This window comes from Pustulibacterium marinum (assembly GCF_900116665.1).
GTDB classification, from domain to species: domain Bacteria; phylum Bacteroidota; class Bacteroidia; order Flavobacteriales; family Flavobacteriaceae; genus Pustulibacterium; species Pustulibacterium marinum.
The window spans coordinates 1-49,929 of record NZ_FPBK01000019.1; the positions used below are offsets into that span (position 1 = coordinate 1).

The window sequence follows — 49,929 nt, forward strand, 5'->3', positions numbered from 1 at the left end:
TTGTTTCACTATTGAGCTTATACTATATTTAGGAGCATATTCTATATGCATGTGCACATGGTCTTGACTTACAACTCCTTTTAAGATCTCAATCCCCTCTGCATCACATATTTGTATCAGTAGTTCGCGACATCGTGATTGAATATCTCCTTTTAAAACTTTATATCTATACTTGGTAGACCAAACTATGTGGCAACTAAGACGGCTGGTGGTATGTGCACCCTTTCGATTATAGCTCGTCATAAACTAATCTACAAAATTTTATCGCACTACTAAAGTGCTGCAATAAAATTGCAGGGTTTTAATATCCCTGTTCTGAGACCAATAAAAACAAAGCCGCTCAAAAGCGACTTGTAGAAACCAACTCCCAACTTTTCCCAAGGAGTTGTGCAACGGTTACCGGCTTGGCAAACGTTATTTATTTTTAAAATCATTCAGTATTTTTTTAAAGTCAGTCCACTCTTTGTCTTCGTAAAAATTTATTTCAATCGGATAAACATCGTGCTTTTCCAAAGTCCGATTTAGCATTGTCATAAAATCATCCTGTTCGGTGGTATAATAAACCAATTCTTTCAAATTATTTCCAGTCCTGCTGTAAGCGTGAGTAAAAATGTCTGTTTTATTCATTGAAGTTTCCAAAGATTCTTCCAGAATAATCATTCTTTCATTAATCTCCTTTGGTGGCATTCCATTATTTTCATTTCCGTCATATCTCCACGAAACAACAGTCAGAAATGGCAACCTTTTTATTATTTTGTCATTTGGCAGTTCGTTTTCAAATTTCATAATGACAGGCAAGTCATTTTCATAATATCTGCCGATTATTCCTTTTTGTTCTTCAGTTGATTCCTTTTCCTGCGCTTTGCTTTTTCCAAATCCAAAAAATGATAGCATAAGTTTTAATATTAAAATTCGGGTTATTTTTCCATTGCTTGCCAACTCGTTTATATCATGAACAAGATATCACTTTTTGTACAATTTTAATTTTTTACTCCCACTTTTTCCTACAAACATACTTTTCACATAGCACTCACCCCATCCAAAGCTACCTCCCAAGGGGTTTTGTCCCAGTTTTGTTGCAGTCTTAATTGGTAAAATGGCGTTTTCGTAAAGGAAACTCACCGTTTACTGCAACAACACTGCAACAAACACGCAGGGTTGTTTTACGAAAATGTAACAATTGGTCACGTTGGGTACATTTGAGTACCATTACGTATTAACAGCAATAAAATGGTATCATACTCCACACATGGGTACAGATTCCCACAGATATGCACAATATTGCACAAATATGTAATGCTATTTTCAATAATTTTTACAAGTAACTGATATTTATTTTCTACCATAATACGCTGGTTTTTAGATGAATCATCCAACACATGGACCAAGGCTAAATTCCGTAAAACACTGAAAATAAATAACCTACAAAAGCATATCGGACACTTTGGTTACGTTGTGTTAGGTTTCTGTAAGCATCCTGTAAGCGTTCTGTAAGCAAACACTATGCTCCCACTGCTCATCCTGTTACCAACCTTCTGTATACCTTGTACCACTCTGTGCCCTTTTCTTTTGAGCTACTCTTACCACTTACTTTTTATACTATATACAAACTGTATATTGAACATTTCCTTTGAGTTACACCTCAAAGTATCTCCTATAAGTATTTTGCAGTTATGTACCTTGAATGGGCAACAAATCATGATTAAAAACATGCACACTGGTTTACCCACTAGGTATGTTCTAATTGTTCATAAGTAAGATTGAATGAAAACAAACGGTTCATTGAATGTTTTCAACCGTTTGATTGAAAAGAAACACACGTGTATTTTGAACAAAACGCACGTGCGTTTCTACAAAAACAGACGTCCGTTTTATAAAAAACGGACGTCTGTTTTCAAGGGACTTTGGAAATAACAGTTAATAAAAGGTTTAACAAAGCCTTACCTAAAAGTAATAAAAAATATTGGATACATCATCATGCTGTAATCCTGATTTCAATACACCAAGGAATTGAAAATATATAAAAGACAGTATCTCACCAACAAATCTAAAAATCTAATATCCTAACAGTCTAAACTACTAGAAGAAACATTCAAAATAAAAAAAGGCTTCGGTACACTTTGCTCCATTGTATTCCGCAAAGCACTCAGCCACCGGAAAAGTAAACAGCTTTCAGCCATTAGCAGACAGCCTTTAGCTAATAATCAATTCTGTAGCAATTGTAAAACAAAAAATATCTGAGTGAAGTTAAGCGTAGCGTTTTATGACTGTCTACCAGCGATAGTGAATGAAGAAGCGGAAGTGCATTGCAAAGCAATAAGCATGTAGCTTCGAGAATGAACGGTGCGCGAAGCAATCGCCTTTAGACAGTCTTGAAATCAAAGATTCACGATTTCCCCTAAAATAGAAACTCATGAGTATTTTTTGGTTCGTTTTGTATCAAGACAAAATGAACATACCCGTTAGGGTAAAACTTGGCGTTTCTACCCAAACATCATACACTAAAGACCAAAAGCTCACATTCAAGCATTCAGTTAAAATCTAAAAGATTCCGTGTCACAGCACAGAGATGACAGATATTTTAAACGTGTTCAGTAAGCAGTTGCATTAGGCAGGATCTCACCAACAAATCTAAAAATCTAATATCCTAACAGTCTAAACTACTAGAAAAAACATTCAAAAAAACATTCAAAATAACAAAAAAGGCTTCGATACACTTTGCTCCATTGCATTTCACAAAGCACTCAGCCACCAAGAAAGCTGTCAGCTATCGCATCGACATAAAGCCATAAGACTACAAGACTTAAGACCTACCACTTTTAACTTTCAACTTATAATAAATAAACTGAATGCTAATACTGATAACCAATCACTTCACATACCAATAACGAAGTTACCCCGACCATTTCCCGATAATAAGTACTCTTGGCAATACGTTCAGATATAAACTCATGGCTCAAATTACATTCTAACTAAGTTGTAAACGACAAATTCAAAGTTTTTTTAGACTTTTGTAGCATGAAGTTGTACAAAGTCCTAAAAATAATCACCATTCTCTTGTTTGTGGCGTTGCAAATAGCACTCCTTTCAGCCATTGGTGTAGAAAGTACGCAGCATACGTTCATTGTTGTGTTCATCGGCATTCTTTCCGTGGCAATATTGTTGGCCTACGCAAAGTTACCGCTACACCATCACGAGCATTTGTTTGAAGATATAACCGTGGCAGTTTGGGTGCCTGTAGGCGCAGTATTAACGTTTTGCTTGAATAGCTATTTACATTTGGGTGCCGTGATCGCTGCCGGATTGGTGGGCGTAGTAGCTTCTTTAGTTCCATTGCTATCCAACAGGTCTCTTTACCTCAAACAATTGCCTGTAGCGCTTTATTGTGGTGCTTTTGTAGGGATGAGTAGCGACATGGTGGCTACCTCCCTGGGGTTTGTATTGGTGGCAGGCTTGGTAACGGCTGTTTTTTTGGTGCTGTCTAAAAGTTTACTCACCGGTGTTGGTGGTAAATTGGGCACCATGGCTTTTGGCGGGGTGGCCATCACTTCTTTTATTTACTTTTTATTGTTCAAATGAATACATACTTACTCATCATAACCGGAATTGTAGGTGCCGTGAGCACTTTTTATGTGCATATACAGCTCAAACAAGGTGCAGTAAGGGCTTCTGCCCTGCTCTCTTTAGTGGTAGGCATCTTTTTTAAGCTCTTCCCGGAAGTGCTAAATGAAACCTTAACGCAACAAATCCCTGTGGTATTTATAGGGGCTTCTTTTATAGGAATGGTGTCCGATAAGGTATTGAACAATTATTACCTCATAGCGCTTTCTGGAATCATCTTTACGGTTATTTTTCTAAACACAAGCAGCTTTTTCAATGGGTATGGCGGCACTTTAGGCACCTCGGCGTGTATTAGTCTACTAACGGTGATGAGCCTACCAATTCTTTTTTCTAAACACCGATGGGGTAACGGAATTGCTTCCTTACGGAAAAAACTATTCGGAATTAATGATGAAAACACACCAATAAAGTAATCCTAAAATCAAACGAACTATGAAAAAAAGCTTGGTAATACTGATCATATGCTTAGGCGGTACGCTTGGAAGCTATACGCAAGAGATTACTTATGATTATGATTTCTTTAACCGAAGTATCAAACAAAACGGTGTGCCTCTTTCTTTGCGTACATTGGATAGCATCACTGCCAAAGTACCACAAGCCCATGTAAGCATCCAAAAAGCGAGACACCGAAATACTTGGAGTACATTGCTAAATATAGCCGCTGCAGGCTGTATTGCCTATCCTGCTATTCAGGAAATTGGTGGTCACGATGCCCATTGGGAAGTGGGCTATGTAGGTGTGGGACTCATGGCAATGAATTTCCCCATTATTCTCAGTCGAGAAAAGCATTTAAAGACTGGAATTACTACTTATAACAAAAATTTCTCCTCCATGACTGAAGCTAGAAAACCGCATTTTTACTGGGGTTTTCAGAATTACCAACTGGGAGTTGCCATTACATTTTAAATTAAAAATACTACAACTACAATATTTGTAAGAAAAATAAGTTTATATACAGAAATCACTCTTTTGTATATGAAATACTGGCTTAGTACGGTGCTCTTCTTAATGGTTAGCATAAACAATGCACAAAACCTCATCGCCAATCCCGGCTTTGAGAAAGCGCGTATTTCCAATAGACTGAGTAATTTTCAGAACCATACAACCGATTGGACTTCCCCTACTTCCGCCACGCCCGATCTTTTTGGAACCGACCATAAAAATGTAACTACAGCTCCCAAGAACTTTTGCGGTTTTCAGCCCCCTAGAACCGGAAAAAAGTATGCCGGAATTTATGCTTTCGGGAGAAATAATTACAGGGAGTACATTCAAGTTCGTATTACAGATACGTTAGAAAAAGGAAAACCGTATGTGCTAACGTACTATGTGAGCTTAGCAGAAAACTCCAACCGTGCCATTAAGCAGCTAGGCGTTATGCTATCAGACAATAGTTTTCTATTTCCCATTCAAAAACAGCTAACCAAACACCGACTTGAAAATCATACTATTGCATATTGGATAATACCACCTGTCATAGATACGTTGTTTTATGAGGATACTAAAAATTGGATACCTGTAAGGTTCCAATTTACCGCCACCGGAAATGAACATTATGTGACCATAGGAAACTTTAATCCAAACAGAACTACCGATAGCAAAGAAACTGAGAAAGATGTTTTCGATGCCCTCGCATACTACTACATTGATGATGTAAGTCTGTATCCTCTATTCCCTTCTCCACTACCTAAAGAAAAGAAACAAATAGATACCATACCAAAAGCCACGGTAACCTATGCTTTGAAAAAAGCCTACCGATTAGAAAAGGTTCAGTTCGCTTTTAACAGTACAGAGCTCACAACAGAGGCGTTAAACGAAATTTCTGGAGTCTATGCTTATCTGCAAGCACATCCAAGCTTACACATACACATTGAAGGCCATACAGATAAAATAGGAACGGATGCTTACAACCAAACGCTTTCTGAAAAGCGGGCCGCCGCAGTTGCAGATGCGTTTATAAAATTGGGATTAGTCAAGGAACGAATTTCTGCTATAGGTTTTGGCGCATCACAACCCATTACGGAAAATGATACCGAAGCAGGAAGAACCCAAAATAGAAGAGTACAATTCATCCTTTCCGATGCATCAGAGAAAGAAAACAGCTCTCAAGGTAACGAGCAACCATAAATATCTTTGAAGAGAAGAAATGTTAAAATAAAAAACAATTGCAACACACCTAAGAAAAGTAAGTCTTTAAAAATACATCATCAAAAAACAATCAGTTGTGAAAAAATCGATTTTCATTGTGTTTCTATTCGTTTCGTATGCCTCATTGGCTCAAATGGGGCAAAGCGAAACGTTTCTTTAGAACCTATTGAAACATAATTCACTACAAAGTAGGACTAGATTTGGGATATAAATTTTAGTCATTTTCAAGAAGTGCACCCGGATTTTGGGGTTAATAAGGGTTTACTCCGGGTGTACTTTCTTTACCAACTTGTTTACCAGTTGATATGTACTTGTACACCTGCAGGTGCATTTGGGAACTTCAATAAAACAGTCGAAGAGCTTTTATCCCACTCCAATTCTTCAGGAGTCATGGTAGTCCCTTCTACGTTAGTTACAGTGATTCCCTTGTAGCGTTTCGGAAGCCATACGCGCATCACATTCACAGTACGTTTTGGACTCTTCACGGTAAAGTCATAAGATCTTTTACCATAATGTTCTTCAGACACTCTGGCAGCTGCAGCTACAACTTTTGGAGTATCCTTCTCTACCCTATTCAGATTGTATAAGAAAGCTTGTGTGCCGGGTACTATTACTTTCTTGGCTAAAACGGGTAATTCAGGATCATACAAATCGATAACCGGACCATCAATTACTAAAGGTTCATCTGAAACACTTTCAGTAAGTACCGCAGCAATGTCATACGCGCCTCGTTCTAAATGCAAATGATTCTTAAAGATTAGCTTTCCTGCTTGTGCGTTGGTTTCATAAGCTTTCGTTATAGTAGAAATATAATCAGTATCACCTTTTGATTGCAATACAAATTCCTTCGGATTGGTGCGCAACACATGTACCGTTCCTTTCCCTACAGAAAACGTAGCATCTTGATTACTAACTGTGATCCCGAGTAATTCAAATAAATGTTCCGAAGGTGCTTGGTATTGGTTGCCATCTGTATTCCACCATTCTTGTACCGTTTGGTACGGATCGTTATCGGCGCCACAATACACCAATACACCTCCTTGCTGCACCCAATCTGCTAAATAAGCATGACTTTCTTTGGAAAGTGGTTTCATATTAGCATAACTCATCACCAATACTTTGATATTTGCTAAAGTCGCAGGATACGAAAGGTTCTCAATATGAACAATGTCTATAGGAACGCCTCTTTTTAATAACGGCATGGTTTGACCGTAAAAGTTAGAGATCAAAGGATCATCATATCCTTCATGATTCGGGAATCGTTGAAACATCATGGAATTCGCCATCAATACGCCTATACCTTTACTTCCGTTCACTTTGTTATTAGCATACGGCATGCTATTCAAACTGTTGATCATCACTTGCATTTGAGTCGCATAGAAATCAGGAATCAAAGCTTCTGCACCATCTTCTGACGTTTTGTATGGACGCATATAAATACGTTGTGGCCACGGCATTACTTCAAAATTAGTTATAGTAGGATATAATAATTCCGCAGTAAACGTAGCTTCATAGTTTCGTTTGTAATCTGCCCAGTCTTTTATACCATCTTCAATAGGATCCGTTAACAAATAGACCTTGCGTTTGGTAGGTTCGGTCATGCTTACCATAGCGTTATATTCCAAAAAGGCATTTTCAAAAACGCGTTCTTTCTTGGTTCCGTTAAAGTAATTAGGAGAACGTGAAGTTCCAGTCCACACTTGTGCTATATAACCATCAATACTCGGTAAGGAAGCCAAACTAGCCTCTGGACTCACGATTTGCCAAGCGGTATAATTGATCAACGAATGTGTTGGTATAAATACCTTGATGTCTTTCCCTTTAGACTTGCCATACGCTTTGGCATATTCTGAAACTTCTTTGATGGCATTATAAAATAAATGGTATTTCAGTTTATTCGATAGATATGTATTCTCTGGAGAAGTATGTTGTGCGCGCCATGGAAACCCATAATAGGCTTGCCATTCTTTTTTAAAAGGATCACTATAACCGGCATAGTTCCAGAACTCAGGCTCTTCTAAATAAATGGTAGTGATACCATTGTCTATAGCCTTTTTAACCACTTCTTCTTTCAAATACTTCAAGAAAGAAGGCACTGGAACCACATACGGATTCACAGGTCCGTGCATAATATCTTCACCATCTTGCTGTACTTGCGCTATGTTCAAATGGTTTTCACCATCCCAATCACCTAGGTAGTAATCTTTATAATCTCCCCAGGAAATACCAGTCATAAACTGAGTTTCATAGCCATGATTCCTCCAGCTTTGTAGTCGATTCTGAAAAGAAAGTTCTTCGGTATCATGTGCTCCATAAATAATAGCAATATCCGATTGTACATCAATCTCAGGCATCCATGGAGATACGGTTTGAAAAGCTGTTTTCTCTGGGGTTTGAAGGGTGTCTTGCTGTGCATTTCCCAACATACTCAGAAAGCCAAAAAGACTTAGTAGTGTATAGCGTTGTGTGGTCATAAGTAGTGTTTGGTGTTTCTATGGTTCAAGATAACTGCTACCACGGCATTACCGAATATTTATTATACGAATAACCATTCAAAACCAATTAACAACAGAAAATAGGAATTGTTCAAAAATTTACGGGAAATAGTTAGTTTAAAATAGGCTTCGGTTTGTATCTTACTCACTTTAAAAATGCAGCTCTGTGGATTTGAATCCTTCCAACTTTTACAATTATTTTAAAGAATGTTACCGACTGGATTATAAGGAATTTACGATTGATAACGTACTTTCCAGCAAATATCCGTACAAATGGTTTGCTACAGGCACCGAAGAATTGGTTGCACAGCAATTGCCCTTGATTCCGTATCCTAACAAAAAAGCGAACGATCTTGCCAAAGAGATTGCTTTGTATGATTTGGAAAAGAAATTGTTCTACGGATGCTTTTTCCTTTTAGGAAGTAGTAACAATCCATTGATCAAGGACAAGCGTATTTGCGCTCCTTTACTCCTGTTTCCGGCCACGCTTAAAGAAATAGACGACGATTATTACATTTCCGTAGACTTCAATGCTTGTGATGTAAATCGGTCTGCTTTAAGTTTGTTAGAAGTTCGTGAAGAATTGATACAGAAAGATGCGTTTGCACAACAACTGTTAGAAAAGTTTGTAGCTACCCAAAACTATATTGGGTTGTCTGGTTTCTTGGAAAAGTACGTGAGCAACGTGACTACAGAAGAGTTATTGCTATTTCCTACAGTATGGAATGCTCAAAAAATACGTAACGAGTTCAAAACGGCTCCCCTAAGTGAAGATGAATTCAAAATAATCCCAGCAGCGGGAACGGTTTTAGTGGAAAAAGCAGCTTCCTCTTTGCAAGTTTTAAATGATCTTACAGAACTAAGTGAGCAGGGAACGTTTAGCACTGCGATGCAACAATTACTAACATCGGAAGTGGCGATTCCTAAACCTTATGAAAGCTATTACCAATCGCGTTTAAATACAGATCAATATCAGGCATTGATAAATGCACATGCCTATGAAAATTCAGTAATTGTGGGCCCACCGGGAACCGGGAAAACCTACACCATCACTTCTATTATTTCCGATGCGGTAGTGCAGAATGAATCAGTATTGGTGGTTTCTAAAACTAAGCAAGCTGTGGAAGTATTGCGCCACATGTTACAAACAGACTTTAAACTGAAAGACTATTTGATTCATACCAGTGGGGCTCGCTACAAAATGAGTCTAACAGCAAAGATCAATCGGTATTTAAGTGGAATTCAAAATAGAAAACAGTCATCCTTCAATGCTTTTAAAATAGAGTATCTGTCAAAACAATTAGAAAAGCTAGAAGCTGAATTTGAAGCCTGTGTTCAAGAAGAAATAGAGCTGTCTGACTTAGAGTTTAATGCCGATCTTAATCTGTTAGAGAAATGGAAAAAGTTCTATTTAAAACGAATTGTTTACAACGGCACCAAAATATGGAGCGTCTTCGAAAAGATGAATACTGTATTGCTGCAGTTGGAAGAAGAAATTAGCAAGCATACCCAACAAAAAATTGCGGATAACATTCATAGAAACTCACATACCTATCGAAAAGATATTTCATTATTTCACGATGCATTAACTAGTAGTAGTTTTTCAGAATACAAAAGAATACTGGAAACGGTTATTCAAAAGAACGTATTAAAGGTATTTCCTATTTGGTTGGCCAATCTTGCAGAACTCAACGCCGTGTTACCGCTAGAAAAAGAAATGTTCGACTTAGTCATCATCGACGAAGCTACACAATGCGATATTGCTTCGGCGCTTCCGGCATTGTACAGAGCTAAACGTGTAGTGATTGCAGGAGATCCAAACCAATTAAGGCACTACTCTTTTGTATCCAAGGCGCAACAATTCAACCTCCAAAAACAATATCAACTACCAGAGGATAAAATATTTGATTACCGAAACCGAAGTGTGTTAGATCTTTTCATTTCAAAAGTAGCAACTCAGGCACAGGTTACCTTTCTAAGAGAACATTTTAGGTCTACTCCTTCGCTCATTGCTTTTAGCAACAAACAATTCTATGACGGACAGTTAGAGATCTTAAAAGCCACTCCAGAACATATACAAGCCTCACAACTAACACATATTTTGGTGGAAGGTGAACGCTCTAAAAAAGGAATTAATGAGATAGAAGCACAAGCCGTTTTAGAACAACTACAAACGTTGATAGACGCTTATGCCAATGTTTCTAAAAAGCCGAGTATCGGTATTATTTCTCCTTTTAATTCACAAGTGGTATACCTGAAACAACGTTTACAAGCCACTTTTGAAACCTCTGTTTTAAAAAGGTTTGATATTTTATGTGGAACGCCCTATCAGTTTCAAGGATCCGAACGGGAGATAATCCTGCTTTCCTTCTGTGTTTCAAAACATACGCATCATTCAGCTTTTAACCATATCAATAAACCAGAGGTGTTGAACGTGGCGGTAACCAGAGCAAAGTCGTTACAATACATTTTTACTTCAGTACAAAAAAAAGATTTGACACCCGATTCACTTTTAGAGCGTTATTTACGGTTTGTGACGAACTTTTCTCATACTGAAAAGCAACAACCCGAGCTGGATGATTTTCAGCAAGAAGTGATACAATCGCTTTCCAAATATAAATTGGATGCCATACATTGTGGGTATCCTGTTGCAGGTAGTTTGTTAGACATTCTAATTGTACATAACGAACAGAATTATTTCATAGACTTAATTGGATACCCAGGAATTTATAAAGAAGCTTTCACACTAGAACGCTACAAAACTTTAGGACGCACCGGGATTACCACGATTCCGCTACACTACAGTTTTTGGCAAAAGAATAAACCGGAAGCCATTCAAAAGATCGTAGCTTTTATAAAATGATGCCATGAAAAAGACGAAGAGAATTTTAGGATGTTTATTGGTTTTAATAGTGATTGGATTTCTAATTCCGGAAAACTTCCAAATGCCTGTCAGTGGAGCCTCTAGTGCAGATTATCATCCTAAATCATTTTGGTTTTATCCATGGGGAAAATCAGTCACTCATAAAGGGGTAGATATTTTTGCAAATTCTGGTACTCCCATCAATTCAGCAACCAACGGTTTTGTACTATACAGTGGACATATCAACTATGGAGGTAATTTTGTGCTCATTTTAGGTCCAAAATGGCGACTCCATTATTATGCGCATTTAAAAACAATAGCTGCCAAACCCTTGCAATTGGTTAGTTCAAATACCATGATTGGGAGTGTTGGCCAAAGTGGTAACGCAAAAGGAAAACCACCCCATTTACATTATGCAATAGCTACACTACTCCCATATATTTGGAGAATCGATGATAGTCAACAAGGTTGGAAAAAAATGTTCTATTTAAACCCTATTGAATATTTGCAACAATCTTAGAGTATTATTTCTTCACCAACTTGGCTGTATTGGTTTCTCCATTGTTGATAGCAGAAACTAAATATGCACCTTTCTTAAGACCTGAAATATTAATGTTCTCTCCATCATAATTATAAGTTGTATGAACTACTTCTCCTTTCATACTTCTTATAAATAAGGTAGCTCCGGTAACTTTACTTCCTGTAACAGCGAATTCATTAGCCGTTGGATTTGGATAGACAACAATATTCAAATCCTTTGGATTCATAGCTCTTGCCTGACTTGGTGTCCATCCTTCCGGATAATCAAATTCAAAAGCACCTATATCATATCCGTAACCTTGTGGTCTTTCTACTCCTCTGATGTCCTCAATTAGACCAAAGGTAGCTACATCTGTTCCGGCGTCTACCAAAAGTGAAGTAGAAGAAGTAATCGCATAATGATTTAATGAATTATCTGCTAAAAGCTCTAAACCAGTAGTATCTCTTGTCATATAATTGGTTAGCGTATATGCCAACATAGCATCTCTGGTACTTTTATTATTAAAGTCTAAGTAACTTTCATTGTTCTGTTTCCAAGTATTTCCTCCTTCAAAATCATTTCCGGGATCCAATATAAAATTGTTCATCAAATACGTTGGAACAGCATCCTGTCGTGTTCCTATTAAAGAACCATTTTCCGATGAGGTAATCGTTGTATTATAATGAATTCCAGAGTTTTCAGGACGAATAATGGTATTGTTATAAATTTTATACCCTTCAGAAGTATCATCAAATTCATGACGTTGATGAATGAACATCCCATGAAACGTATTGTCTTCTATAACATTGTTATAAACTTTGGTTCCGCTTTGCGCACTTATTAACTGAATTCCTTTTCCTTTTAAAGTGCCTGAATTATACATTCTATTATTATAAATCTCATAAATACCTCCACCAATACTCATAGCAAAGTCTTGAAATGTTTGCTGGTTTTGAGCGTAATGATCTACAATGTTATTCATGATTTTACAATTAGATCGTGCCAAGTTTACTTGTATTCCATCCAAACCTGTATAATCAATGATATTGTCTTCAATGGTAATATCTTCTAACCAATGTCCAAAAACCGGAGTTCCATCGCAAGTTCTATTAGAATCAACTTTATAACCTCCTGTAAAACCAAGATAAATGCCTTCGCCTCCTACATCATGAATATAATTATCATGAATATTAATATTTTTCATCACAAATCCTGCAGATCTCCAAGTTTCCGGTTTGCTACAAACAGGATCTGTTTTTCCCATAATTCCAGCAAAACCAGTATTCGTTATTTCTACATGATCAATTTCCACATCAGTAGTAAAATTCTCAAGATATAGACCTGCAGCTCCAGAGTTTGTATAACTGATTTTAAAACCATAATCTATACTGCTATCACCAGTTCCGGTAAGTACAACATTACTGCTTCTTTGTAGTGATATCGCTGAATACGATGGTGCACTAAACTCTACTTGTCCACCACAATTAACAATCGTAATCCGGTTTTCTGGAGTTCCTATTAAATCATAAAATCGAATGGCTGCGTATACGCCAGCGGGAACACAGATTTTACTTCCTGCTTCGATTTCCGATCCCCAAATCACATTGATAGTTGCGCTATCCAAATCTTCAGAAGATAATGTATAATCACAATCGCATGATTGAGCTTGCAAATTAAAAGTGAATAAAGTTAAGACTATAAGATAGCACAGTCCTCTTTTAGAGAATAGTAGTTTTGTTTTCATGGGAGGGTGGGTTTTATGCTAAACTTCTTCAATGAAGTCATTACAAATATAGTTCGAAATCCGATGAAATACACAAAATTATCGATAAAATACATTGTTGTCATTATTTTTATACCTAATTAAAAAATAGACCTATAACACGCGTAAGAAAAAATAACGCTATTAAATATGATTGATAATTATAATTACTGAGTTGATACAAACAAAATAAGAATTCGTATAATAAAATAGGAAATCTACACTAGGTAATGTTAATTTTACGTTAGGAAAACTAAACAACGTACTTATGAGTAATTCTAAAATATATGTACTGCTTGGCTGTATGGCTTTGTTATGCACTACATCTTGTTTTGAAGATGAAATGATCTATTCCTATCAAGAAGGAAGTGAAGACGGTGAAACCATAGATAATAGTGAAGTTGAAGAAATTATCGCCAGTTATCAACTTACTACGGAAGAAGCTATGGACGAAAATATTGCTTCTCATGCCGAAGAAGATGACACCTCTTGGGATGATACTGATTTTACATTAATTACGCTCAACAGCAGTTCTATAGCTATTGATGGTGATGGCGCAACTGCTTCAGGTAGCGTGGCTACCATTACCAATGGCGGAAATTATAAAATTGAAGGATCACTTACAGATGGACAAATCATTGTGGATACGGAAGATGAAACTACTGTAAAAATTTATTTAGACGGAATCACAGTTCATAATTCCACCAATGCCCCTTTCAATGTGGCATCCGCAGAAAAAGTAATTGTTTTTCTGGGAGAAAACACAACCAGTACATTTACTGATACCACTACCTATGTATTTGAAGAAGATGATGATGAACCAAATGCTTCCTTTTTCAGTAAATCCAACATGACTATTACCGGAGCTGGAACACTCAACGTAACTGGTAACTATAATGACGGAATCGCCAGTAAAGATGGACTAATCATTTCTGAAAATGCTACCATCAACGTAACTGCATTAGACGACGGAATCCGTGGTAAAGATTATTTGATTATAGATGATGCAACCCTCAATGTTTCTTCTCAAGGTGACGGATTAAAATCAGATAATGATGATGACAGCACTTACGGTTACATCTATATAAGCAGCGGAACGCTCACAATTACGTCTGGAAATGATGGAATTCAAGCAGAATCGGATGTTCTAATTGCCGATGGAACTATCAATATCATTTCTGGTGGAGGAAGTAGTGTAGTTTTAGGAGAAGATGACGACTCTGCAAAAGCTATCAAATCCGAAAGCTATATTATAGTAGATACAGGATCTATTGAAATTTCTGCTGCCGATGATGCCTTTAATACTGCTGGAAATTTAATTATTAATGGTGGTTCGTTCAACATAGCGACAGGAGATGATGCGCTTCATGCAGATTACACAGCTGCTATTTTTGATGGAAGCATTACAGTAACCGATTCCTATGAAGGTTTAGAAGGTTCTATCGTAATTGTTGCAGGAGGTTCTTCTTATTTTACCAGTAGTGATGACGGTATCAATGCCGCCGGCGATGATGATAGCGTTGATAAAGCTATATATATTTCTGGAGGTTATACCGTAGTAGATGCAGATGGTGACGGAATTGATTCTAATGGTTCTATTGATATGATTGATGGTACCGTAATTGTAAATGGGCCTACAAATTCTGGAAATGCAGCATTGGATTACGATGATTATTTTTCCATAAATGGAGGAAATTTTATAGCGGCCGGAAGTTCTGGAATGGCTCAAACTGCAGGTTCAGGTTCTGCTCAATATGCCGTATTGATTTCCTTAAACAGTTCGCAAGTTGCCGGAACATTGATAAATATTTCAGATAGTGAAGGTACTAGTATTGTATCTTTTGCTCCTTCAAAGTCTTATCAATCTATTGCATTTTCTTCTGAAGATCTTACCGAAGGTGAAACCTACACAATCTCTTTAGGAGGAACCGATACCGGAAATGAAACAGATGGTTGGTATGAAGATGGTACTTATAGTGGCGGAACTACCTATGCTACGTTTACTATTGAAAACACGGTAACTACTATTCAATAATATTGTAATAATTTATAGGAAAGCTGTCAGTTTTGGCGGCTTTTTTTATTTAAAATAGTATGAATAAGATAGAGGAAGCTATAAAACCTATACAGCCCAAAATGGTGATCATAACTGTCCAAGACTGAAAAGTTTGCTTTTCTGACAAACCTAAATACTGACTTACGAGCCAAAAACCACTATCGTTTACATGAGAAAAAATAGAAGCACCGGATGCAATAGTAGTTACCAAGGCGGCAAGTTGCATATTACTCAAACTTAAAGTTTCTAACAAAGGGGAAACCAATCCAGCAGCGGTAATCATGGCCACTGTAGATGATCCTTGTAAAACTCGTATAGCAGCAGCGGCAAGAAATGCAAAAACAATGATGGGAAAGCCTAAAGACACCATAGCTTCAGCTACAGCTTTTCCTATTTCGGTATCTAGCAAAACTTGTTTAAAAACACCTCCTGCACCAGTTAAAAGGATAATGATTCCGGTGGTTGAAAGTGATTTTGTAGTTAAAGAAACCAATTCCTGCTTGCTAAATCCTCTCTGAATTCCCAAAATATACCACGCGAATAGATTGGCTAAAATCAAAGCAATAAAAGGGTGACCTACAAGTAAAATAGTTTCTTTTATAAAAGAATTTGAAATATGAACTATTCCACTATCGGTAATGGTTTTTAAAACAATCAAAAAAATAGGCAATCCAATTATAAATACTACTGAACTTATTTTGGGCAACTGAATGTTTTCATTTTCATTGATGTCCAACTCTTTTGGTACAGTAACATTAATTCGTTTTGCAATGTGCTTTCCAAACCATAAACCACTGATGAGAGCCGTTGGTATTCCAGCAATAAAACCAGAAATGATAACCCAACCCAAGTGAACTCCAATAATATCTGCTACGGCAACCGGTCCGGGTGTTGGTGGAATAAATGCATGCGTAATGGCCAATCCTGCTAATAATGGAATTCCAAAAAGCAAAAGTGACTTTCCTGTTTTTTTCTGAAGAGCATAGAGTACCGGTACCAAAATGATAAAAGCAACATCAAAAAATACCGGAATTGCAATGAAAAAACCGGTAATGACCATTGCTAATGGAGCATTTCTAATAGAAAATTTGTGAAGTAAATAGTTTGCTAACGCAGTGGCGCTACCGGATGCTTCAAGTATGGCTCCCAAAATTGCTCCCAAACCAACAATAGTAGCCACAAAACCAAGCGTACCTCCCATTCCCTTTTGAATGGTAGTTATTAATTCAGATGCATCGAGTCCGGCTAGTAATCCTGTTACAATGCTTACGATAAGTAAGGCTAAAAAAGGCTGTAATTTCACCTTTAAAATCAAAAAGACCAACAATCCGATGGCTGCAAGAATTTCAATGGCTAAAATTACATTCATGAATCTATGTTAATTGTTGCATTAATTCGTTCATATTTTCCTCTATAGAACCAGAAACATCAACTACTATAGCGTTATTTGGCTCTTCCAAAGTGTCAAACTGACTTTTCAGTAAAGAAGCCACCATAAAGTGATTTTTTCGATATGCTATTCGGTCATAAATGAGCTCATAACTTCCTTTTAAAAATATAAACTGAACATTTTCTTCAATAGATTCGGTCAGTATTTTTCTATATTTTTCTTTGAGAGCAGAGCACGTCATTACTGCTGAAGTTTTATCTTGTATATGTTCCAAAGCAACTTGATGCAATGCTTCTAACCAAGGCAATCTATCCTCGTCGTTTAATGGAATACCGTTACTCATTTTTTCTTTGTTTGCATCAGAATGGTAATCGTCTGCTTCTATGTATTTTATTTTTAGTTGTTCTGAAAGTTTCTTTGCAATAGTTGTTTTTCCTGAAGCGGAAACGCCCATTACAATGTAAATAGTTGGGTGAATCATACTTTAATAAGTTTAAATTGAAGGGGGAAGCTCCTTCTTTTTAAATGTTTTTCACTTAAAGATACAAATACTTGCCAACGTAGGTTTTTAAACTTTCGGCTTTATAAAAAAGTTAAGATTTCTAAGTGCTAAATCAGTATCCATTATGATTTGGCAATTTTATTTCATCTCAAAATTAGTCACATTTTCGTTTCTGATTTCTTCTCCGGAAACATTCGAAGCAGTAACGTTTTTCAAGACTACATTCTCTATGGACAATTCTTCTTGTCCTTCAATTTTTGAGATGAATTGAACATCTTTTGCTTTGAAGTTTTCAAGGTAAATATTGGTAATAGGTGTTAATTTTTTTTCTAGTGTAGGCACCAAATCTCTCCATTGATATAAAACATCTGTTTCAATACCCAAAATACCTTTGTCTATTTTTCCCGAAGTAATATTTTTCATATAAATACCATCTACATAACCACCGCGTCTTTCGTTTGTTTTTATAAATAGGAGATGAAAAAGTTTAGCTCCGTCTGCCACATCGCAATTCTCCATATAAACATTTTTGATTCCACCAGAAAGTTCGCTACCAATAGCCAATAATTGATGCCCATTTTTTACTTTACAATTTCTAATGACAATGTTTTCTGCCGGAGCATTTAATCGCCATGCTTCTTGATTTCTTCCTGCTTTTACTGAAATAGCATCATCACCTTGATCAAAAACACAATTTTCAATAAGCATGTTTTTTGACATCTCAGGGTCTACTCCATCATTATTGTGCCCATGAGCATACACATTCAAACCTTTAATGACAACGTTTTCGCATTGATACGGATGAATGGTCCAAAAAGGGCTGTTGGTAATGGTTACATCTTCTAAAAGTATGTTTTTTGACCTATTGAACTGAATAAAATGTGGACGCAAATGTGAGCTGTCGTTCACCATATTTCTGTTGGCCATGGCACTATCATTAGCTGCTAAATAATAAAGGCGTTTCAGGCTATTCATATGAGCTTTTGGTCTGGAAAACCATGTTTTCCAAACATCTATTTTTGCCTTCAATTCCCCTTTTCCTGTAATAGCTATGTTTTCACACTCATATGCATACACCAAAGGTGAATAATTTATACACTCCATTCCTTCCCAACTTGTTTTTACTGCCGGCAAATAATCATTAGGATCTTCAGAAAACAGTAAAACAGCGCCTTCATCTAAATGTAAATTTACATTACTTTTGAAATGAATAGTTTTGGTAAGCCATTCTCCCTTTGGAATCACAACCGTTCCACCGCCCATCTTATGTACAGAATCTATTGCCATTTTTATAGCCTCGGAAGTTTTCTCTTTATTATTAGAAACAGCACCCAAATCTACTATGGAAATTTTCGCCAATTCTCCATAATCTGGAATTTTCAATTTTGGCATTTCAAATGGAATATTCTCAAAATTTACTTCGGAGAATTGTAATTCCGGTGGAGATTCACTTTTGGTGTCGCAAGAAATAAATAGTCCCGCAATTAAGGTTAAAAAGAGTAAAGTTGATTTTTTAATCATGGTATAAAATGTTTAAAATTATTCTGATTGAAGTTGTATTTTTCCATGTTTCAAACCACTTCCCTTAATTGAAACTTCAATGGGTCCTGCTGTTTTTTTGCTCTGAACTATAACAACCAATTTGCCACTAAACGTTTCCATGTTTGGTTCGTGAAATACATCTAAAGAAGTTGCATCTCCATTACAAATTGCTTTAAAACTACCTGCTCCTTTTACATTCACTTTCAACATTTTTGTAGCTGTAGGACATTCTATCCCGTTTTTATCAACTACCGAAACTGTTATAAAGATTAGATCTTCACCATTAGCTTTCAACATTGTTTTGTTAGGTTCTAATTTTAAATGATGTGGTTTTCCTGCTGTTTTTATTTCTTTTTCCATAGCAACAGTTCCATCATCATTATACGCTACAACTTTTACCGTTCCTGGTTCGTATTTGGTATCCATCCACATCAATCGATATCTGTTTTGATGTGTTTTGTTTGATTTTTCCTGAACTCCCTGACTTTTCCCATTGATAAAAAGTTCTGCCTTTTTGAAATTGGTATAAACAAAAATTGGTGTGGTCTCTCCTTCTCTACCTTCCCAATTCCAATGCGGTAAAATGTGTAGTGTATTTTCGGTTGTATTCCATCTACTTCGGTACAAATAATACCGGTCTTTTGGCAAACCTGCTAAATCGCAAATACCAAAATAAGAACTTCTCGATGGCCAATATTCGTCATAGGGCGTTGGTTCTCCCAAATAATCAAAACCTGTCCATACAAATTCTCCTATCACCCAAGGTTTGTCATCTTGCAATACAAAATCGTCATCTGGTAAATTGGACCAACTGCAATATTCCACATCATAAGAGGAGCTTTGTAAATCTTCATATTGCTTATTATAGCCATTTTCTACTGGGAATTTATAGATTCCACGAGAACTCACTGTTGAAGCTGTTTCCGAACCCATAATAAACCCTTGCGGAAATTTCTCATAGGCTTCTTCATATAAATGAACTCTATAATTTAATCCCGGAATGTCTAACAAAGCACCAAAACCAGATGCCATTACAGCTTTCACTTGATCCATACCAACGGTTACAGGCCTTGTAGGATCTTCTCTATGAAAAACTTCCTGAAGCCATTTGGCTCTTTTCACGCCTTCGCTTCCGTATTGATCAGGTACCTCGTTACCTGCACTCCACATGACAATACATGGATGATTTTTGGTAGCTTTTACCAAATTTACCACGTCTTTTTCTGCCCAATTATCAAAATATTGATTGTATCCATTTTTTACTTTTGGCTTTTTCCACTCATCAAAGCTTTCCGCCAGAAATAAAAAACCCATTTCGTCACACAACTCCAATTGCTCTAAAGATGGCATATTGTGAGAGGAACGGATGGCGTTACAACCCATATCTTTTAAAATAGTGAGTTGTCTACGCAATGCTTCTTTATTAACAGCAATTCCCAATGGACCAAGATCATGATGCAAACAAACTCCCTTAAATTTGGTCGTTTTTCCGTTTAACTGAAATCCGTTTTCTGCAGTATATGATATAAAACGAACACCAAATTGAATCTTTTGCGAATCCACCAATTGGTTTCCTTTATAAAGTTTTAGTTCTGAAGTGTACAAATACGGATTTTCTGGACTCCATAACTTTGGATTTTCAATTTTTATGTTTTGAATAAATTGATCTCCAAATTGATCATTTTCAGTAGTTGAAGCCACCACATCTCCTTCAGCATTTTTAATAGTTGTTTCAATTCGAAGATTTTTTTCATTTACTTTTGAAACAATATGTACCAAGGCTTCCTTTTCTAAAATTTGAGTTGTAGTAATGGTTTGTCCCCAATGCTGAAAACTTTTTTTATTCTTTTTGATTAGCTGAACCTTTCGGTAGATTCCGGCGCCAGGATACCAACGACTAGAGAAAGGCTGATTTTCCAATCTCACAGCGATAACGTTTTCTTTATCAGCAATTAAATACTCTGAAATATCGAAATAGAAATAACTATAACCGTATGGACGTTCTCCAACAAAGGTTCCGTTGACATAAACCTTCGCGTTACTCATTGCTCCATCAAAAGTGAGTAGTATTTGTTTTTCTAAATCGGCTTTTGATACTGAAAAATAGTTACGATACCAACCAACTCCTATAAATGGTAAAGAACCCGTTCTACCCGTCTTTTCGGTTGCTTTGTCTTCTCCATTTTGTTCAATTTTTACAGTTTGCTTATCAATTTCCTTATCAAAGGGACCATAAATTGCCCAATCATGTGGAACTGAAACAGTCTCCCAATCGGTGTCATTAAAAGCTATATTTTGAGCATTCTGTACTTCTCCTTTAGTAAATTTCCAATTATCGGAAAGTGTTGTAATTTCTCTTTCTTGTGCAAACAAACCTACTGAAAACGTACAAAGAATAAGAAATGGAACTTTCTTAAAAAACATAGTTGAGTAATTGATTAATGAATAAAATCTTTTCTGGTAATTGAATTTTCAGGTTTTACTTGAAGCGGATGTACAATAACATATTTTGATAAATTTTCCATTTTTTTTGAATTGATAGGATTACTCATCCATGCATCAAACTCTTCAAAATTCCCTTCCGATAATAACCAATAAGTATACGCTTCTAACAATCCGTTTTCTTGTAATTCCTTTTGATAATTCAGAAGTACAAAATCGAATTTTGGATTGTTCGTTGTATACCATCTTTTTAAGAATTCGTTTTGCAAAATGTACAAATCTTGAATGGTCACTTTTCTTTGCGGAACTTCCTCCGTAATTCCTTCATTCAATAACTGATTAAAATAGGCTTCAAAAGTTTGATTGGAATTTTCAGCCAAACTCTTAGTTAAATAAAACCCCCGTTTATTATTTTTTGATTTGATCAAATTTGCTCTGTAGGTTTCAAATAGTAGTTTGCTTATTTCTGATGTACGCTCTGTATTCTGCTCCAAATTCATGAATAGTTCCCCATATAGTAAAACCCAAATTTTCTCTTGTGTAAAATTCATAGTTTTAGCCAACATATAGTAATTATCGGCATACATAGGATCTTTCTTTACTCCTTCTTCCCAAGAAAGCACTGCTTTATTATACTGTTGCATTCCGTAGGCAACAACACCATTTTCATAGCGCAATCTACCAGAATTGGGGAATTTTGAAATTCCTTTTTTATAAACATAAACCGCACTGTCCGATTCATGATTCAAATCATAACTATTGCCCAATAAAACATAGTAATTTTCATTAAGTGTGGAATCAACTTCAAGTAAGTTTTTTAGAATTTCAATCGATTTATCATACTGAGTATCTACATAATACACATAAGCTTTTTCAAACTGAATTTCTTTATTTTTAGGAGCTAGTTTTTCTGCTGAGTTCAATAATTTAAACGAGGCTTCAATACTCCCTACATTCAGAGAGTCTTTTGCCCTGTTAACCATTTTTTGTACTTTCAAAGAGGCGGTTTGACTATGCAAACTCAGTGAAGTTATAGAGAAAATAAGAAAAAAGTAATGCTTTGGCATACTTATCATTTTTAGAGGTTTTTAGTTTATTTTGCTAAGAAATTGAGCAAAGGATCCATAAACTTTTTAAAAGCTTCCAGATGTGGTATATGCCCAACGTTTTCTATTTCTACCAACTTAGAATTAGGTATTTTGGTTCGGGTTTCTCTTCCTAATTTATTGTATTGTCCCATACTTTCCTTGACTTCTTTTTTAACCAAAGCTTTTCCAATGGCCGTTCTATCTCTTGTACCTATAATTAATAAAACCGGACACTTGAGATCTTTAAATTCATGAACTACAGGTTGTGTTAAAATCATATCATAAGTCAATGCATTATTCCATGCGATTAATTCTTTATCCTTTCCTTGAGCCCAGCCTGCCAAAATATTTACATACGGATCATAATCTGCTTTCCAAACTCCACCATAGTAATTATCTTTCTGATATTTTTTGATAATTGCATAGTCTTTATTCAACTCATTCTGATACCACCAATCTACATTTAGATAGGGTATTTTAGCTTGATAATCTTCTAATCCGATGGGATTTTCCAAAACCAACCTGTCTGTTACTTCAGGATACATCAATGCAAAACGTGTGGCCAACATTCCTCCCATGGAATGACCTAAAACAGCTGTTTTTTCAATTTCCAATGTCATCAAAAGAGCACGCGTATTTTGTGCTAATTGAGCAAAAGAATATTGAAAATTTTCAGGTTTATCAGATTTTCCAAAGCCTATTTGATCTGGAGCTATCACTCTATAACCTTGAGCTGTTAACGTGTCTATTGTAGATTTCCAATAGGCTCCATTGAAATTTTTCCCATGAAACAACAGTACATTTCTTCCATTATAATTTTTGGGTTTCACATCCATGTAAGCCATGTTGTAAACTCCCTTCTGTTCTTTAAGAATCAGATATAGAACAGGATAAGGATATTCATAGCCTGTTAATTTTGCATCTAAAGATTTTACAGTTACCGAAGTAGAATCTGTTTGGGCAAATAATATTGTGCTAAAAAGCACACATAAAAGTACTAGCGTTCTTTTCATAAAAAGGATTTAAAAGGCTGAAAATTATAAACTTTTACTATCAGCACTAAAAACACACCGTTAAAATATCTATAAATAACTACTAATGCATCCTGTACTGTTTGTTACAGATAAAGATAATTGATAGTTTTGAGTTTTATAAAAGTATGAAGAATATTTCCATATTGTACATAGGTAAGGACAAAGATATTTTGGAAACCATGTTACGTGTGATCAACAAAAACCCAGATTGGAAAGGTACTGGTGAATCCAGTATTGAAAAAGCAAAAAAACAACTTGTTGATAACAGATTTTCAATCATCTTATTAGGAAACGGATTGTCTACAGATGAAGAAAAAGAGATTGAAAATTATGTTTTGGAACAGGAACTTTCCATTCCTGTTATTCAACATTACGGCGGAGGAAGCGGATTGTTACAAAGTGAAATATTTACAGCACTAAATCAAAAAAAATCATGAACATTTCAGATATCTCAGAAAAGACTACGTTACACAACAACATTCAAATGCCTTATTTAGGTTTAGGTGTATATAAATCTAAAGATGGTCAAGAGGTTGAAAAGGCAATTGCTTCAGCTTTTGACAATGGTTATAGACTTATTGATACAGCGAGTTATTACAATAATGAAGAAGGTGTTGGCAATGCTATTAAAAATTCAAGTATTCCCAGAGAAGAAATTTTTGTGACTACCAAAGTTTGGAATGATGATCATGGTTATGAAAATACACTGAAAGCCTTCGAAATTTCTTTGAATAAGCTGCAATTAGATTACATAGATCTTTATATGATACATTGGCCAATGCCCGACTTATATATCGAAACCTGGAAGGCTATGGAAACTCTCTATAAAACTGGTAAAGTAAAAGCTATTGGAGTTTGTAATTGCATGCCACATCATATAGAAACTTTGGTAAAAGAATGTTCTATAAAACCAATGGTGCTACAAAATGAATTTCATCCCAGACTTGTACAAGAAGATATTCTTGATTTTTGTAAACTTCATAACATTCAAATGCAAGCGTGGTCACCTCTTATGCGTGGACGAATTTTAGATAACGAAACACTACAAGAGATTGGAAAGAAATACAATAAATCCACAGCTCAAATAATTCTTCGTTGGAATCTGCAAAAAGGAATTTGTACCATTCCAAAAAGTGTGCATGAAAATAGAATTATTGAAAATGCTTCTGTTTTTGATTTTGAACTTACTCCATTGGAAATTAACACTATAAATAGATTAGACACCAATGAAAGAACTGGTGCCCACCCTGATCATTTTATAGAACACTTTAAGCAGAAAGAAGCTAAAAGCAAATCATAGTTCTTTATAAATAAAACTTACGGAATTTCTATTCCAATAGAAGGAATCATCATAAGACCAGTTCTAAAATTGATATCTCCATTTGAAGGCGAATCTATGTATAAATCGTCATATCTAAATTCTGTTGAAATATAAACACCAATCCATTTGTAAATGGTATAATGTAGCTGTGGTGTTAAAGTATAAGAAGTTCCTCTATCATAAAAGATATCATCATTATGGTAATTTTTATAGCCAATACTACCAACTCCCAATTGAACATTTCCATCGAACTTATTGGAAATAGAAAACCCATATCCAGTGAATACTCGAAATGTACTAGCTCTAGTTTTGTTATAAGCACCCATCTTTGAAACATCATCTACCGTGGCCTCTATTCGGCTAAAACTTATTCCTAACAATATATGTTTCATAAAACCGTCTGATCTTTTGAAATTGGTAAAATACTTCAATTCAATTCCGGGATCATACTGTAGTCCAACATTATAGTTGTTATTTTTATTGAGAGGCACTGGAAATTGATATCCTATTTGAAAACCTCCAATATCTAGATCTATTGTGTCATTTTCTGAAATTTCTACTATTGCTTGAGCATATCCAAAATGGAGACAAAAGAAACATCCACAAAAAACTAGTACTAATTTAATATTCGATTTCATAAGTAGTGTCAGATTGGGTTAATACTAGTGATATGCTTTGTGGCTCTTCATCATTTATAGTGTAAACAATTTGAATCTCTTCATTTAGCAACGTTCGAATTTGTACATGTGTATTTGATTCATCATAATTATTTACTTGATTCGTAAAACACTCAGAAGCACCATATATTTCAACTTCATCTTCATAAAAACTACACGTAGCGCTAGGATACATTACTTGATAATTGATAGTGCTAGAAGTGCCTGAAGTATTATTTAGCACTATATCTAAATTTGCAGCATCATACAGCGTAACGTTGTAGGTAAAACTTGTTTTGGAATCTCTATCATCACCTAAGTAACGATCATACGATGAATAGTTAGTACTGGAATTTGATTTATTCACTTTTAAAATTGCTGAATCATCGGAACTATCCAAAGAGTAAAATTCATAAAATCCATTAGAATTCGTACGTCCGTAACCCAGCGTAGATCCGTCCACTACATAACTAACCTTAATATTTTCTATAGGTTCATCATTGTAATTGACAACAGTTCCATGTAGAAGAATTCTTCTGTTATTTTCTATATCAAAATCATCACAACCGTGAAATATCAATAAACAAAAAACCAAAATTATCTTATAAAAGTGCTTCATAGGTGAATATTTTTATGAAGATACCGTAAGATAATTTTGGTTGCGTATATTTAATTCTTTTTTTTGAAAGAATTATTGTATTAAAATTATATAGATTGAATTTTTAATAATTCTCCACCCTATCCAAAAGTTTGAGTGCTTCCTCTAAATCTAATTCAGCTAAAGAGTTTACAATTAAATTAGGTTTGAAAGCATAATTATCCAATTCTTCTTTTCGAGTTACACCAGATAGAGTAAGTACTGTTTTGTATCCTAGTTGAACAGCTCCAAGAATATCGGTATCCATAGTATCTCCTATAACAATAGTTTCACGAGCTTCTAAACCTAAATGCTTTCTGGCAGCTCTCATCATAACCGGGCTTGGTTTTCCAACAGAAAAAGCTTGTTTACCGGAAGCTTCTTCAATCATTTTAACTATGGCCTTAATTCCTAAATTATCCCAACCTTTAATTTTTGGAGAAGGGTCTAAGTTTGTAGCGATCAACTTAGCGCCGTTTAAGATCATGTTCACAGCAGTATTTACCATTTCAAGAGTGAAATTTCTACCTTCACCAACTACCACAAAATCCGGATCTTGATTCACCATTACATAACCTTGTTGATGCAAACTAGTAATCAAACCGCCTTCACCAAGAACATACGCGGTTCCGTTTGGGTTCATAAAAGATAAAAACCATGAAGTTGCCATGGCACTTGTATATACATTTTCTTCTTTGATATGAATTCCTAAACGAGCACATTTATTCACTGCATCCAATGGTGTACGCTGGCTATTATTGGTCATGAAACAAAAAGGAATATCCTTTTCTTGTAACTCAGCTATAAATTTATCTGCTCCGGGAATTAAGGTGTTATTTCCATAAATTACACCATCCATATCAATTAAAAAACCTTTTTTCATCTCTAGTATATTTAACGTCAAAAATAGTAATTAAAAAATGTTTAGTTAAATAAACATCCCTTTTTGAAGATTAAATTTTTGTGAAGTGGATTGCAACCTATTTCGTTTTATTCTATTTCAATTTTTTCTCCACCAAATTTGGGCCTTTTTCCAAACATAAGATCTAAAACCATTTTACATCTTGCTAACTTTTCACGCATTTGAGTTTTGAAACCATAGCTCACGGAAACATCCTTTGCATTAAACCCAGTAGCCTTCATTCCCTTAGATTCCGCTATATAAATAGCACGTTGGTTATGCCATTTTTGAGAAATGACAATAATTTCGGTTTGGCCAAATATTTCTTTACAGCGTACTACAGAATCTAAGGTTCTAAACCCTGCGTAATCCAAATAAATACATTCTTCTTGAACACCCCTTTCTATCAAATCATTTTTCATAGTTATGGGTTCGTTATACTCTAGAGTTCCGTTATCACCACTAACTAAAATATAATTGATTTTCCCAGCTTTGTAAAGCGCTACAGCAGCATCTATCCTATTCTCATAATATTTATTGAGTTCTCCTCTTCTGATGTATTTGGAGGTACCCAAAAGCAACCCGACTTTCTGAGATGCTATTCTTTCTACACTAGAAAAAGTACTTCCCTCAGTATCTTTGTTGACCAAAAAATCTACACTAAAAATGATGATTACCAATACCAATATGAGTATAAAGAATATTTGTATCATCTTTCTTAGTTTTTTCATGTATAAATAAGTTTTCGAATCTCTGTTTGTGCTTGTTCTTCTGAAATAGTAGGATTTTTACCTTCCTGAAGTTTTTTAATCTTTCTTATAGTTTTTGCAGTATCGGCCGCAGTTCGTTTTATTTTGTTTTCAGATGGAAATGCATCTTTATGTTGAAACTCAATATCATTACCATTTATTGTGATTACATAGAGTTTCTCTGTTTCGCTATCACTATAAAAGTCTGTCCAACGGGCAAAACCAATTTTAACTCGATCTTTTTTTGCTGTTGGAATGGATGCAATTCGCCATCTGCAATTGGCTGCTCTTCCCCAGTGATTTGCAACTCGAAAAACTCCTTCTTCAGTATAAAAATAGCTTGATCCAGATTTACTTTTATAATGTGGTTTTTCGTTTTGAAAAGGAAAATCTTCTTTAATTACCTGTTTAAAAACGCAATAGGTATGTTTAAAAAAGTTTCCTTTATGATATTTTTTCTGCAATTACTTTTTATTAAAAACTACCTTTTTATCGCTATACTTGGTTTTAACTATTGTAAAAGGACTTGTCAAAGCGGTGGTTACTAAACCTCCCGGTTCTGGAGAAGTTTCTGCTACAGTAACTTTGATCATACTAGTAGTTTCTTCTATATCAGTAACATTTATAGCATAACCTCCTGTACTTCTTTGACCCATACACAAAATGAGCAACATTTCTTTGGAATAATCTAAAGCTGGTATTTCGTAGCCAGGTGAAACGTTTGTATTTATTTGAGCATAAAATTCTTCTACAATAGAAGGCTCTTTTGCTACAATAATTTTTGCATCTTCCGGACCTCCATGGGATTTTTGAAGTAAAACCTCCCATGTTGGTTCTTGTTTCTTAGAAGCTGCAACGACCTTTTCTGTACTATCACAACTCATAAAAATCAAGAAACTTAAAATACTAAGCGTGCTTAAAAGCTTTTTCATAGATAGCTTCATATAACGGAACTATATTGTTTACATCAAATTTTTCTGATTCTTTTCTGGCTTGTTGCTTAAATTTCTCAAGAGAAGCATCTTCTTTCAAGATTTTTAAAGCATTTTCAGCCATTTCATCTACATTACCTACTTCACTTAAAAAGCCGGTAACACCTTGTCTGTTTACTTCGGGAATTCCGCCAGTATTGCTAGAAACTACCGGAGTTCTATTGACCATAGCTTCCAATGCCGCCAAACCGAAACTCTCGGTTTCCGATGGTAATAAAAATAGATCTGAAAAACATAAAATTCTGTCTATTTCGTTACTATTCCCAAGGAACATTACTTTATTTTCTATTCCCAATTTTTCGCAAAGCAATTCAGCTTTTTCTTTTTCGGGTCCTTCCCCTACCATCATCAGTTTGGCAGGAATCTCTTTTTGAATTCTATAGAAAATTTGAACAACGTCTTGTATACGTTTTACTTTTCTAAAATTACTCACGTGGGTAATTATGCGCTCTCCTTCTTTAGCCATCATTCCACGCTGACAATCGGTAAATTGTGTTTTATAAGCGTGGGCATCTATAAAGTTTGGAATTACTTCTATATCATTCTTTATATCAAAAAGACGCAAGGTATCTGCTTTTAAACTTTCGGAAACAGAAGTTACAATATCTGATTTGTTAATACTGAAAGTTACGGCTGGTTTATAAAAAGGATGATTTCCTACCAAAGTAATATCGGTTCCATGAAGTGTGGTAACCATAGGAATATAAATACCTTCTTCTTCTAACATTTGCTTGGCCATATATCCTGCATATGCATGCGGAATGGCATAATGAACATGCAATAATTCAATTCCATATAGTTTTACCATATCCACCAATTTGCTGGACAAGGCTAACTCATAGGGTTGGTAATGAAACAATGGATATTTGGGTACGTGAACTTCATGAAAATGAATATTACTCCCCAATAATGCAAGCCTTACCGGTTGTTTGTACGTAATAAAATGAATTTCATGTCCTCTGTTGGAAAGAGCCATTCCAAGTTCTGTAGCTACTACACCACTTCCCCCAAAGGTGGGATAACATACAATTCCTATTTTCATTGTTTCACTAACTTATTATTTGGTTTTCAAATGTACGACTAACTTTTTTTAGGTTTGTTACAATTTTGTTAAAGCCATTAACAGAAAGAGGTTGAACACATCTTACGAATCTATTCAACCTCTTACATTTATATTTTAAAGTGACTTACGAACTATGACAATTTGTAAATCTCCATGATTTCTTCCAAGATTTTTTCAAAGTCTATTTTAAGGTCGATTATTGTACCTGTGTGAAGATCAAAAACCCAACCGTGAACGGTAATTTCACGTTCGCGTACAGCTTTCTGAACATCTGCTGTTTTAATTACGTTTACACACTGTTCTTGTACATTTAACTCTACCAAACGATTGTATTTTGCTGTTTCATCTTCAATAGCATTTAATTCATCTTTATGAAGACGATATACATCGCGAATGTTTCTTAACCACGGATTTAGAAGTCCAAGATCTTCAGATTGCATAGCAGCCTTTACGCCACCACAATTGTAATGACCACAAACCACTACATGATTTACTTTCAAATGAGATACTGCATAGTTGATTACAGACATCGCATTAATATCTGTATTTGGAACCATGTTGGCAATGTTTCTATGAACAAAAACTTCTCCAGGTCCTGCACCCATAACTTCCTCTGCGGTTACACGGCTATCTGAACATCCAATATATAAGATTTCAGGACTTTGACCTTTTGCTAATTCGTTGAAATAATCTTTGTCCAGGCTTAATTTTTCTTGAACCCAGTCTTTATTGTTCTCGAAGATTTTTTTAATATCCAATTTTCAAGTCTTTATGGTTATAATGCAAATTTAAAAAAAGCATAGAGGTAGCCTTGAGAATTTTACAATTAATTAAGTTTTATCCAAAGTTCTAAGGTAATGTTTCTACCGTCTTTTACTGCTGCATTTTCTTGTGATCGAATCCATTTGAAACCACATTTTTCTAAAATGATTTTTGAAGCCTTGTTTTCACTATCCAAAAAAGCTTCTACTCTTTTGAGATGTAAAGTGTCCCTGGAAAAGTTTAGAATAGCGGTTACAGCTCTTTTTGCAATTCCTTTACCCCAAAATTGAGGTAAAAGCCAATATCCTATTTCGGCTTTTTCAGAAGTCATGTCATTGAAACCGCAAGCTCCCAAAAAATTGTTTTCTTTGTCCATAATCTTCCACCAAATACCTGTACCAGTTTGCTGCAAATTTTGATACCATGTCATTTGCGTTTTCGTTTCCTCCAATGTTAGAAAACTTACACCATAATATTTAATAACTGCGGGATCTGACAATCCTTTATGTATATGGATAATATCATCAGGATGAATTTCCTTCAGTAGTAATCCTTCTACTTGTAGTTCTGGAAACATTGATTACTTCTTTTTTGCTAATTGCGAAACAATCAAAAAAACAAACATGAAAACAGGAACAGAAAGCGCAAAATACAATCCAAAAAGATTAAGGCCAGTAATAGCAACAAAAATAAACAAAGCAAAAAAGAAACTGTATTTGATTTTCTTCTTCATAAAAATTAATCTACAATGGTAACTACTATTCCTTTTTCTTCTAACATTGGCAGAATCGATTTTGAAATACCGCTATCGGTAATAATCTCATCAATATCATCTAAACTACAAATTCTTCCAAAACTCTTTTTTCCAAACTTAGAACTATCGGCTAATACTATGGTGCGTTCTGCTGCTTTGATCATTTTCTGGTTCAACTGTGCTTCTTCTAAATGTGTTGTACTCAAACCATATTCAAGATCAATACCATCTACACCTAAAAACAATTTACTACAGCTAATGTTCTCCAGGATAAAAGCCGCTTGTACTCCAACAACAGAAGACGAACTATGACGTACATAACCGCCCAATTGTAACACATCTATATGTTTATACCTAATTAATTCCTGAGCTACATTTAAAGATGCAGTGATTACGGTAAGCTTTTCTTTTACCTCTATAGCTTTTGCAAGTGCCTGAACCGTAGTTCCCGAAGCTATTAAAATAGAATCATGTTCCTTTACACGCTTTGCCGCTTCCTTAGCGATAGTAGACTTCTCTTCTACTTTAATTTTTTCTTTTTCATTTACAGAACGGTCGCTTATATAAGGATCATCTAAAGAAGCACCTCCATGAGTCCTATGTAACAACCCCTTCTCTTCCAGAAATTTTAAATCTTTACGAATGGTTACTGCAGAAACATTTAATTCTTTACATAAATCTGCTACTTCCACATATTTATGTTCTTCTATCTTCCTTAAAATAGTTTGATGTCTTTTCATGGTATCAGAATTCATACAAATATATTAAAGTTACTTAACGATTCTCAAAACGAAACCTAACGAAACTGAAAACGTTTTCTCAAGCTACAAACAGCTTAAAACATTGATTTCATTAAGAAAACCTTAACTAACGCTATTATTATAATGCTAAAATAGCGATAATAATTTTTATTATATTTCATTTTTTTATTAATTTATTTTGAAATTTAAAATTAACCGTTTACATTTGAAACCAAATGAAACAAATTAAAACTATTCAAAAGTGAATATTTATAATAGAACATCCATAACAAAAGATTTAGAAAGCAATGCTGACTATGATGTCGTTGTTATTGGTGGTGGAGCAACCGGATTAGGAGTTGCCCTGGACAGTGTAGCAAGAGGTTTTAAAACCTTATTATTAGAACAAGTTGATTTTGCTAAAGGAACATCTAGCCGTAGTACAAAATTGGTACATGGTGGTGTGCGTTACCTTGCACAAGGTAATGTAGACTTGGTAAAAGAAGCGTTGTACGAGCGTGGATTACTTTTGAAAAATGCAGCGCATTTGGCAAAAGATCAAACCTTTATTATTCCTAATTATTCTTATTGGGATGGTATTTTCTATACAGTTGGACTTAAAGTATATGATTTTCTTGCTGGAAAATTAAGCTTAGGTAAATCTGTTCATATTGGAAAAAAAGAAACTTTAAAGAGAATTAGTACTGTAAAACCATCTAAACTTAAAGGTGGTGTTGTGTATCATGACGGTCAGTTCGATGATTCAAGACTAGCAGTAAATGTAGCACAAACCTGTGTAGAACAAGGTGCAACCATTCTAAATCACTTTAGAGTTGAAAACGTAACGAAAGATGCTAATGGAAAAGTGAACGGTGTAGTAGCGAAAGATAATGAAACAGGAAAAAGTTACACCTTTACGGCTAAATCTGTTATCAATGCTACAGGTATCTTCACAGATGACATTTTGAAAATGGATAATCCTGGGGCTCGCCAAATGGTGAGACCAAGTCAAGGAGTTCACTTAGTTTTAGATAAATCATTCTTACCGGGTAATGACGCCATTATGATTCCTAAAACAAGTGACGGACGTGTACTTTTCTTAGTGCCATGGCATGATAAAGTAGTTGTTGGTACTACCGATACACTTTTAGAAGAGCACAGTTTAGAACCTACCGCGCTTGAAGAAGAAATTAAATTCATTCTTCAAACCGCAAATGATTACTTGACGAAGCCGGTTTCTAGAAAAGATGTACTAAGTATTTTCGCAGGACTTAGACCACTAGCAGCTCCAAAAGATGACTCTTCTAAAACGAAAGAAATTTCTAGAAGTCATAAAATATTGGTTTCAAAATCTGGATTGGTAACCATCACTGGTGGTAAATGGACTACTTTCAGAAGAATGGCTCAAGATACTATTGACCGTGCTATTCAAGAAAATCAATTACCAAATAAACCTTGTAAAACAAAAGAATTAAAAATTCACGGTTCTACAAGTACAACCGATAGAAGCGATCACCTATACATTTATGGCTCCGATCAAAAAGAGCTTCATAAATTAATACAACAAACTCCACATTTAGGTAATACCTTACACCCCGAATTACCTTATCTGGAAGTAGAAGTTGTATGGGCAGCAAGACACGAGATGGCTCGTACCGTGGAAGATGTACTAGCCAGACGAGTAAGAGCTTTATTTTTAAATGCAGAAGCGGCTATTGCAATGGCACCTAGAGTGGCAGAGCTTATGGCTGAAGAACTTGGAAAAGACGCTACTTGGCAACAAGAACAAATAGCAGCATTTACCAAGGTGGCTTCTAATTATTCATTACAACGATAATCAAAATTACCAAAATCAAATAAAATTTATTGTTTAACCAAACAGACTGAGTCTCGTTAATTTGTTGTGATTCAGTAGTGCTCAGTCTGTTTATTTTTCAACTATATCATGGATAAATATATAATGGCTCTTGATCAAGGAACCACGAGTTCCAGAGCTATCCTTTTTGACAAAAAAGGGAACATCGTTTCAGTAGCACAAAAAGAATTTACACAGTATTTCCCAAAACCGGGATGGGTAGAACATGACCCTTTAGAGATTTGGTCTACACAAGCTGGTGTAGCTGCAGAAGCAACCGTTAAAAAAGGATTAAACGGTAAAAACATTGAAGGTATCGGTATTACCAACCAACGTGAAACGGTTGTTGTTTGGGACAAAAATACTGGGCAACCTATCTACAACGCAATAGTTTGGCAGGATAAACGTACTGCTAAATATTGTGAAGAATTAAAAGCCAACGGAAAGGCCAAAATGATTCAGGAGAAAACAGGATTGGTTATCGACTCCTATTTTTCTGGTACAAAAGTAAAATGGATTCTTGATAATGTAGAAGGTGCTCGCGAAAAAGCGGAAGCTGGAGATCTTATCATGGGTACCATTGATACTTGGTTAATTTGGAACTTTACCAAAGGTGAAGTACACGTAACAGATGCTACCAATGCCTGTAGAACATTATTCTTTAACATCCACACCATGGATTGGGATGATGAACTTTTAGACTTGTTTGATATTCCAAAGAGTATGTTACCAGAAGTAAAAGACTCTAGTGAAATTTACGGTCATACAAAAACCACCGTTTTTGCTTCTAAAATTCCAATTGCAGGGATCGCTGGTGACCAAATGGCTGCATTATTCGGGCAAATGTGTACCAAAGAAGGTATGGTTAAAAACACCTATGGAACTGGATGTTTTATGTTGATGAATATTGGTGAAGAAGCTAAAATCTCAAAAAACAACTTACTTACATCTGTAGCCTGGAGAATCAATGGAAAAACAGAATATTGTTTTGAAGGAAGTATTTTTATAGGTGGTGCGGTAGTACAATGGTTACGCGATGGATTGCAAATTATCACCCACTCAGCCGATGTTGAAAAATTAGCTACTTCTGTAGATTCTACAGATGGTGTTTACTTTATTCCAGCATTCGCTGGATTAGGTGCCCCTCACTGGGATCAAAACGCAAGAGGAACCATGTTTGGTATTACACGTGGTACTACAGACGCTCACATTGCTAGAGCCTCTCTGGAAGCTATTGCTTACCAATCCATGGATATTCTAAAAGCAATGCAAGCAGATTCAGGTATTGAAATTAAAGAACTTCGTGTAGATGGTGGAGCTTCTGTAAACGATATGTTGATGCAATTCCAGTCAGATGTATTAAACACTAATACCATCAGACCAAAAGTTACCGAAACTACAGCCTTGGGTGCGGCTTATTTAGCGGGTCTTGCCGTAGGATATTGGGATAGTATGGAAGAAATTCAGGAAATCTGGGAAGAGGACAAGCAATTTCAACCTACAGAAGAAAGAACTAATGTGGAAGACGGAATTAAAGGTTGGTACAGAGCTGTAAACGCATTGAAAGCTTGGAGTGCTGACGAAGATTAATTAAAAACTTATAGAGAAAATGACACCATTTATTGCAGAAATATTAGGAACTGCGCTACTAATTCTTTTGGGAGGGGGAGTTGTAGCAAACGTAAACTTAAACAAAGCTATTGGACAAAATAGCGGATGGATTGTGATTACTACCGGATGGGCCTTGGCCGTATTTGTTGGCGTAGTTGTTGCCGGTCCTTACAGTGGGGCACATTTAAACCCGGCTGTAACAGTAAGCTTAGCTATTGCTGGTAGTTTTCCATGGGCAGATGTACCAGCATACTTGGCTGCCGAATTTATTGGAGCTATGATAGGTGCTACATTGGTTTACTTGATGTATAAAGATCATTTTGACGCTACAGAAGACGGCGGAGCCAAAAGAGCCGTTTTCTGTACGGCTCCAGCGATCCCTAATTCGTTTAGAAACGTGTTAAGTGAAGCCATTGGAACCTTTGTTTTGATCATTTGTGTATTATATTTTGCTGGGGCTGAATTTACAGACTCAGTAGGTACAACCACAAAAGTAGGATTAGGATCCATTGGAGCTATCCCTGTATCGTTTGTAGTGTGGGCCATAGGTTTATCACTTGGTGGTACTACAGGATATGCTATCAATCCGGCTCGTGATTTAGGACCTAGAATTATGCATGCCATTCTACCTATCAAAGGTAAAACCGATGGTGGATGGGGGTATGCTTGGGTACCTGTTGTAGGTCCACTTGTGGGTGGTGCATTAGCAGCATTTTTATTTGTAGCCCTTTCGTCCTAGTAGTAATTTCAATTTAAGTAATCATGAAACAAATATTTTATACAGCCATACTTGTGCTTTCTTGTCAGCTAGGAGTTTATGCACAGACAGAATCTGAAACTATTTCAGAAGATAAAAATGAAGAAAAAGTTGAAAAATATCAGCCATTTAACTTCAACCTACAAGTAAAAAACATGCACTTGTGGAGAGGATATCGCGTTACCGATGCTCCTATGACAGCGGCCGATGTAAATTATCTTTCTAAAAACGGAAAGTTCAAAGCCGGTTTGTGGGGTGGATCTGGATTTAATGGTGATTATCACGAATTTGATTATTACGTATCATACACAACAGGCGGATTTAATTTTGCTATTTGGGATATTAATAATTATAGTGATTATCCAGATGCGAAGATCTTTAACTATGACATCGGAAAAACATCGCACTTTATTGATGTTTCTGCAGCTTATACTTTTAAAAAGATTCCTTTAAAATTATCATGGGCTACGATTGTATTAGGAAGAGATTTTTACGAAAACGATAACGGAGAATTGAAGAACTCATTCTCTCATTATGTAGAAGGATCATATATTTTAACTCAAAAAGAAAACTGGTCGTTAGGTGTTTATGCAGGTTTTGCATTTTCAGCTACTTCCGATGACGATACCAATTTCTACGGACCAAAATCTGGTTTTAACAACATTGGGGTGGTTTATAACAGAGATTTAAATGTATTTGATAAAATTACTATACCGGTATCTGCAACAGCTATGTGGAATACCATTCAAGATTACGGCGCCATTCAGGTAGCAGTTAATTTGTTTTAAGTTTGATTTGTTTATTTACAGACAAAGAAGTCGGCCTGTGGGCCGACTTTTTTTATTTAAATATTTAGCAAAGAAAGTTACGAATAGACCTAGTTGTATTGAGGATGTGTACCTTTCCATAAAAACAAAAAGTCGCTGAAAAGCAAAGCGACTTGTATAAGTATGCCCTATAGTTACATAACCCCACACCATATACCTACTTATGCGCTGCATAACGGGCACTCTTGTGTTTCGTTAGTGAACGTGAATATATACTTCAAACGCAGTTTTTGTACAGTTCATTTTTGCACTTACCAATATACAACTTTTTTACACATACCGTAATAATGCATGAAAAGGTAGAGTACCGTTGATGTCCCTATACTTTATGATAAAAAAATGCTGGTACTACGTTAATATTCTGATTTTTATGAGTAACTTACCACCTAGTAATACCAAATATGCTTCTTTAAAGCAGTAAAGTTCTTGATAAAATTTTAGCTCATGTTCCTTCCATAAATTGTTTTTGATAAAGCAAACAAAACATAGTTTATCATTTTAAAAACAGTTTATAGAGCAAACAAAACATAGTTTACTACAAACACAACAGTTTTTTTCGTAAACTAAACAATTTATGGAGTATCAAAAACAATTTATGTAACATCAAAAACAGTTTATGGAGCGTCAAAAACAATTTATGTAACATCAAAAACAGTTTATGTGGCGTCAAAAACAATTTATGGAACATCAAAAACAATTTATGGAGCGTCAAAAACAGTTTATGGAGCATCAAAAACATATAAATACACGCTCAACCCAGTAAACAAAAAGCCATCTATTTAGTTTAGAAATGTTTAAAATACGTATGAAAACCTGTGTAGTATAAACATCACAGGTTTTGCACACTACTCTCTATTTGTTTTCTTGTTTTAAACTATAAATGATGCACATACATCAACATATTTAATGTATGTCTAGTGACTATCTTCGTAGGCTTTAACAGGTTTATAAAATATAATCACCTGCAATAATATGGCTATGAGAATCAGAAAAATGATTTCGCCTTTGGTAAACCAATTAATAATCTTCATGGCATTGTTACTAATTAGCATTTGTTGTTTGCCTTCTTTTAACTGAATTTCAGAAAGTTCTTGCAGTTTTTCTACAATAACAGCTGTTTTTTGTAAAATGACTTCTTTAGCAATGCCATGGTTACGCTCTAGCTGTATCAATTCATTGATTTTTCCTTCTAAATTGTCAAAAACAATCTGTTCGCCGTCTGTAAGTTTGGTTTTTTTAAAAGCCTCCATATTACTGGCTATGGCTTTGTTTATGGCTTTATTTTCTTTGTTAGAATATACAGTGTCCGAAGACAATAGCGCCACTTCTTTGTCTTTGATATGAATTACCATATCCATCAAAATTGCTGTTGCTACCATTCTGTCTTCATAAATGGTAGTCACAGCTCCATTGATGCGATTAAAATTGGCTCTATCTATTAAATTGGTACTCAATACAATTAAAAAAACCAACAAAATACTGGCTATCCATTTTATTTTATTACTGAATTTCATAGGCGCTATTTTTTGTGTTTAACTTCTTCCTTTCAACCGTACTTCTATCTTTTTCTTTTTATCTGTAAGCTGTTTCATCACGTCCATTAAATCAGGATCTTTGGTTTCTTTGTAAAACTCGTTGATTCCTAAAATAAGACGTTTGGCTTCTCTCGATGCTTCAACACGGTCACTAGTTGTCATGTTGGTCATTTTACTAGCTTCAAAATTGTGGGCATCTTGCAGTAAACTTTTTAAAACTTCCATGATTTTTTACAATTCATTTTTTGGGTTATACAGAACGCTTCTTTAACCAAATATGGGAGGCAATGCTCTAAGAGCGCTGATACTTGGCTATTTGTTGGAAAATACTTTTTTTAAGTACTGAAAAAGCTTGTAACATAGTGGCATATTCATTTCTTTTTCGCTCATGCAATGTTGCTCTTGCCATATCGTAAGCATTTTTACCGTACTCTAATTCTAATTTTAGTTCTTTTTCATAAGTGCAATAATTTCCCATGAGAAGCGTATTTTTTCTTCTAACTTGTAACAATCGGTTGGCTAGCTGCATATCTTTGATCAATTTTGATTCAAAAATTCTGAAATACACAATCTCATCATTTATTTGGTTTAACATCTCCATCCATCCCGACAGCTCAAGCAAATCTTTTTCTATACACAGCTTTCTGTTCAATTCTTCTGTGTACGTCAATTCGGTATTCATATCTTTTGCTACATAAATGCTTTTATACTATGCTGCTCCACATCTTGCGTAACTTCTATAATGGTATACAGTTCTTCCTGAGCTGCATGTGTGTACAGTATAGTATTGCCTTGTGCATGCCCCAACAGCGCCAAGCCTATTGGGGACAACACAGATACTTTGTTGTTTTTCGCATGCACCTCGGCTGGCAATACTAATTGCAATTGCTTAGTGCTTTCTGTTGCCGATTGTATACGCACTTTACTGTAGCAACGAATGATGTTTAAAGGTAACAGTTCTTCATCTAAAATCACTGCATTAGCCAACTTTTGATGCCACTGAACTACCAATTGATGTGCGGTAACATCTGCCGTAAACTCCAGTATACTAAGCATACGCTTGATGTACACATACTCTCGTTTTTCTAATAGTATTTTTGGGTACATCATGAATCTTGTATTTAAGGAAAAATTCCTCTTAGAATGTATGCTTTTTCAATTCTTTTGATAGCAATACAGTACGCTGCGGTTCGTAAATCGATTCCTTCCAAAGCAGCGTAATTAGCAACTTTAGTATAGGCTTCAGACAACTTTTTGTATAATTTTGCCATCACCTCATCTAATAGCCATAACTCGCCATTTCTGTTTTGCAACCATTCAAAATAGCTACCAATAACGCCTCCTGAATTACACAGAATATCAGGAATCACCACTATTCCTTTGTCTAGCAGTATTTGTTCACCTGCTACACTGATGGGGCCGTTTGCTCCTTCTGCTACCAACTTGGCTTTAATAGTGCCTGCATTGGTTTCGGTAATTTGATTTCCTAAGGCAGCCGGAATACAAATGTCGCACTCCGTTCCAAAGAAAGCATCATTAGCAATACTATGAGCTTGTTGGTAACTAGCTACAGTACCACCATTGTTTACATATGCTGAAAGCGCTGCTACTGAGATTCCTTCTTTATGATAAATACTTCCTGAAGCATCTTGCACTGCAACCAATTTGGCTCCTTCTGCTTCTAAAAAGTGCGAAGCCCAATAGCCTACATTTCCAAATCCTTGAACTATGAATGTTTTATTTTCAAGTGTTTCTCCTTGTTGTGCTATCCAAAACTTAATAGACAAATACACTCCGTATCCGGTAGCTCTATCGCGTCCTTCTAATCCGCCACTGCCATCAGGTTTTCCGGTTACTACGTGTTGATTGGCTGTGCGTTCGGCAGGAGAACGGGTGCTCATATAGGTATCGGCAATCCATGCCATGGTTTGGCTATTGGTATTAACATCGGGAGCGGGAATATCGTGTTCTGGTCCTATATTATCAGCCAACGCAAACGTGAATCTACGTGTAATACGTTCCAATTCGCTTGCTGAATATTTAGACGGATCTAATTGAATTCCTCCTTTTCCGCCACCGTAAGGCAAACCAGCTAATGATGTTTTCCAGGTCATCCACATGGCTAAAGCTCTTGCTGCATCTATATCTACCGTTGGGTGATAGCGCAATCCTCCTTTGTAAGGTCCTAAAGCGTTGTTGTGCTGCACTCTGTAACCTGTAAAAACTTCCACTTCTCCGTTATCCATTTTCACTGGAAATTTCACTACCAGCTCATTATTGGTGATTTCTAAGATCTTGCGGATGTTAGGATGTAACCCTACATAATCGGCGGCTTTGTTAAACTGTTGCATTACATTTTCCATCATGCCTTGGGCAGGAAGCTGTACTGACTTTTTTTTGGGTTCTTTTGTGATTACTGACATAATTTTTCTTGTTCATTGCTGCTGATGTACATGTACCAATTCATGTTATTAGCATTCATGAATCTTTTTCATATTCATAGCAATGTTTGATAGTTATATACCAATACCCATGCCGAAGCAAACGCTAATATCTAAGCTATTTTTCAATTGAATCATTTTCAATATTTTATAACCTCCTAGTTGTTTTACTTCAAAAAAGTAAGTGAGTAGAAACTACCCGGCCGGGTAAAATGTATCTAGTTTTAAATTGGTCAAAAAATAGAATAGCTACCATAAAAAAATCCCCTTCTGTACCAAACAAAAGAGGATCTTTCCTTCCCTATAACAACTAACTAAAAATAAGTCTATTTTGTAAGTTCTCCGGCTGCTATGGCTTGGTCATAATCTACCGTTACACTACGCAAAGCTCTGTAAAAACGAGTACCATCTACAGGTTTAATACGAATCTGAGTGGTACCATCTTTCTTTTGAGTTACTTGGGTAACCACTACTTTTTCGCCATATACCAATTTGTCACTAGCAATACCGCCACGTTTGATGATGATATTCTTTTTAGGAAAATTGATATGCTGATATTCACTACCCGCTGGTTTTGCAATTTCTAAAACAGTTCCTTCTTGCACCTGAGATGGTTGTTGCTCCTGAGCATTGACACCATACATTCCTAAAGCTAAAAAACTTGCTACTATTAACTTTTTCATACGCATCTATTTTACGTTACACTATTTGATTTTGTTTTCGTAACTATAGAAGCAAGCCTAGTACCAAAAAAACAAAACAGTGCATTAAAAATATTAATACACTGTTTTACAACTATTTAACCTCAAAATGATTTTTTATAGCATCAGAACAACCGGGTAAAAAAGTACCAGCTGGATAATTTTCCCCCAGCTAATCGTCTAGTTTTTGACGCAATGTTTTGCGGGTGATTCCTAAAATGGCTGCTGCTTTGGTTTTGTTCTGTTGCGTAGCATTCAACACTTTTCTAATGTATTGTTTTTCTATTTCTTTAAGCGGTAGCAATTCTTCATCTGGGAAATCTATGGCAAACTTCAACGAATCTGGTAAATGTGTTACATCTACTGTTGTGTTACACATAATCACAGCACGTTGCACTATGTTTTCTAACTCCCGAATGTTTCCCGGCCAATTGTAGCGCTGCAAAATGGCCAAAGCCTCTGGCGTTATACTCACAAACTTATCTTTGTACTCTACTCCATATTTAAACAAAAACTTATCTACCAGCAACGGAATATCATCTTTACGATCTTTTAACGGTGGCAAAGCAATTTCTACTACCGTAAGTCGGTAATACAAATCTTCTCTAAAACCTTGTTTCGTTATCATTTCTTTGAGGTTGCTATTGGTAGCCGCAATAATGCGTACATCTATTTTCTCGGGCTTTTGCGTCCCTACTTTGGTTACTTCTTTTTCTTGTAACACGCGCAACAATCTATTCTGAACGGCTGCGGAAGCATTTCCTATTTCATCTAAAAAAATAGTACCACCATTGGCTGCCTGAAAAAAACCATCTCTGTTGCTATCGGCTCCAGTAAAAGCTCCTTTGGTATACCCAAAGAGTTCTGATTCTAATAAGTTCTCTGGAATAGCGCCACAATTCACCGCTATAAAAGGCGCTTTGGCAAACTTACCCTCGTAATGCACTGCTCTTGCTACCAATTCTTTTCCCGTACCACTTTCTCCTTTGATAAAAATAGTAGCCTTGTTGTCTTTCACCCGTTCGATGATCTGAAAAACATCTTGCAATTTTTCCGAATTCCCAATAATGTTTCCATAGCCTTCTTTGCGTGCATTACTTTCTTGCTTGGTCACCACCTTTGAGATAGTCTTGGAAACTTTTGCTGCTAATGATTTTTGAATAGCGGCTTCTAATTCGTCCTTGGTAAAAGGTTTGGTAAGATATTCGGTAACGCCAGATTTAATAGCTTCTAGCGAACTTTGTGCCGAAGGATAGCCCGTGACCACCAACTTAGGTAAGTTAGGGTAATGCTCTGCTGTAAACTTTAGCAATTCTTCCCCATCTATTTCGGGCATTCGCAAATCGGTAATCAATAAATCTATGGGGGTATCTCTTAGAATAGTCACCGCTTCTTTTACAGAAACCGCTTTGTAGGAATAAAAGTTCCACGATTTTAAATGACGCTGCAACAACTCTAAAATATTTACATCATCATCAACTATTAAAATATTTTCTTTTCGTAACTGCATTTTATTTTGGAATTTTTACGGTGAAAATAGCTCCACCATTGGTATGATTCGCTGCGGTAATACTTCCTTTATGGCTCGCCACAATACCATGCACTACACTAAGCCCTAAGCCGGTGCCATCGCCTGTTGGCTTGGTAGTAAAAAAGGGTTCAAAAACTTTATCTAAAGCCTCATCACTTAAGCCACTTCCCTCATCTATCACTTTTATCACCGCATGGGTTTCGGTTTCGTTGGCCTCAATAGTTACCTTTCCGCCTGTGGGCGAAAAATAGATAGCATTCATAATTAAATTGAAAACAATCTGGGTAAACTGTATGGTATCGGCTTTGATACTAATCTCGTCTTTTGCAATCTTGGTTTCGTAGCGTACGCCTTTCTTTTTAAACGTACTGTCTAACAATTCTAACGCACTTTTTAACTGCGGAACCATATTGATCTGCTGCATTTCTTGCGGCATAGCACAGGTAAAAAACATAAGGTTTTTAACTACTTCACGAGCAAAGATAGCATTCTGAATTATTTTATTCACATCGCTATGCTCCAAGCCTTTTTCTTCTAAATCGGCTTTGTGAAGCTCTGCAAATCCTAAAATATTAGCCAACGGAGTATTGAGCTCATGCGCAATACCTGCGGTAATTTCTCCTAAAATAGCCAACCTATCGGCACGTTGCATTTGGCGTCTTAGTTGCAATTCGTTTTGCTGAATTTCTACCCGCTCTAGCAAGTTGCCTATTTTTAGCGCCACACTGTCTAGCAACTGTTGTTCTTCTTTCAGAAAAGCATATTCAGTGCTAGGCAAAGCTGCTATAATACTTCCGCTATCGTTATTAAAAACCCTGATACTTGCTGTTAATTGTTCCTTATTAGCTATGGTTCCGGTGGCAATGCTATGCACAGGAGTGGTAATTGCAATTTCTGTATGGTCGGGATACTGAAATCCTCTTTGCAAACTTTGCGTAATGGCGTTGAAAGTTTCTGGAATTTGGTTGGCATCTGTATTTACAATTATGGAAGACACCTCGTACAAACACGTAAGCTCTTTGATGCGTTCTTTTAAAATTTCTTCGGTAGTATTCACAGCTTTTTTAGCTAAAGATACAAGTTTCTATAAACTTCACTGATTTTGCAATCCTCTATCTATTTGTTTTCTTGTTTTAAAACTATAACTGATGTACATAACCATAGTTTACCAAATCGGTATAGTGATTCATTCTTAACCACCAACGCCTGCTTTTTCACATACTAGCTGCCGTTAGTTTTTATTGACTTTTAACCGTTTTATAATTGAAAAAAGACATAATCAACTGATTATCAAGCACACAAAATTTAACAAAACAAACTACTATAACCTTGTAAAGCTAGTAATAACAAGGGGTTACAGCGTTTGTTAATTTTTTTTATGCTTTATAAAATTAGGATAAATACTGAGCTGCTATTCCTATGAGTTATTTACTCCACGTAGGTAATACTTCCATAAACCGAAATGGTAATTCATAATTGAGTTCCATTTTTTGAGTATCCGTAGTATTTTGGTATGATCTATGGAATTGTTTCAAAGCCAATGTATCTCTTTGCAATTGCAAAGCCTCTTTAGCAGCTAAAACAATCTGGATGTAATTTTTATAGCTGGCATCTTCATTACTATAGAAATACACAAAGTAATTAGGATTCGTTGTTGGCATATCATACAATTGCTGTTTCAAGGTGTTAAGTTGCACTTCTTCCCCATTCCATAAGCACTTATCCTGAGCTGTTTGTGTGATTTTTATAATCGGATTGTATTGGTGTACGGAATCAAATTTGTAAAAAGCAGCTTTGTCCGGAACACGCAAATAAACAGTATGCTTATCATTAGCATGTTGTTCATGTGTATCTTTATTGGGGGCTACGGCAAATCCTGTCCAATTAATACCAAAATAGGATACAACTTCTCGTATTTTATTTATTTCTTTCATTGTAACTCCCTCCCCAACATGTATATTAAACGAAATATAGAATTCAAAAGGTATAGTACGTAGGCTGGATTTGAGTCGCTGTATCTCATCTATCATCTGAGATTTGTTCATCGCTGTGTTTTCAAAATAAAACAAGGTACTATCTGCAGCGATGCTATCTTTTACAATATAAATGGGTATATTCTTAGTTCTGCTACTTACTTTTTCATAAGCATCCGATTTTGGTAATTGAATCTCATACGCACGCATTATGTTCTTAGCCAGCACATTCTTGTTGAGTGTTTGGTAATCTAGAAAATTGATGAAAGAGAAGGTTAATGCAACGCCTATGATTGCTGCAAAAGAAATTCCCATATAGCGTAGGCTTTCTCTTTTATAAACCAACCGAAGAGAAGTCCAACTTTGAAGAAACAAGACAAGAATGATTAACACACAAATGAGTACATAATATGTATTCAAACCTTCTGAATAATAACTCATGGCAGGTACCATGGCTAAAAAAGCAAATTGGGCTACGCGCAAAAACCAACTTAGGAAATAGGACATCAAGTTTCGCTGATCGTTTACAATAGCATTCCTGTGTACCGTTTTTTTCTGAAAAGATTGCTTGGGCTTGTACAACCAATAGTTAATGGTAACCGACTGCCCGAAAATAGCCGCAACGGCTCCCAAAAAGAAATTATAAAACCACGTTTGTAGATCACTCAACACAAAAATATTGTAGGCATCATCTATACTTGAAACCCTTATAATTTCACGAATCATGTATCCAAATTCATACAGCGCAAACGCAGAGAATACTCCTAAAACAATACCTACAATTTTTTGTGTATTGGAAAGCTTTGGAAACCTATGGCCTAACTGTATGGAGCTATCTTTGCTTTTCATGTGGTGAACGAAGGTAAGTAATTTATAAGTATACATTTACTCTAAAACGTTACACTTATCTTTTTAAATATGATTCACAACCAGATAGGTTACAATGTTTGTAAAGAGGTAACATACCAAGCACTTTTTTCAGCCGGACCTTTGACTATAATCTCAAAAAACACCTAAAATACACCACCAAAAAGGCCCATAGTAATCAGGGAAACACACGCCTGCTTACAATGGCCATAAAAGCCTTCCTAAAAGCCCATAATCTGCTTGTAAGCCTTCCGAAAAACCAGAAAATCCACTACCGCTAAAAACAAAAAAGTCGCTCAAAAGCGACTTGTATAACCCAACCTCCAACTTTTACCAAGGAGTTGTGCAACAATTACCAATGTTAGTGGCAGTTTTTATTTTTCAAATTCTATAATTGGGAAATGCGGTTTCCACATTTTGCCTAGTTTTTCTTTGTTTTCAGCAAATCCAATGTCAGTTATTTTTGCGTTTTCTAATTTGTTTTTTAATCTCTCCGAAACATAAATTCCCCAAGAATAATGAGGTATTTTGAACAAGTCAGTGTCATAATCGAAGTCTTTTCCAAAAACCACTTTTTTAGTCTCAAAAGAGTATTTTTTTTGAGAGTCAGATTTGTTTTCAGCGATTAATTCCAATTCTTGTTTATGGGATAAGATTTTAATTATTTCTCCATTTTCATCGGTTGCCAGTATTTCACTTTTCTCAAAGTCAATCCAATTGTAACATTCATTTGCGTTTTTGTCAGGAAAAGTCAAATCAAAATATTCGTAAGATTTATTAATTTTTATAAATCCAAACAATTTTTCTATTCGAAGCACTTTTGCTTTTCTCAAATCATATTGAATTGTGTTACTTTCTTTAAAAATGTTCAATGCTTTTTTATTCAGAATGAACTCATTGGTAGAATGTAAAATGTCATTTAGTTTGTTGAATTCATCATCGTCATACATCTTACATACTGTAATATTCTGTCCATTATTTTTTTTATAATCAATGTCCTCAATTGCTCCAGAGTCGTCTATGTGAAATGTAAAGTACTTCATTCGGTTCAAATGGTAGGTGACGGTCTCGTATAACCGTCAGTTACGGGATTAAAGATAATGATTTTCGGTTAAGAACTGGCGTTAGCAATTCCGAGTAGATTCGGACGTAGTCGAATCCGCCGACTAGAGCCTAGCGACTGGCGAAGCAAATTGCGGTTATACATCTTTGTTATGCACTGGCATTCCTAATTATACTTCGGTCGTTAGGATATTTATTTGCGGTATTTCAATTCATATAAGGCTTTATATTTTCTGCTCTGATTGTTGAATTATTAATAATGACTTGTGTTAACACGCCCTAATTAATCGACTGCCTAAATTTTAAAGGCGTTAAATTAGTTTTGGTCTTGAACAGTTTGCTGAACGATTGCGGATACTCAAACCCCAATTCGTAAGCAATTTCACTAACAGAAAGCTCGGTGGTAGATAATTTCTCTTTGGCTTTTTCGATTAAATGGTTGTGGATATGCTGTTGCGTATTTTGTCCTGTAAGATTGCGAAGCATATCGCTTAAATAATCTGCCGAAATGTTCAATTGACTTGAAACATACTGAACTGTAGGAAGTCCCGATTCCTGTATTTGTTCGCTGTTGAAATAATCGGTTAACAGACATTCCAATTTTACCAACAAATCATTGCTTGCCGTCCTTCGTGTAATGAATTGTCTGTTGTAAAAACGGTTGCAATAGTTGAGCAACAATTCTATGTGGGAAACGATAACATCTTGACTAAAATGGTCTATTACAGAACGGTATTCATTTTCTATGTTCTGCATTATGGTGGTTATTGCTTTATCTTCATCTTCCGAAAGGTGTAAGGCTTCATTGACTGAATAAGAAAAATAGCCGTAGTTTTTTATTGTTTTTCCCAATGTATAATTTCTGATGAAATCGGGATGAACCACCAACCAATATCCTGATAATTTTAACCCTTCAACAATGTCGGTGGTTACTACCTGCATAGGTGAAAAGAATGTCATCACACCTTCATCAAAATCGTAGTACTGTTGTCCGTATTTCATTTTTCCCTTAAAATTCTTTTTGATGGCAATACAGTAGAAATTATAGGACACGCTACGCAGACTCTCATCATCAAAGCATTTTGCTTCTTCAAAATTGATGACGCTTACCAATGGGTGTTTGGGTTTTGGCAAAGCCAATGCTCTGTGCAATTCGGATATCGAATTAAAAATATGCGGTTTTTTTCCTGTCCGTTTCATTGATATAAAAATACGAAATCAATCAAAATTGGTCGATAGCGTCAAATGTTTCCAAGTTTCAAACTCTTGCATTTCTTTTTCCCGATGCTCTTTTATCAAGTCATAAGTGTCCGTACCCAATAGCAATCGTAACGGTGGATTCTCCAACTCGACAATTTCGGCAAGTATTTTTACCAATTTTTCAGGGTCACCTATCTGTTGTCCGCTGTAATTTGTCCAAAGTTCCTCTGCTTTGTCCAAACCGTAAACTGAAATTCTGTTTTTAGCAAACTGCATAGAACCTTTTTCCATAAAACTGGTTCTGAACTGTCCTGGTGCAACTACGGTAACTTTTATGCCAAAGTCATTTACTTCCTGTGCCAATGCTTCAGAAATACCCACCACCGCAAATTTTGAAGCGTTGTAACTTGTGGCATTGGCAAAACCAACATAACCTGCATTGGAAGCAATATTGATGATATGTCCCAACTGTTGTTTTCGTAAATGAGGCATTACATTTCGCAAAATATTGACTGTTCCGAACAAGTTAACGTTCACGGTTTGACGAAATTCCTTGTCTGTTATTTCCTCCATGCTACCTACCAATGAATAGCCTGCATTATTGACCACTACATCTATTCTTCCAAATTTTTCAATGCCTTGTTGAACAGCATTTTTAACTTCTTTGTCGGAAGTAATATCGACTTTCAAAGGCAAGAAATTGTCTTGCTTTTCTGTAATCGAATTTTTTAACTCTTCGATACTTCTTGATGTAGCGATAACTTGATGACCTTGAGACAATGCCAGTTTTGTCAATGCCAATCCAAATCCTTTTGATGTTCCTGTGATAAACCACACTTTCTTATTACTCATAATCATTCGTTTAAATTATGGTACAAAAGTGAGCAGGTTGACACATAAAAAAGTGTTCAAATCCTATGATGTTGTGTTCAAAATGGATAAAATCAGGTGGTGGGTGGGCTTGGTTCTTTTTTGGTCGTAGCGTTTTTCACGCTTGTGCATAACGGAATTGTATATGAAAAGTAAAGAGTTTATACTTTAATTTTTCAGATTAACGTTGTGTTTGGTTTGTGTTTTCACTTTGGGCAGAAAACTACTCCTTTATTTTTTATATGCTTTGTGCCTGTTACACAAGTTAGCAAAAAATCTCCACCCTTTTTAAGGTGCAACCGTTATTTTTTTCGTATCTTACTGTATGCAAGGCAAAAAGATCATACAAGAAGCATTGTTCACCCAGTTTCTACTCAGTGACCATGTACCTCAAAACAATGTGTATCGAAAATTACAGCAGGTTTTACAGCTTCAATATTTATACAAACTCACCAAACCCTATTACGGCGTTAGTGGTCAAAAAAGCATTGACCCAACCGTGTTCTTTAAACTCTGTTTGGTGGGCTATTTAGAAAATATAACCTCAGACCGTAAACTCATCGAAGTAAGCAGTATGCGACTCGATATTTTATTCTTTCTGGGCTATAACCTAGGCGAACCCCTACCATGGCACTCTACCATGAGTCGTACACGCCAACTCTTC

General features: G+C 35.7%; 46 protein-coding genes. 14 read left to right on the top strand and 32 right to left on the bottom strand.

Annotated elements, in window-relative coordinates; all coding sequences use genetic code 11:
* Together tnpA and BM383_RS17160 are read right to left on the bottom strand one after the other, a co-directional pair.
* Positions 1-243 (bottom strand): IS200/IS605 family transposase (gene tnpA / locus BM383_RS17155; RefSeq protein ID WP_143106443.1); only part of this gene is annotated, 243 nt, incomplete at its 3' end.
* 171 nt (positions 244-414) lie between these two features.
* Positions 415-894, bottom strand: a complete 480-nt coding sequence (locus BM383_RS17160; RefSeq protein ID WP_093026385.1) for a DUF695 domain-containing protein — start codon at positions 892-894, stop codon at positions 415-417.
* A 2,130-nt stretch (positions 895-3,024) separates the two neighbouring features.
* Here BM383_RS17160 and BM383_RS17165 point away from each other — a divergent pair.
* The 4 genes from BM383_RS17165 to BM383_RS17180 all read left to right on the top strand — a co-directional run bounded on the left by BM383_RS17165 (position 3,025) and on the right by BM383_RS17180 (position 5,745).
* Entirely contained in the window at positions 3,025-3,579 is a 555-nt protein-coding gene (locus BM383_RS17165; protein ID WP_218157963.1) for a hypothetical protein, read from the top strand.
* Positions 3,576-4,034 (top strand): hypothetical protein, encoded by a 459-nt coding sequence (locus tag BM383_RS17170; RefSeq protein WP_093026387.1) that lies wholly within the window; start codon positions 3,576-3,578, stop codon positions 4,032-4,034. The genes BM383_RS17165 and BM383_RS17170 overlap by 4 nt, the downstream gene beginning before the upstream one ends.
* Before the next feature lie 19 nt (positions 4,035-4,053).
* Positions 4,054-4,527, top strand: coding sequence for a hypothetical protein (locus BM383_RS17175; protein WP_093026388.1), 474 nt, complete (start codon positions 4,054-4,056; stop codon positions 4,525-4,527).
* 69 nt (positions 4,528-4,596) lie between these two features.
* Positions 4,597-5,745, top strand: coding sequence for an OmpA family protein (locus BM383_RS17180; RefSeq protein WP_093026389.1), 1,149 nt, complete (start codon positions 4,597-4,599; stop codon positions 5,743-5,745).
* Positions 5,746-6,059: 314 nt separating this feature from the next.
* Here BM383_RS17180 and BM383_RS17185 read toward each other — a convergent pair whose 3' ends face one another.
* Positions 6,060-8,240: a type 1 glutamine amidotransferase family protein gene (locus tag BM383_RS17185; protein ID WP_093026390.1), complete on the bottom strand. Its 2,181-nt coding sequence runs from the start codon at positions 8,238-8,240 to the stop codon at positions 6,060-6,062.
* A gap of 187 nt (positions 8,241-8,427) precedes the next feature.
* Between BM383_RS17185 and BM383_RS17190 the strand changes: the two genes are divergently transcribed.
* Both BM383_RS17190 and BM383_RS17195 read left to right on the top strand, forming a co-directional pair.
* The gene (locus tag BM383_RS17190) at positions 8,428-11,124 is read left to right on the top strand and encodes a DEAD/DEAH box helicase (protein WP_093026391.1); all 2,697 of its coding nucleotides are present in this window, start codon (positions 8,428-8,430) and stop codon (positions 11,122-11,124) included.
* 4 nt (positions 11,125-11,128) lie between these two features.
* Positions 11,129-11,644: a M23 family metallopeptidase gene (locus BM383_RS17195; protein WP_093026392.1), complete on the top strand. Its 516-nt coding sequence runs from the start codon at positions 11,129-11,131 to the stop codon at positions 11,642-11,644.
* Between the two features lie 4 nt (positions 11,645-11,648).
* Here BM383_RS17195 and BM383_RS17200 read toward each other — a convergent pair whose 3' ends face one another.
* Positions 11,649-13,388 carry a right-handed parallel beta-helix repeat-containing protein gene (locus BM383_RS17200; RefSeq protein ID WP_093026393.1) on the bottom strand — a complete coding sequence of 580 codons (1,740 nt, stop codon included), beginning with the start codon at positions 13,386-13,388 and terminating at the stop codon, positions 11,649-11,651.
* A gap of 286 nt (positions 13,389-13,674) precedes the next feature.
* On the opposite strand from BM383_RS17200, the gene BM383_RS17205 reads away from it, so the two are divergent.
* Positions 13,675-15,441, top strand: coding sequence for a carbohydrate-binding domain-containing protein (locus BM383_RS17205; protein ID WP_093026394.1), 1,767 nt, complete (start codon positions 13,675-13,677; stop codon positions 15,439-15,441).
* 49 nt (positions 15,442-15,490) lie between these two features.
* On the opposite strand, the gene BM383_RS17210 is transcribed toward BM383_RS17205, so the two are convergent.
* The 6 genes from BM383_RS17210 to BM383_RS17235 all read right to left on the bottom strand — a co-directional run bounded on the left by BM383_RS17210 (position 15,491) and on the right by BM383_RS17235 (position 23,439).
* A complete protein-coding gene (locus BM383_RS17210; protein ID WP_093026395.1) occupies positions 15,491-16,831 on the bottom strand; it encodes a GntP family permease in 1,341 nt (446 codons plus the stop codon).
* A 4-nt stretch (positions 16,832-16,835) separates the two neighbouring features.
* Positions 16,836-17,333, bottom strand: coding sequence for a gluconokinase (locus BM383_RS17215; RefSeq protein WP_093026396.1), 498 nt, complete (start codon positions 17,331-17,333; stop codon positions 16,836-16,838).
* A gap of 159 nt (positions 17,334-17,492) precedes the next feature.
* Positions 17,493-18,875 carry a glycoside hydrolase family 28 protein gene (locus BM383_RS17220; RefSeq protein WP_093026397.1) on the bottom strand — a complete coding sequence of 461 codons (1,383 nt, stop codon included), beginning with the start codon at positions 18,873-18,875 and terminating at the stop codon, positions 17,493-17,495.
* A gap of 18 nt (positions 18,876-18,893) precedes the next feature.
* On the bottom strand, positions 18,894-21,320 hold the full coding sequence (locus tag BM383_RS17225) for a glycoside hydrolase family 2 TIM barrel-domain containing protein (protein ID WP_093026398.1): 2,427 nt from the start codon (positions 21,318-21,320) through the stop codon (positions 18,894-18,896).
* Between the two features lie 14 nt (positions 21,321-21,334).
* Positions 21,335-22,405, bottom strand: a complete 1,071-nt coding sequence (locus BM383_RS17230; RefSeq protein ID WP_093026399.1) for a tetratricopeptide repeat protein — start codon at positions 22,403-22,405, stop codon at positions 21,335-21,337.
* Between the two features lie 26 nt (positions 22,406-22,431).
* Positions 22,432-23,439 carry an alpha/beta fold hydrolase gene (locus tag BM383_RS17235; protein WP_093026400.1) on the bottom strand — a complete coding sequence of 336 codons (1,008 nt, stop codon included), beginning with the start codon at positions 23,437-23,439 and terminating at the stop codon, positions 22,432-22,434.
* A gap of 146 nt (positions 23,440-23,585) precedes the next feature.
* Between BM383_RS17235 and BM383_RS17240 the strand changes: the two genes are divergently transcribed.
* Together BM383_RS17240 and BM383_RS17245 are read left to right on the top strand one after the other, a co-directional pair.
* Complete coding sequence (locus BM383_RS17240) at positions 23,586-23,897, top strand: hypothetical protein (protein WP_093026401.1); 312 nt, start codon at positions 23,586-23,588, stop codon at positions 23,895-23,897.
* A complete protein-coding gene (locus BM383_RS17245) occupies positions 23,894-24,760 on the top strand; it encodes an aldo/keto reductase (protein ID WP_093026402.1) in 867 nt (288 codons plus the stop codon). The genes BM383_RS17240 and BM383_RS17245 overlap by 4 nt, the downstream gene beginning before the upstream one ends.
* A 17-nt stretch (positions 24,761-24,777) precedes the next feature.
* Here BM383_RS17245 and BM383_RS17250 read toward each other — a convergent pair whose 3' ends face one another.
* The 10 genes from BM383_RS17250 to BM383_RS17295 form a co-directional block, all read right to left on the bottom strand.
* Positions 24,778-25,419: a hypothetical protein gene (locus BM383_RS17250; RefSeq protein WP_093026403.1), complete on the bottom strand. Its 642-nt coding sequence runs from the start codon at positions 25,417-25,419 to the stop codon at positions 24,778-24,780.
* Positions 25,403-26,056 (bottom strand): hypothetical protein, encoded by a 654-nt coding sequence (locus BM383_RS17255; RefSeq protein ID WP_143106459.1) that lies wholly within the window; start codon positions 26,054-26,056, stop codon positions 25,403-25,405. The genes BM383_RS17250 and BM383_RS17255 overlap by 17 nt, the downstream gene beginning before the upstream one ends.
* 103 nt (positions 26,057-26,159) lie before the next feature.
* Positions 26,160-26,957 carry an HAD-IIA family hydrolase gene (locus tag BM383_RS17260; RefSeq protein ID WP_093026405.1) on the bottom strand — a complete coding sequence of 266 codons (798 nt, stop codon included), beginning with the start codon at positions 26,955-26,957 and terminating at the stop codon, positions 26,160-26,162.
* Positions 26,958-27,064: 107 nt separating this feature from the next.
* A complete protein-coding gene (locus BM383_RS17265; RefSeq protein ID WP_093026406.1) occupies positions 27,065-27,706 on the bottom strand; it encodes a SanA/YdcF family protein in 642 nt (213 codons plus the stop codon).
* Positions 27,703-28,188, bottom strand: coding sequence for a hypothetical protein (locus BM383_RS17270; RefSeq protein WP_093026407.1), 486 nt, complete (start codon positions 28,186-28,188; stop codon positions 27,703-27,705). Before BM383_RS17270 ends, BM383_RS17265 begins: the two co-directional genes overlap by 4 nt.
* The gene (locus BM383_RS17275) at positions 28,189-28,656 is read right to left on the bottom strand and encodes a protease complex subunit PrcB family protein (protein WP_177229158.1); all 468 of its coding nucleotides are present in this window, start codon (positions 28,654-28,656) and stop codon (positions 28,189-28,191) included. It abuts the gene before it with no gap.
* Positions 28,631-29,758 (bottom strand): N-acetyl-alpha-D-glucosaminyl L-malate synthase BshA, encoded by a 1,128-nt coding sequence (gene bshA / locus BM383_RS17280; protein ID WP_093026409.1) that lies wholly within the window; start codon positions 29,756-29,758, stop codon positions 28,631-28,633. Before bshA ends, BM383_RS17275 begins: the two co-directional genes overlap by 26 nt.
* Positions 29,759-29,910: 152 nt before the next feature.
* On the bottom strand, positions 29,911-30,537 hold the full coding sequence (locus BM383_RS17285) for a carbonic anhydrase (protein ID WP_093026410.1): 627 nt from the start codon (positions 30,535-30,537) through the stop codon (positions 29,911-29,913).
* A 68-nt stretch (positions 30,538-30,605) separates the two neighbouring features.
* Positions 30,606-31,118: a GNAT family N-acetyltransferase gene (locus BM383_RS17290; RefSeq protein ID WP_093026411.1), complete on the bottom strand. Its 513-nt coding sequence runs from the start codon at positions 31,116-31,118 to the stop codon at positions 30,606-30,608.
* 161 nt (positions 31,119-31,279) lie between these two features.
* The gene (locus BM383_RS17295) at positions 31,280-32,050 is read right to left on the bottom strand and encodes a DeoR/GlpR family DNA-binding transcription regulator (protein WP_245766616.1); all 771 of its coding nucleotides are present in this window, start codon (positions 32,048-32,050) and stop codon (positions 31,280-31,282) included.
* Between the two features lie 247 nt (positions 32,051-32,297).
* Between BM383_RS17295 and BM383_RS17300 the strand changes: the two genes are divergently transcribed.
* The 4 genes from BM383_RS17300 to BM383_RS17315 all read left to right on the top strand — a co-directional run bounded on the left by BM383_RS17300 (position 32,298) and on the right by BM383_RS17315 (position 37,046).
* Positions 32,298-33,872: a glycerol-3-phosphate dehydrogenase/oxidase gene (locus BM383_RS17300; protein WP_093026412.1), complete on the top strand. Its 1,575-nt coding sequence runs from the start codon at positions 32,298-32,300 to the stop codon at positions 33,870-33,872.
* A gap of 108 nt (positions 33,873-33,980) precedes the next feature.
* A complete protein-coding gene (glpK, locus tag BM383_RS17305; RefSeq protein ID WP_093026413.1) occupies positions 33,981-35,480 on the top strand; it encodes a glycerol kinase GlpK in 1,500 nt (499 codons plus the stop codon).
* Between the two features lie 19 nt (positions 35,481-35,499).
* On the top strand, positions 35,500-36,240 hold the full coding sequence (locus BM383_RS17310; RefSeq protein WP_093026414.1) for an MIP/aquaporin family protein: 741 nt from the start codon (positions 35,500-35,502) through the stop codon (positions 36,238-36,240).
* Between the two features lie 23 nt (positions 36,241-36,263).
* Positions 36,264-37,046, top strand: a complete 783-nt coding sequence (locus BM383_RS17315; protein WP_093026415.1) for a hypothetical protein — start codon at positions 36,264-36,266, stop codon at positions 37,044-37,046.
* Positions 37,047-37,999: 953 nt separating this feature from the next.
* Here the strand turns inward: BM383_RS17315 and BM383_RS17320 are convergent.
* From BM383_RS17320 to BM383_RS17375, 12 genes are all read right to left on the bottom strand, one after another.
* The gene (locus BM383_RS17320; protein WP_093026416.1) at positions 38,000-38,599 is read right to left on the bottom strand and encodes an MCP four helix bundle domain-containing protein; all 600 of its coding nucleotides are present in this window, start codon (positions 38,597-38,599) and stop codon (positions 38,000-38,002) included.
* An 18-nt stretch (positions 38,600-38,617) separates the two neighbouring features.
* Positions 38,618-38,845 carry a hypothetical protein gene (locus BM383_RS17325; RefSeq protein ID WP_093026417.1) on the bottom strand — a complete coding sequence of 76 codons (228 nt, stop codon included), beginning with the start codon at positions 38,843-38,845 and terminating at the stop codon, positions 38,618-38,620.
* Between the two features lie 67 nt (positions 38,846-38,912).
* Positions 38,913-39,302 (bottom strand): hypothetical protein, encoded by a 390-nt coding sequence (locus BM383_RS17330; RefSeq protein ID WP_093026418.1) that lies wholly within the window; start codon positions 39,300-39,302, stop codon positions 38,913-38,915.
* An 8-nt stretch (positions 39,303-39,310) separates the two neighbouring features.
* On the bottom strand, positions 39,311-39,730 hold the full coding sequence (locus tag BM383_RS17335; protein WP_093026419.1) for a GreA/GreB family elongation factor: 420 nt from the start codon (positions 39,728-39,730) through the stop codon (positions 39,311-39,313).
* A gap of 11 nt (positions 39,731-39,741) precedes the next feature.
* Entirely contained in the window at positions 39,742-41,043 is a 1,302-nt protein-coding gene (locus BM383_RS17340; protein ID WP_093026420.1) for a Glu/Leu/Phe/Val family dehydrogenase, read from the bottom strand.
* 344 nt (positions 41,044-41,387) lie between these two features.
* Positions 41,388-41,744 carry a hypothetical protein gene (locus tag BM383_RS17345; RefSeq protein WP_143106460.1) on the bottom strand — a complete coding sequence of 119 codons (357 nt, stop codon included), beginning with the start codon at positions 41,742-41,744 and terminating at the stop codon, positions 41,388-41,390.
* 190 nt (positions 41,745-41,934) lie between these two features.
* Complete coding sequence (locus BM383_RS17350) at positions 41,935-43,272, bottom strand: sigma-54-dependent transcriptional regulator (RefSeq protein WP_093026422.1); 1,338 nt, start codon at positions 43,270-43,272, stop codon at positions 41,935-41,937.
* Between the two features lies 1 nt (position 43,273).
* Positions 43,274-44,350 (bottom strand): sensor histidine kinase, encoded by a 1,077-nt coding sequence (locus BM383_RS17355; RefSeq protein WP_093026423.1) that lies wholly within the window; start codon positions 44,348-44,350, stop codon positions 43,274-43,276.
* A 367-nt stretch (positions 44,351-44,717) separates the two neighbouring features.
* Positions 44,718-46,115: a hypothetical protein gene (locus BM383_RS17360; protein ID WP_143106461.1), complete on the bottom strand. Its 1,398-nt coding sequence runs from the start codon at positions 46,113-46,115 to the stop codon at positions 44,718-44,720.
* A gap of 392 nt (positions 46,116-46,507) precedes the next feature.
* A complete protein-coding gene (locus BM383_RS17365; protein WP_093026425.1) occupies positions 46,508-47,176 on the bottom strand; it encodes a hypothetical protein in 669 nt (222 codons plus the stop codon).
* A gap of 298 nt (positions 47,177-47,474) precedes the next feature.
* Positions 47,475-48,395, bottom strand: coding sequence for a helix-turn-helix domain-containing protein (locus BM383_RS17370; RefSeq protein ID WP_093026426.1), 921 nt, complete (start codon positions 48,393-48,395; stop codon positions 47,475-47,477).
* An 18-nt stretch (positions 48,396-48,413) separates the two neighbouring features.
* Positions 48,414-49,247 carry an oxidoreductase gene (locus tag BM383_RS17375; protein ID WP_093026427.1) on the bottom strand — a complete coding sequence of 278 codons (834 nt, stop codon included), beginning with the start codon at positions 49,245-49,247 and terminating at the stop codon, positions 48,414-48,416.
* A 343-nt stretch (positions 49,248-49,590) separates the two neighbouring features.
* On the opposite strand from BM383_RS17375, the gene BM383_RS17380 reads away from it, so the two are divergent.
* The coding region (locus BM383_RS17380) for a transposase (protein WP_143106462.1) at positions 49,591-49,929 on the top strand (339 nt) is incomplete at its 3' end.

Coding starts and splice junctions, on each gene's coding strand:
- BM383_RS17225 (WP_093026398.1), bottom strand. CDS start 21,320: ATGTTTTTTAAGAAAGTTCCATTTCTTATTCTTTGTACGTTTTCAGTA.
- BM383_RS17200 (WP_093026393.1), bottom strand. CDS start 13,388: ATGAAAACAAAACTACTATTCTCTAAAAGAGGACTGTGCTATCTTATA.
- BM383_RS17350 (WP_093026422.1), bottom strand. CDS start 43,272: ATGCAGTTACGAAAAGAAAATATTTTAATAGTTGATGATGATGTAAAT.
- BM383_RS17330 (WP_093026418.1), bottom strand. CDS start 39,302: ATGAATACCGAATTGACGTACACAGAAGAATTGAACAGAAAGCTGTGT.
- BM383_RS17215 (WP_093026396.1), bottom strand. CDS start 17,333: ATGATTCACCCAACTATTTACATTGTAATGGGCGTTTCCGCTTCAGGA.
- BM383_RS17210 (WP_093026395.1), bottom strand. CDS start 16,831: ATGAATGTAATTTTAGCCATTGAAATTCTTGCAGCCATCGGATTGTTG.
- BM383_RS17205 (WP_093026394.1), top strand. CDS start 13,675: ATGAGTAATTCTAAAATATATGTACTGCTTGGCTGTATGGCTTTGTTA.
- BM383_RS17180 (WP_093026389.1), top strand. CDS start 4,597: ATGAAATACTGGCTTAGTACGGTGCTCTTCTTAATGGTTAGCATAAAC.
- BM383_RS17320 (WP_093026416.1), bottom strand. CDS start 38,599: ATGAAATTCAGTAATAAAATAAAATGGATAGCCAGTATTTTGTTGGTT.
- BM383_RS17175 (WP_093026388.1), top strand. CDS start 4,054: ATGAAAAAAAGCTTGGTAATACTGATCATATGCTTAGGCGGTACGCTT.
- BM383_RS17345 (WP_143106460.1), bottom strand. CDS start 41,744: ATGAAAAAGTTAATAGTAGCAAGTTTTTTAGCTTTAGGAATGTATGGT.
- BM383_RS17325 (WP_093026417.1), bottom strand. CDS start 38,845: ATGGAAGTTTTAAAAAGTTTACTGCAAGATGCCCACAATTTTGAAGCT.
- BM383_RS17245 (WP_093026402.1), top strand. CDS start 23,894: ATGAACATTTCAGATATCTCAGAAAAGACTACGTTACACAACAACATT.
- BM383_RS17240 (WP_093026401.1), top strand. CDS start 23,586: ATGAAGAATATTTCCATATTGTACATAGGTAAGGACAAAGATATTTTG.
- BM383_RS17260 (WP_093026405.1), bottom strand. CDS start 26,957: ATGAAAAAAGGTTTTTTAATTGATATGGATGGTGTAATTTATGGAAAT.
- BM383_RS17275 (WP_177229158.1), bottom strand. CDS start 28,656: ATGAAAAAGCTTTTAAGCACGCTTAGTATTTTAAGTTTCTTGATTTTT.
- BM383_RS17230 (WP_093026399.1), bottom strand. CDS start 22,405: ATGCCAAAGCATTACTTTTTTCTTATTTTCTCTATAACTTCACTGAGT.
- BM383_RS17255 (WP_143106459.1), bottom strand. CDS start 26,056: ATGAAGCACTTTTATAAGATAATTTTGGTTTTTTGTTTATTGATATTT.
- BM383_RS17295 (WP_245766616.1), bottom strand. CDS start 32,050: ATGAATTCTGATACCATGAAAAGACATCAAACTATTTTAAGGAAGATA.
- glpK (WP_093026413.1), top strand. CDS start 33,981: ATGGATAAATATATAATGGCTCTTGATCAAGGAACCACGAGTTCCAGA.
- BM383_RS17250 (WP_093026403.1), bottom strand. CDS start 25,419: ATGAAATCGAATATTAAATTAGTACTAGTTTTTTGTGGATGTTTCTTT.
- BM383_RS17365 (WP_093026425.1), bottom strand. CDS start 47,176: ATGAAGTACTTTACATTTCACATAGACGACTCTGGAGCAATTGAGGAC.
- BM383_RS17310 (WP_093026414.1), top strand. CDS start 35,500: ATGACACCATTTATTGCAGAAATATTAGGAACTGCGCTACTAATTCTT.
- BM383_RS17220 (WP_093026397.1), bottom strand. CDS start 18,875: ATGATTAAAAAATCAACTTTACTCTTTTTAACCTTAATTGCGGGACTA.
- BM383_RS17235 (WP_093026400.1), bottom strand. CDS start 23,439: ATGAAAAGAACGCTAGTACTTTTATGTGTGCTTTTTAGCACAATATTA.
- BM383_RS17360 (WP_143106461.1), bottom strand. CDS start 46,115: ATGAAAAGCAAAGATAGCTCCATACAGTTAGGCCATAGGTTTCCAAAG.
- BM383_RS17185 (WP_093026390.1), bottom strand. CDS start 8,240: ATGACCACACAACGCTATACACTACTAAGTCTTTTTGGCTTTCTGAGT.
- BM383_RS17315 (WP_093026415.1), top strand. CDS start 36,264: ATGAAACAAATATTTTATACAGCCATACTTGTGCTTTCTTGTCAGCTA.
- BM383_RS17170 (WP_093026387.1), top strand. CDS start 3,576: ATGAATACATACTTACTCATCATAACCGGAATTGTAGGTGCCGTGAGC.
- BM383_RS17335 (WP_093026419.1), bottom strand. CDS start 39,730: ATGATGTACCCAAAAATACTATTAGAAAAACGAGAGTATGTGTACATC.
- BM383_RS17195 (WP_093026392.1), top strand. CDS start 11,129: ATGAAAAAGACGAAGAGAATTTTAGGATGTTTATTGGTTTTAATAGTG.
- bshA (WP_093026409.1), bottom strand. CDS start 29,758: ATGAAAATAGGAATTGTATGTTATCCCACCTTTGGGGGAAGTGGTGTA.
- BM383_RS17375 (WP_093026427.1), bottom strand. CDS start 49,247: ATGAGTAATAAGAAAGTGTGGTTTATCACAGGAACATCAAAAGGATTT.
- BM383_RS17265 (WP_093026406.1), bottom strand. CDS start 27,706: ATGAAAAAACTAAGAAAGATGATACAAATATTCTTTATACTCATATTG.
- BM383_RS17340 (WP_093026420.1), bottom strand. CDS start 41,043: ATGTCAGTAATCACAAAAGAACCCAAAAAAAAGTCAGTACAGCTTCCT.
- BM383_RS17290 (WP_093026411.1), bottom strand. CDS start 31,118: ATGTTTCCAGAACTACAAGTAGAAGGATTACTACTGAAGGAAATTCAT.
- BM383_RS17370 (WP_093026426.1), bottom strand. CDS start 48,395: ATGAAACGGACAGGAAAAAAACCGCATATTTTTAATTCGATATCCGAA.
- BM383_RS17160 (WP_093026385.1), bottom strand. CDS start 894: ATGCTATCATTTTTTGGATTTGGAAAAAGCAAAGCGCAGGAAAAGGAA.